Origin of the sequence: Eubacterium sp. AM46-8 (genome assembly GCF_003466705.1) — a bacterium.
Classification (GTDB): domain Bacteria; phylum Bacillota; class Clostridia; order Lachnospirales; family Lachnospiraceae; genus Lachnospira.
Genome location: NZ_QSEU01000004.1, coordinates 115343 through 173013 on the forward strand (window position 1 = coordinate 115343; position 57671 = coordinate 173013).

Below are 57671 nucleotides of genomic sequence, written 5' to 3' on the forward strand. Positions count from 1 at the left end.
CTTAATCTTAGCATTATTCATTCTGTTGACAACTCTTCCCTCATACAATGGATATTTCTTAGGAAGATTGACAACGAAGGTCTGCCCTGCTGCCACATCAGCTCCGCTCTCAAAGGAATGTTCCTTATCAATCTCAAAGACATCACCTCTGTTCACATTCTTAAGTGCCTTAAATGTAATTCTTCCTGCCTTGTTAGACACAACCTTAAGACACTCCGTTCCCATATGGTTAGGGCGGCCAAGAGACATCATCTTTTTTCCTTTAATGCTGTCATAATATCCTGTTGTGAAAGCACCTCTGTTATATATATCAGACAGGGCATCCATATCCTGCTTATCTACCTTAAAACCATCACGACCTTTTTCAAGATACATATCAACATATTTGCGGTAAATGTGTGTTACCATAGCCGCATATGTGACATTCTTCATACGGCCTTCGATTTTCAGGGAATATACGCCACTATCAATAACATCAGGAAGTATCTGTAATGCACACATATCCTTAGGACTTAATGCATAACTGTTGTTTTTGTCATTAATCTTTGCTCCGCTATCATACACATCATAAGACATTCTGCATGGCTGGGCACATCTTCCCCTGTTGCCGCTTCGTCCACCGTTAAAACTTGAAAGCAGGCATTGTCCTGAATAACAGTAACATAAAGCTCCATGCACAAAGCTTTCTATCTCAACATCTAATTTCTCATGAAGCTGCTTTATCTCCTGTAGATTCATCTCTCTTGAGGTAACAATTCTTGATGCCCCAAGTTCCTTTAAAAGCCTGCTGCCATATACGCCGGTCTGTGTCATCTGTGTACTTGCATGTATATCCATATCAGGAAAATGCTTTCTTATCAGCTTAAGCACACCCATATCCTGCACAATCACTGCATCAAGTCCTGCCTCATAGAATGGTATAAGATATTCTATAAGACTATTCTCTATCTCTCTTGACTTAAGAAGGGTATTAACTGTCAGATATACCTTTCTTCCAAATAAATGTGCATACTCTATAGCACTGATAAGCTCTTCATCATTAAAATTATTAGCAAATGCCCTTGCTCCGAACATATTGCCGCCAAGGTATATTGCATCTGCTCCTGCAGCCACAACAGCCTTCATAATATCAAGTGAACCTGCCGGTGCGAGAACTTCTACCTGTATCTTTTTCTTATCAACATTCATAGTTGTAAACCGCCTTTAAATCAAATGGCTGCTGCAAATGCATTTGCAACAGCCGTTATTATTAATACCTGATAAACCTTATGTAAATCACTTCTTAGAATCATTAAGTTCTGTCTCTAACTTAACAATATTCTTCTGGTACTTGTTAATCTCATTCTTTAATTCCTTAATTTCTTTTGCAGAACTCTCTGCCTTAATCTGCGCAGCAATAAGCTCATGCTTTAAATCATATATCTCTTTATCCTTGTTCTCTATATCTGAAGAAAGCCCGTCTGCCATCTTCTTGGCTTTAAAGTAATCATCAGCGATATTAAGATACATCATATCAGTTCTCATGTCAGCCGACATGCGTCTGTATCCCTCATCCTTATTAAACTCTGTAATCTTATTGTTAATGTATGATGCAACTCTCTGGAGATACTCCTCGCTCTCATATCCTCCAAGCTTAATTACTTTACCTCCAAGAATTACCTCTGCTGTGTTTTTTGATGACATAAGTCCCCTCCTCATTATTTGTATTATTTTTCTTTGAATAGCCTGCCAAGATTATCATAAGCAGCTTTTGTTGCAACTCTTCCTCTTGGAGTTCTGTTAATATACCCATTCTGTATCAGATATGGCTCATAAACATCTTCAAGGGTTCCTGAATCCTCTCCTATTGAAGCTGCCAGTGTCTCAATACCGACAGGTCCGCCATCAAATTTATCAACTATTGTAGTAAGTATAATCCTGTCGTTCCGGTCCAATCCGTCTCTATCAACATCTAACAGATTAAGTGCATAATCAGCAACATCCTTATTGATATGTCCGTTATATTTAACCTGTGCAAAATCCCTTACTCTTTTCAAAAGTCTGTTGGCAAGTCTCGGTGTTCCTCTGGATCTTCTTGCAAGCTCATGTGCTCCGTCTGAGTCAATATCAACATTAAGCACATTGGCTGAACGGATAATGATTTTCTCAAGCTCCGGAACTGTATAGAATTCCATATGACTTACAACACCGAATCTGTCTCTTAAAGGTGCTGATAAAAGCCCCGCTCTTGTTGTTGCACCTATCAGAGTGAACTGCGGCAGGTCAAGTCTTATAGACCTTGCTGTTGCACCCTTGCCGATCATAATATCGATCTTATAATCCTCCATTGCCGGATACAGCACTTCTTCTACCTGTCTGTTAAGTCTGTGAATCTCATCTACAAAGAGAATATCACCCTCACTTAAGTTGTTAAGTATAGCTGCCATATCTCCCGGCTTCTCGATTGCAGGACCGGATGTAACCTTGATATTAACCCCCATTTCATTAGCAATAATTCCAGCAAGGGTTGTCTTTCCAAGTCCAGGAGGTCCATAGAAAAGAACATGGTCAAGTGCCTCTCCTCTTTCCTTTGCTGCCTCAATATATACTTTAAGATTGCTCTTAACCTTATTCTGTCCAACATAGTCATCAAGAGATAATGGTCTTAAGGAATTCTCAATACCATAATCTTCTTCAGTTATCTGTGTTGATATAATCCTCTTTTCCATATAGCCCTCATTTCTTAAATACTATTCTGTTCTAGAATTTAGCCAGCTTCTTTAACGCTTCCTTAAGAACCGTCTCAGAATCCTTATTCTCTATATCTTCCACTTCCTTGACAGCAACAAGTGCATCTTTGCTTGAATATCCAAGTGATACAAGTGCCTCCACAGCGTCATTTCTTATCATCATGACATTACTTGCATTACTGTTATTGTCTGCCTTCTTATTCTTAGAAAGTGCTGATTCAAATACTTCATCAAGCTTTAACTTATCCTTAAGCTCAATTATAATCTTCTGTGCTGTCTTAGGTCCGATACCAGGAAGTGCCTTGATTGCTGCCACATCATCAGCAAGCACAGCAAATCTTAAATCATCCGCTGTGATATTAGATAATGCACCAAGCGCAGCCTTAGGTCCAATACCATTGACACAGATAAGCATTTTAAACATGCTTAAATCATCCCTTGTAAGAAATCCATACAGACTGCATTCATCTTCCTTGACATTCATATATGTATATATCTTAACCTCACTGCCAACTGATGGAAGCTCACCAGGTACTGAACCCGGAACATATATATTATATCCTATTCCATTAGCTTCCACAACGATTACATCTGGCAGAATTTCGGCAAGCTCACCTTTAATGTATGAAATCATTCTCTACCCCCAAGACAGTAATTGATAAACTGCTGTGCTGTTCTTCCTGATATTCCACCATGTGAAAGTTCCCACTTGTTAGCCTCTGCCATAAGCTCTTCATCTGTCATCTTAACATTATTCTTCCTTGCAAGGCCAATAACAATATCAAAGAATTCTTTCTGTGATGGCTTAGAGTAGCTTATCTGGCATCCAAATCTGTTCACTAATGAAAGCTTCTCCTCAATAGTATCAGATCTGTGAAGGCCGTTATTGCTCTCTAAATCATTTCTGTCATTCCATGTTTCCTTGATAAGATGTCTTCTGTTAGATGTTGCATAGATAAGAATATTATCAGGCTTAGTCTCAACACCGCCTTCAATTACAGCCTTTAAGAACTTGTATTCAATCTCGAATTCCTCGAAAGATAAATCATCCATATATATTATGAACTTATAATTTCTGTTCTTAATGCTTGCTATAACATTAGATAAATCCTTGAACTGATGTTTGTATATCTCTATCATTCTAAGACCCTGGTCATAATATTCATTGACAATAGCCTTGATAGAAGTTGACTTACCTGTTCCGCTGTCACCGAAAAGAAGCGCATTATTAGCTTTTCTTCCCTGAACAAAAGCCTCTGTATTCTCCACAAGCTTCTTCTTCTGAATTTCATAACCAATAAGATCATCTAACATAACCTTATCCATATTATTGATTGGTGTAAATGTAACGCCATTATCGCCACCTATTACCCTGAATGCCTTATTAAGTCCGAACATTCCTACACCATATGCTTTATAGAAATCAGTAACATAATTAAAGAACTCATTCTCGTCCTTTGCTGTCTCAAGCTTAAGGCTTAAAGCCTGTACCTTCTCACTTACATTCTTATTGTACATAAGCTCTTTCTTAACAATTGCCTTGTAATCAGATATAAGTGAAAAACAGTTGATTCCAAGTGCAGCCTCAATAGGTCTGAAATCATAATTAAACAGATTCATAAACACCTTGAAATCGTTCTTAGCAAATTCATTAACGCTTCCATCATTAGCACCTACCTTTTCACATGTAAGGCTGAATGGATTCTCATTAGTTATAAGATAGAATGTAAGATAATTATGCCATAAATTCTTATCAAAGCCATAATCTGTGGCAACCTCCAATATTCTCTTAATCTGCTCATATATATCACTTATAAGCTTGTCAGGAGTCTCCTCGTCCCTGTCAAATTTTTTGAAAATATCGGACATTTTCATAAGAATAGTGTCCTCATGATTACCATATATAATAAGTTTCGCAACTTCTCTGTACATTATTATTCCCTCTTCTTTCTCTTATTAATTACAAGCTGCATGGCAAAGATGGTCACACCTGCAAGTGACACCAACGCTCCCTCTTTAAGAAGCGGCGTAGAATACTTAAGTGTTACATTATGCGTTCCACTCGTAAGATATACAGCCATATACTGACCATTAGCATTATATAGCTTTTGTCTTTCCCCGTCTACATATACCTTCCAGCCCTTTGAATAAGGGATTGTAAGACACAGATATTTATTACGGTCAAGTATTATCTGACCTGTAACCTTATTATTTCCAAGCTCTACATCTGTTAATACATTTTCTTTAAGTGTATTAATCTCGTCAGTGTAACTGTCCATTGGCTGGCATACAATCTGTATATCTTCATAAGAATACACGCCAATCTTCTGGAAAGTCACTGTAACTGATGTAACATTTTCTTCCGAATAGCCCATATTCACACTGAAATCATGCTGGTTACTATAATAGCTGTAATCAGATGTAAAGTAATTCATTGACTTGGTTACTCCTGTATCAGTCGTAATTCCAAGCTTAACACTGCTTGTAGACTGTGTCCAATATATGAAATTCTTAAATATCTTCTTCTTTTCATTATGTGAAAGCTCTTTCCAGTCTGCCTTAGAGTATAAGTCTAATGGGTCAAACTTCCTCTTTCCAAAATACAGCTGGAACTGTGCCGCTCCTTCATAGTCAAGACCATTAATATTAAAGTAAGTCTCGCCTGCACCACTGCCTGTAAAGTTAAATGTTACCCTGGCACCTGCCTTAGTTACTGCAAATGTATTATCCATACACTGTACTTCTTTGGCATCATAATTCATTGTATAATCTTTAATCTGGCTGTCATAACTTAAATCTTTAACAGATACCCTGTCAGGAAGCGCCTCCCTGGTATCCTTCCCACTCCTGTCAATAACAACAGCCTGAAGCATTGCTTTCTGCTTATCAACTGCACTTAAGCCCTCCCATTCATTCTTATTAACAGCCTTGTCATAAGTAAATCCTAACGGAAGTGCATTGTCGTTATTATACATTACATAATCATCATTTTCTGATTCATAAGCAAATCCATATGGAACAAGTCCGCCGGTCTTACTCACCAGATACTTTGAGGCAGATGACAATGTTATAAGAGATGACCTGTCATCATATCCTGTGTATTTGTGCGGAAGCAGCGTATCAAGCCTGATTGCACAATCATATCTGAACTTCGATACATACGGATTAGTAAGTGTCCAGTACAGATTAGAGGATGATATTCCTGTTATGCAGTTCATATTGTACGAAAGTCCAGAGCCTGAATATCTGATAAAATCTGTATCTTCAGCATATTTACTTATAAGCTCCTTCTCGCTTCCAAACACATCTTCCTGTGCCATTTTAACGCTTATGCACTGTGCCGCATAATTTTCCCCAAATGAAGCATTTTTCCATATACCATTAGCTAATGCCGCCAGCATAACCGCTACTGTCACCATCATGCATCTGTTATATTCATTAACATTCTTTATGCTAAGTCCAATTAGCAATATTACTCCAATTGCAACTGCACTTATAAGCTTGCCATTTCTTGAATACTTTACGCACATACATACCACAAAATATATTGTAAGTGCAACTCCAATAAAGCGTATTTCTTTTCTTTCCAGTTTTATAAGACGCGGCATCATGCACACAAGTATATATGCACATAATAATGCAAATGAATATATCCACCTGTTACACATATATGAAAATCCGTTCATTGCCTGTCCGAAAAACGGTATACATATCATCACCGCACTTATAATAAAATAAGTCTTAAGCATTGTGTACTTACGTCTGCTCTTAAACATTAAAAGCACTGCAAGCAACACAGGTACTGCAAATCCCATGCATGTCCAGAAGTTATCACCCTCAACGATAAAAAGTCCAGGAAGCTTTGCATAGTATGAAAAAGGATATACCAGTCCCATTTTGTTAGGTGTATTAAATCTGCTGTCACTTAAGAAAACGTGAAGCACGGGGAGAAACACTATTGCTGCCATACACAGTCCTGTAACTGATGAAACAGCCAGGCTTAATATCCCCTTACACCACATTTTCACATTCTTTCCATAACAGAATATGAATCTTACAATAACATATATAATTGTTGTGAACACAAGCATGTAGAAGAAATAGAAATTACTCATTGCTGCAACAGTTACTGTTATTGTAAAGAGCCACATTTTCTTCTCTCTGATTATCTTCTCAACGCCTAATACAAGCAGAGGATAATACAGAAGCGGGTTAAGAAAGAACGGATGTCTTACCGCATTGTATATTGCCCAGTAGCAGAATGCATAAGCTACTGCTCCTGGAAGGACATATCTTTTCTTATGTCCTGTATAAAAACACAGCAGTGAAAATGCTATACCTGACAGATATATTCTTAAAAGAATCATTGCTTCATAGAATATATACATGTACTTTGCTGGAAACAGGAAACATAAGAATGTAAATGGGTCGCCTATCACATAATAGTGAAATGTTCCTATAACATCACTTCCCTCACCTATTGCAAAATCCCACTGTGGTATTACAAACTGATGATTGAAAAATATATTTTTAAAGAAATCCCTTAAATACTGTGAATAATATATGAGTGACTTATAATGCTGTTCCCAGCCATCAACCTCCCATATGAATGTCTTTCCATTGAAAAAATAAAAAGAAAACACACCTATAGCAAGGACAACAAAAATAACTGAATAAACCAGAAAATATGTTGATTTTCTGGAATCCAGTCTTTTATAAAAATCTTGTAACTTTGATTTTGTCTCTGCCATAGGTGTATCTTCTCTTTTCTTAAACTAGGAAACTGCCATAAGCATAAGCCTACGGCAGTTTCTTATTATAACTTATTGTGATTAAATTATCAATGAAGATGTATTATCTTCTTAGGGCACTTCTCAGCACACTTTCCACAACCTGTACACTTTGAATAATCAATATGTGCAATGTTGTTTTCTACTGTAATAGCACCAAACTCACACTGCTTTGTACATAACATACATCCGATACATCCAACAGAGCATACTGACATAACATCTTTACCCTTATCATTAGATGAACAGTTAACTGTATAGTTACTCTTGTATGGTATGATTTCAATAAGGTGTCTTGGACATACAGCAACACATTTACCACATGCCTTACATTTGCCCTTATCTACTACAGCAATACCATTAATAACATGAATTGCATCAAAAGGACATGCCTTAACACATGAACCATATCCCATACATCCGTATGTACATGCCTTAGAACCGCCGTTAGGAACGACGTTCATTGCTGTACAATCCATTGCACCTGAGTACACATAATTTTCTTTTGCTTTGTCGCAGTCACCAGCACATTTAACAAATGCTGTCATTCTTACTGATTCTCCAACTTCCTCACCCATGATTGCACCAATCTTTGCTGCAACCGGTGCGCCACCAACTGGACATGCGTTAGCTGGAGCTTCTCCTGCGGCAATTGCCTTAGCAAGTGCATCACATCCTGCATATCCACAACCACCACAGTTGTTTCCAGGAAGCTCTGCTCTTACATCTATCTCTTTCTGATCTACTTCAACATAGAACTTCTTACCCATTACTCCGAGGAAAAGTCCGAGAAGAAGACCAGTGCAGCTTACAACAACTGCAGCAATAATTATACCTGACATCTTGTCGTCCTCCTCTTAAATAATACCTGAAAATCCAAAGAATGCGATAGCCATAAGTCCTGCAGTAAGTAATACAATAGGCATTCCCTTAAAGCTTTCCGGAACATCATTGAATTCGTTTCTTTCACGTATACCAGCCATGATTATGATTGCTATTGTAAAACCAACAGCTGTTCCTAATCCACTGACTACAGAATCTAAAAGCTTCTGACCAATATTAAGTCCTGCTGCTGTGTTATAGTTCTGTACGTTAGTAAGTGCAATACCAAGTACTGCACAGTTAGTTGTAATAAGTGGAAGGTATACACCAAGTGCTTCATAAAGAGATGGTGATGTCTTCTTTAAAAACATTTCAACAAACTGAACAAGTGCCGCAATTACAAGGATGAATACAATTGTATTCAGATATGTAAGCTTGAGCGGTGTAAGTATACAGTCATATATAAGACTGCAGACAGCTGATGAAATAGTGATAACGCCGATAACAGCGCCACCCATTCCTGCTGCTGTGTTTATCTTCTTAGAAACTCCAAGGAAAGGACACAAACCGAGGAACTGGCTTAAAACTACATTATTGACAATTGCTGTACTTACAGCTATCAATAATAACTGTGAAAAATATCCCATATTTACCTCCCTTAGTTATTCTTAGCCTCAGCCTTAGCTTCTTCTATCTCTTCTGTGTAGTCAGGAACTTCTGCAGGCTTCATGCCTTTCTTTCTCTTAATTCTGTTCATAATAGCAATCATGAATGCAAGAACAAAGAACGCTCCTGGTGCAAGGATAAAGATACTTGCTGGTGTGTAACCGATTGTTGAGAGATCAAATAATGCGTTAGTACCATCTGAGAAAATTGTACCGCCACCGATAAGCTCTCTTATTGCTCCAAGGATTGTGATAGCAATTGTGAATCCAAGTCCCATACCTATTCCATCAAAGAATGAAGGAATTGGAGGATTCTTAGAAGCATAGGCTTCCGCACGTCCAAGGATAATACAGTTAACAACTATAAGAGGAATATATATTCCAAGTGAGTCGTACAGACTTGGCAGGAAGCCCTGCATAAGGAACTGTACCATTGTAACAAATGATGCAACGACAACGATGAACGCTGGCATTCTTACACCATCTGGAATAGCCTTACGAAGTAATGAAATCATAAGGTTTGATAATGCAAGTACTACTGTAGAAGAAAGTCCCATACCTATACCATTGATTGCTGATGTAGTAACCGCAAGTGTAGGACACATACCAAGTGTAAGTACCAGGGTAGGATTCTCTTTAATAATACCATTATAAAGTCTTTCTATACATTTATTCAAAGTCCGCACCTCCCTAGTTTCCTGCCACAAGCTTGTAAACTGCAAGCGCATAATTTACACCCTTTGTGACTGATTTAGAAGTAATTGTAGAACCACCGATTGCATCAACATTAGCATTGTTTTCTGATGCTGAACCATCTGTTACTACTGAAAATGATGCAACTGCATCAGACTTAGCTGTAAACTGTGATGTAAATGATGGATCCTGTTTAGCTCTCATACCAAGACCAGCAGTTTCGCTGATTGAAAGGAATGATACTCCAAGTACCTTTCCATCTGTTGAAATACCAACTGTAAACTTGATATCTCCGCCGTAACCGTCACTATCTGTAACTGTTACAACATAACCTGCTGTCTCGCTGCCTTTCTTTCCTATAGCAACTTCATTGACCTTATCCTTAGAGAAGTCAATGTCTGATGAAGCATTAATATCATCATCAGAAGGAAGGGCATCTATTGTCTCAAAGCTGTCTGCTTCTGCAAGAACTGCTTTGTAAGCCTTTTCCTTAGCATTCTCGTTAGCCTTTGCAATAGGATCAAGTGTTATCTGATAAACAACACCAAGAAGAATTCCGGCTACAAGTGTTATAGCAAATAAAACTAATGCATCTTTAACTATTTTCTTCATCTTATGCAGCCTCCTTTGCTTTCTTCTCTGGCTTCTTCTTACCAAATGACTTAGGAACTGTTACTCTCTCAATAAGAGGAACTAAGAGGTTACAGAAGATAATTGCATATGAAACGCCTTCTGCTGAACCACCATACATTCTGAAAATGAATGTAAGAAGACCTAAGCAGCAGCCAAATACAATTTTACCATTAGGTGTAATTGGTGAAGTTACATAATCTGTCGCCATGAAGATGGCACCAAGTAAAAGTCCACCACCACATACTTCCTCAAGCATGTAGATTACATCGAAATGATGTCCTGGTGCAAAAAGGAATATAAGCGCTGCAAATACACCTACATATATTACAGGTATTCTCCAGTTAATAACCTTTCTTGCAAGTAGGTAGATACCACCTAAAAGAAGACATATTGCTGAAGTCTCACCGATAACACCACCTGTTGTACCAATAAACATCTTAGCTAATGAAACAACGCCTGTTGATTCTGCACCAGGCTTAAGGAGTGCAAGAGGTGTTGCTCCTGAATATGCGTCTAAAAATCCGTTAGATGTAACGAAATTAGTCATCGGACCTGTATATGCAATAAGAAGGAAACATCTTGCTGCAAGAGCAGGGTTCATGAAGTTCTGTCCAAGTCCTCCAAAAAGCTGCTTAACTACGATAATTGCAAATACACATCCTACGATTTCAAAACCAACATTTAATGTTGATGGAATATTTAATGCAATAAGAAGACCTGTTACTGCTGCACTTAAATCTGTAACAGTAACTTTCTTATGCATGAAATACTGATATAATGCCTCACATGCTACACAAGTAACAATACCAATTACTATACGAAGCAGTGCATCGAGGCCAAAATTAACTATACCAAATATGCTGGCAGGAGTTAAAGCAATAAGAACATCTCTCATTATTGTCTGAGTAGTATTCCCGCTTCGCACATGAGGATTAGTCGATACGTTAAAAATCTCACTCACTTTGATTGCCCACCTTTCTACTTCTTTCTTCTGTTAGCAAGTACTGTACTTCTCATAGCCTTAATCTGCTGTGTTAATGGTCTCTTGGCTGGACAGACATATGAACAGCTTCCGCACATTACACATTCCATACCATCGAACTTAGTAAAGCCTTCTTCATCATTACGAGATGCAAAACCGGCAAGCTTTGCTGGAAGAAGGTGTTCCGGACATGCCTCACCACATTTACCACATCTTATACATGCAGAAGACTCTATCTTAGATACGATATCATTCTGGAATACAAGAAGTGATGAACTTCCCTTAACAACAGGTACGTCAAGACTGTACATGGCAAATCCCATCATAGGACCACCAGAAATATATTTTTCAGGTTCTCCTACAGGACCACCGGCAGCGTCAAGAAGCTGTCTGTAATTAGTTCCTAACCATACATAGAAGTTGCCAGGCTCTTTAACTCCGTCGCCTGTTACAGTACATATTCTCTTAGTAAGAGGCTTACCTTCTATAACTGAAAGATAGATTGAGAATATTGTATCAACATTATGTACGATACAGCCTGCATCAGCTGGAAGCATGCTTGAATTAATAGCTCTTCCTGTTGTTGCATATATAAGACTACGCTCTCCTCCCTGTGGATACTTAGTCTTTAATGGCTTAACTTCAATATCAGGCTCAGAAGCTGTAGCTTCCTGCATGATTCTTATTGCCTCAGGCTTATTATCTTCAATACCGATAATTCCCTTAGCATGGTCAAATATCTTAAGAGCAATCTTAAGACCCATAACAACCTTGTCTGATTCTTCTAATAATCTTCTGTAATCAGATGTAAGGTAAGGCTCACACTCTGCTCCATTAACGATAATGTAATCTATGGCTTCAGGATTCTTTGGAGAGAGCTTAACATTAGTTGGGAAACCAGCTCCTCCCATACCTACAACACCAGCAGCCTTGATTCTTTCTAAGATAACGTCCTTAGTAAGATCCTCGAACTTCATAGGTGTATATTCAACTTCTTTGAATTCGCCATCATTCTCGATAATGATAGAATTGCACTTACCGCCTGTAGCCAATGTTCTTGGCTCAATAGCTTTAACAGTACCTGATACAGATGAATGAATGTTCGCAGAAACAAATCCACCTGCCTCGGCTATCAGCTGGCCTGCAAGGACATAGTCGCCCTTGGCAACAACTGGCTTAGCAGGTGCGCCGATGTGCTGTGAAAGCGGGAACACCATCTCTCCTACGGCTGGAAAGAGTTCTTTGATTGGTTTATCCTTAGAAAACTCTTTACCGTCATAAGGATGACATCCACCTTTAAATGTACACTTTCCCATGACATATTTCTCCTTATAAAGTTTTTATTAAATAGTATTTTATCTCAATAAATAGCAAAAATCTACTTTTTTTTGTGTATATATTCCTATATAATAAGAGAAAATGAGTACTTTTTTAACAATCGGTTTGTCTAATCAAACCTAAAACGAGGATTTTTTATGATAACTATTAATGATACCCTGCACACAAACGCAGACACCGCAATGCTTAAAGCAATATGTCCGGATACTGACAACATCTGCTTTTTTGATATAGAAACCACAGGATTTTCAAGGAATTATAATATAGTATACCTCATAGGCGCTGTATATTTCCGTAACGGAATATCGCATTATTTACAGTGGCTTGCAGAATCCGATTCCGATGAAGCTTATATTTTATCCGCATTTAATGATTTTCTAAAAGATTTTCATACATTAATACATTTTAATGGGGATGCCTTCGATATTCCTTTTATTACTGAGCGTGCAGCACATCTTAATGTGGCACTTGACCTTTCACATCTTGAAAGCCTTGACTTATATAAAACTGCAAGAAAATGTAAATCTATTCTGTCACTTCCTGACTATAAGCAGAAAACTATTGAACATTTTCTTGGAATAGAACGTGAAGACATGTATTCAGGCGGTGAACTTATTGATATATACAGGAAATTTGCAGCAAAACCTTCTGATACAGCACATAACGAATACAGGAAGCTTCTCCTTCTTCACAACCATGACGATATAGAAGGAATGCTAAGCCTTCTTCCACTGGTTTCCTATTATGCAGTAATTATGAATTCTTACACTGTTGACAATGCTGTCATTGATAAAGATACTGATTCCAATGGTAATGTGAGTCTTAGGCTGATTGCTGAATGTTCACTTCCCGTAGGCGTACCCGTGGACAGACATATATGTATTGACAATATACATATTCTGATTAAGAACTGTACATTAACTCTTGTAATCCCGGTTATATCAGATACTTTGAAATACTTTTTTAAAGACTATAAGAATTATTATTATCTGCCATCAGAAGACGAAGCCATTCACAAAAGCATTGCACAATATGTAGACAGTAATAATCGTGTTAAATGCTCTGCTTCTAACTGTTACACCAAAAAGATGGGCATCTTTCTTCCACTCTATGATAATTGTGATTTAAACATATTTAAAAAAGATTATTCTGACCTGGAAAAATACTGCAACGCAGATGATATACTGTTAAAAAGCACTGACAATACAAGCAAATACATACATTCCGTTATAAACCATATTCTATTGTAATTCTGCTACTCTTTTATAAAACATGAAAGGAATATTTATAATCTAATGGATAATGAATCACTTTTAAAAAATAAAATAATGGACGCAGCAAATCGTTCCTTCAGGCAAAACATATACACATATACTAATTTTCTTGATATTAATGAGCAGTCAGTATTCGCACAGATGAAAAACGCACTTAATTTCATAGCATTTAAAACATACGGTGGCAATGATGCATGTGAAAGACAGATGATACAGTTTGGTTCTTACGAAACTCTTGGCTATGAAGAGGAATTTCCTATAACTCTTATAAAGATATCTCCTCTTATAGAAAAATATGCTGAATCACTGTCACACAGAGATTACCTTGGTGCTCTTATGAATCTTGGAATTAAAAGAGAAATGCTTGGAGACATAAATATAAAAGGCAAGGACGCCTATCTTTACTGTGTTTCACATATTGCTGATTTCATAATTGACAACCTGTCTACAGTAAAGCATACACATATCCAGTGTACAAAGACTGATATTAACGATATAGAATGTTCACCTGAGCTTGAAGATATTGAAGTTTTATCTGCAAGTGAACGGATTGACGCTGCCGTTGCCAGCCTCACAAAGCTAAGCCGAAGTCAGGCAGTAGAATTATTCAGGGCAAGAAAAATATTCATTAACAGCCGTCAGATGGAAAACAACAGCTATCAGTTAAAAGCTAATGATATACTTGTTATCCGCGGAACAGGCAAATTCATCTATCAGGGGTGCGGTAAAGAAACAAAAAAAGGCCGTGTCTATCTTTCATTCAAAAAATATGTTTAAAAAAAGGGCTGTGAGAACAGCCCTTTTAATATCTTTAATTACTCTTCTGTTGCTGGAGCTTCTTCCTGAGCTTCGTTGTCGTTAAGTAATGCCTTGATGCTTAAGCTGATCTTCTTATCAGCTTCGTTAAGGTCAACAACCTTAGCTTCAATTTCCTGACCGATTGAAAGTGCATCTGATGGCTTCTCAATACGTTCTCTTGAAATCTGTGAAACATGAAGTAATGCGTCGATTCCATCTTCTAACTGAACAAATGCACCGAAATCTGTCATTCTTGCAACTGTTCCCTTAACAACATTACCTACAGCATACTTCTCTGCTGCGTTGTTCCATGGATTAAGGTCTGGATACTTAACTGAAAGTGCAATCTTATCTCCGTTAATCTCTTTGATAAAGCACTTAACTGAATCTCCAATCTTGTAAACCTTCTTAGGATTCTCTGTTCTTCCCCAAGACATCTCTGAGATGTGAAGAAGACCATCTACTCCTCCTAAGTCAATGAATGCACCGAAATCTGTAACATTCTTAACTGTTCCTTCGATTGTATCGCCTTCCTTAATCTTAGAAAGAACTGCCTCTGCTGCTGCCTTCTTAGCTGCAACAATAAGCTGCTTGCAGTCACCGATAATCTTTCTGTTCTTAGGATCATATTCAGTGATTACAAATGTAACTTCCTTACCATTATATACAGATAAATCCTTTACGAATGTATCTGAAATAAGGCTTGCAGGAATAAATACTCTTGCTTCGTCAACGATAACTTCAAGACCGCCCTTAATGTTCTTAGCAACGCCTGTGATTGGTTCCTGACTGTTAAATGCATCTTCAAGCTTCTTATTGCCATTATCTGCAACAAGCTTTCTATATGTAAGAGCAACCTGTCCCTCACCATCATTTGATTTAAGAACCTTAGCCTTCATCTCATCTCCAACTGAGACTACAGTAGTAAGATCTACATCAGGAGCTGATGTATACTCTGAACGAGTAATAATTCCATCAGATTTGCCACCTATATTAAGCACGATTTTATCCGGCTTAACTGCAATAACAGTTCCGTCTACAACTTCACCTGTGCGGATTTCCTTCCATTCTTCGTTATCTAACATCTGTGCAAAGCTTTCTTCTGACATTAGTATAAACCTCCTCAATGATATTGTTTGGGGTTGATGCCCCGGCTGTAATACCTATGCAGTCTGATGATTTGAGCTTATCAAGCTCAAGGCCGCTAAGAGTCTGAATGTAAAAGGTTTCCTGACATTCTGTCTTGCAAATTTCATACAGTTTACGAGTGTTTGAACTACTGCTGTCCCCTATAACAATCATAGCATCAGCTCTTCGAGCAATCCGTCTTGCCTCATTCTGACGCTCCTCAGTTGCATTACATATCGTATTACTAATGCAAATATTGTACTCTTTTTTCTTTATAATTTCAACTAAATCTTGAAATTTCTTGTAATTAAATGTCGTCTGGGATACCACACGCACATTTTTAGTTCTGTCAAGTTTCAATCTTTCCGCTTTTTCAACTGTATCAACAACATGTACAGGTGTCTCAGACCACCCCATAATGCCTTCAACTTCAGGATGCTTCTCATTGCCAATAATAACAATCTGGTCACCTTCTGCGCTTGCATCCTTTACAATCTTGTGAATCTTTAATACAAATGGACATGTTGCATCTACAATCTTTGCCCCACTGTTCTTTATTGATTCATATACTGCCTTTGATACTCCATGAGATCTGATTATAACAATTGACTTTTCAGGTTCTGGAATCTCAGATATATCATTAACAGCCTTCACGCCCTTGCTCTCAAGTTCGTTGACAACCTCAGTATTGTGGATTATCGGACCATATGTATATACATTTTCCTTGTCTGCCTCAGCATATACTGTATCCATTGCACGCTGTACGCCAAAACAGAAGCCTGCTGACTTTGCAAGTATTACTTCTTTCAATTATCTGCCCACCTTCTTTTCATCTATTATCTTACTTAAAGCAGCTACAACCTGTTCTATATTCATATCTGATGTATCAACAAGCACAGCGTCATCTGCCTGCTTTAAAGGAGATATTGCTCTGTGCATATCTTCATAGTCTCTTTTTTCAATATCCTCTTTGATAGCATCAAAACTACAATCTTCACCTTTTTCCTTAAGTTCATCATATCTTCTCTTAGCTCTCGCATCAGAACTTGCTGTAAGATATATCTTTGCAAACGCATCTGGAAGCACTGTTGTTCCTATATCTCTTCCATCCATGATAACATCTGTTTTCTTTGCAAGTCCTCTCTGAAGTGCAACCAGCTTAGTCCTTACTGCTGCATACTTAGATGTCTTTGATGCCATCTTTCCTGTTTCTTCTGTTCTTAAAAGTGATGTTACATTCTCACCATTAAGTATTACCTGCTGTACGCCGTCTTTGTACTCAATACTAATATCAATATTATCTACAGCACCATTAATTGCATTCTCATCATCTGGATTAATGTCGTTCTGTGAAAAATATACAGCCATTGCCCTGTACATTGCACCTGTATCAACATACACATATCCTAACTGCTTTGCTAAAAGCTTTGCTATTGTACTTTTTCCTGCTCCTGCAGGTCCATCGATTGCTATTGCACTCATTTTCTCTGCTCCTTTAAATAAATTATTGTATATGGCTTGCAGCAGCGTATGCTGTTGACCATGCTACCTGTAAATTAAATCCTCCGGTAACTGCATCAACATCTATAACCTCTCCTGCAAAATATATATTCTTAACAAGCTTTGATTCCATTGTTGAAGGATTAATCTCCTTTACATTAACCCCTCCCTGTGTAATTATCGCTTCATTAAAACCTCTTGTGGAAGTTATCGTCATCTCAAAATTCTTAAGAAGCTTCACAAGCCTCTGTCTTTCTTCCCTTGTAACCTCATTAACCTTCTTTTCAGGCTTAATTCCCGACTGCATTACAATCACAGGAATAAGCTTCTTAGGAAGCAGCTCATCTAATGAATTCTTAAACGCCTTGTTCTGTTCCTTTGAGAAATCCCTTAATATTCTCTCATCAAGCTGTTCATCAGTAATTGCAGGCTTTAAGTCTATGCTTAATCTTACCGGTCTTTCCTTAACTATTCCTGTAATAACGCTGCTTGCACTTAATATTACAGGGCCGCTTACTCCAAAATGCGTAAAAAGCATTTCTCCAAAATCCGTAAATACTTTCCTGACACCATCGTAAAATGTAACCTCTATATTCTTAAGGCTTAGTCCCATTAGAAGTTCTTCCCACTCTTCCCTGACATTAAGAGGTACAAGTGCCGGAAGTATTGGTGTAATGCTGTGTCCCAGACTTTTCGCAAATCTATAGCCATCCCCTGTAGAGCCTGTGGATGAATATGAATTACCACCTGTTGCAATAACGCACGCCTCACCTTTAATCTCCTTCTGTCCTGATGCATCTTTTACAACAACACCTGCAAATTCGCCATTCTCCTCATTCACAGCTACAGCCTGCGTATTAATGAGTACATTTACACCAAGTTTTTTCATCTGCCTTGAAAGCGCACCTATAACATCAGACGAATGGTCTGATTCCGGGAATACCCTGTTGCCTCTCTCAATCTTGAATTTAAGTCCCAGCTCATCAAAAAATCCCATACAGTCATAGTTAGAAAACCCTCTTAAACTGCTGTACATGAACTTTTTATTGGTAACTATGCTATTAAATATATCTTCTTCATCCCCGGCATTGGTAAAATTACATCTGCCCTTTCCAGTAATAAAAAGCTTCTTTCCAAGCTTTTCATTCTTTTCAATAAGTGTAACCTTATTATTGTTTCTGGCAGCAGTTATCGCAGCCATCATTCCTGCTGCACCACCGCCTATTATTATAACATTGCTCATTATTGCTCTCTCTTACTTCTCTTTATCAATAGCTGCATTATCCATACATTTTCTTAATTCATTGACAACATTTTCATCTAACATATTAATCTCATCATTGCCTGAATACTCGAAATTATCAACAAATGCGTTAATCTTCTCAATATTCTCCACTACCTGTTCACTGTTTTTTAGGCACAATGATACTATCAGGGCATTAATAAGGCTCATTGGTGCAACGAGCGAGTCAACTATTGACGCCATATCACTTCTTGCAAACAGATTGCATGATGAATACATATTCATTGGTGAATGTATCGAATCTGTTATAGCAATAACTCTTGCCTGTCTGTTATTAGCAAATTCCATTGCTTTAAGCGTTCTCATTGAATATCTTGGAAAGCTGATACCTATTGCAACATCACCTTTACCTATGTACATCATCTGTTCAAATAGTTCATTGGAATTACCAGTCTTTATAACCTGTATGTTCTTCTTAATCATGCGCAGATAATATCCTAAGAATTCAGCAAGAGGTTCACACGCCCTTGCACCAATTATGTATACACTGTCTGCCGTCATTATATCTTCAACAGCTATATCAAACGACGCTGTATCCAGTGACTTTAATGTATGTTCTATCTTTCTTGCATCCATTGACATAACATTATTCACTACCATATTGGTTGTCATATGTGAATTAAGCACATCAATCCTGTCAAAAGAATGAATCTTCTCCTGTAATATCCCTTCTAATGATCTCTGAAACTCTGGATATCCCGAAAATCCAAGTGCTGCTGGAAATCTTACAACTGTCGATTCACTTACGCCCACAACTTCTCCAAGCTTTGCTGCCGTAAGAAATGCACATTTTTCATAGTTGGCAAGTATGAAATCTGCAATTCTTTTATGACCTTTGCTAAGCTTTGGAAGACGGACTCTTATAAGACTTAATATATCAGTATGTTGTTCAAAATCACTCATTATCTATAAAAAGCTCTGAAAAATATGGCAGTTCCTTTATCCAGTCACAGAATGTATGCCACTCAGCAAGCTTATGACCCTTTCTAGAATAATATATTCCAACAAGATTCTCATAATTGAGAGTACATGTTCTCATCTGGTTATAACTTTCTGGAAGAAGTTGAATCATGCTGTACCATAATGCTTTATCCTTAGTTTCAACAAATTCTGTTCTTATCCCTTCAAGAAAATCAATATTCTTCTGCATCATCTCAAGAGTTGCGTCAGTCATATGGTCTGTACTGAAATCAGCCATATCAAAAGGCTTGCTGTGAATCTTATGCATTGTGCTTGTTGAGTTAGCAACAGTTCCAACCTTATATGTGTCGTATTCTTTCCACCAGTAAAGTGGTGCTGTTATATCAACTGTAACAAATATCTGTCTAATAAACTTTCTGTGGTCTGAGCCTGCCTTACATAATCTCTTGGCAAGGTCAAGATCATTAGGACCAAAAACAAAATTCCCCTTCTCATCGAAATAGCTATCCATTCTTGCCCAGCTGTTCAATGGATTTCTTGCCCCTCTGATGGCATTATTCATATTCATAACTTCAAATCGTTCTAACTTAATCACAATTGTGCTCCTTTTGTTTAATTATACAGTTTAATTTTACATGTAAAATGCATTTATATCAAGGGGAACATTCTGGATTGCATGCTTGCTGCCTTGCTTTTTTTGCAGGTCAAGTCTCTACGCAGCTTCGCTGCTCCCGAGCCTTGATAATTCACAACTTTCGCACTTCGTGCTTCGTTGTTCATTATCTGCATTCGCCATATAATCCAGAATTTGTGCAAGCACATTCTGATTGCATGGCTCATTACCTGCAAAAAAAGACCGCCACATACGCTTTTGCGCACATGACGGCCGTTATTATTAATTATTAGACTGGATAAGCCTTATTAGCTGTATCTGCCTTAGCAGGATCAACCTTTGTCTGCTGAGCTTCTCTATACTTGAAGAACTCTGTCGCAACCTGTGGGAATAATGCATATGAAAGCACATCCTCATCCTGCTGCTTGTACTGCTGTACAATTGGATCATTCTTGAATTTCTCAAGCTGTGGTTCAATCAAGTCAGCTGGACGGCATGTAATAGGCTTTGTATCACCGATAGCCTTCTTCTGAACTTCTGGATTGAATGGCTTGATTGTCTGACCAAATTCACCAGCAAGAACCTTCTTAGATTCCTTAGTAATCATCTTGTATCTCTCACCCTGTAATACATTAAGAACAGCCTGAGTACCAACAATCTGTGATGAAGGAGTAACAAGAGGTGGTTCACCATAATCTTTACGAACTCTTGGGATTTCCTCTAATACATCTCTGTACTTGTCCTCTGCACCAGCTTCCTTAAGCTGTGATACAAGGTTAGAAAGCATTCCACCTGGAACCTGATAAAGTAATGTCTTAATATTAACTCCAAGAACCTTAGTATTCATAAGTCCGCTCTTTAATGCTTCCTCACGCATTGGCTGGAAGTAATCAGCTATCTCAGCAAGAAGATTCTGGTCAAGTCCTGTATCATACTGTGTACCCTTAAATGTCTCTACCATAACCTCTGTAGCTGGCTGTGATGTTCCCATTGAGAATGGTGACATAGCTGTATCAATAATATCAGCACCTGCTTCTACTGCTTTTAAGTATGTCATTGAAGCTACACCAGATGTATAATGTGTATGCATCTGAATAGGAAGAGATGAACCATCCTTTAATGCCTGTACAAGCTCTGTAGCCTTGTATGGAAGCAAAAGTCCAGCCATATCCTTGATACAGATAGAATCTGCACCCATGTCTTCAATTCTCTTAGCTGTCTCTTTCCAGTAATCAAGTGTATAAGCATCACCTAATGTATAAGAAAGAGCAATCTGAGCATGTCCTTTTTCCTTCTTGGCAGCCTTAACAGCTGTCTCTAAGTTTCTTAAATCATTAAAGCAATCGAAAATACGGATAATATCAATACCGTTAGCAATTGACTTCTGAACAAAGTACTCAACTACATCATCTGCGTAATGATTGTAACCTAATATATTCTGTCCTCTGAAAAGCATCTGAAGCTTAGTATTCTTGAATCCATCTCTAAGCTTACGAAGTCTTTCCCATGGATCTTCCTTAAGGAATCTGAGTGAAGCATCAAATGTAGCTCCTCCCCAGCACTCTACTGAATGATAACCAACCTTATCCATCTTATCTACGATAGGAAGCATCTGCTCTGTTGTCATTCTTGTAGCTATAAGAGACTGATGTGCATCACGCAATACTGTCTCAGTAATCTTTAAAGGTTTTTTAACCTGTTCTGCCATAATATCCTCCTTTTACATAACGCCAAACATGGCCATAAATGTACCGGCTGCAACCGCTGTACCAATAACACCGGCAACGTTAGGTCCCATAGCATGCATCAGAAGGAAGTTAGAAGGATCTGCCTCAGAACCAACCTTCTGCGAAACTCTGGCTGCCATAGGAACCGCAGATACACCTGCTGAACCAATAAGCGGATTAACCTTACCATGTGTAACAAGACACATAACCTTACCAAATAACACACCTGCTGCAGTACCAAATGCAAATGCAATAAGTCCTAATGCAACAATCTTTAATGTATCAAGGTTAAGGAATGCTTCTGCACTTGTTGTAGCACCAACTGATGTTCCAAGGATAATAACAACTATGTACATAAGTGCATTAGAAGCTGTCTCTGCAAGCTGCTTAACAACTCCACTTTCCTTGAAAAGGTTACCTAACATAAGCATACCAACAAGTGGTGCTGTTGTAGGAAGAATAAGTACTACTACTACAGTAACTACTATAGGGAAAAGAATCTTCTCAAGCTTAGAAACAGGTCTTAACTGTTCCATCTTAACTTCTCTTTCCTTCTTAGTTGTTAAAAGCTTCATAATAGGTGGCTGGATAATAGGAACCAGTGACATATATGAATATGCTGCTACTGCAATAGGTCCCATATATTTAGTCTGACCGAGCTTACCTGCAAGGAATATTGAAGTAGGACCGTCTGCACCACCGATAATTGATATAGCTGCTGCTGCCTTATCTGGGAATCCCATAAGGATAGCCATAAGATATGCTGCAAAGATACCAAACTGTGCTGCTGCACCAAGCAGGAAACTTGCCGGGTTAGCAATCAATGGACCAAAATCAGTCATAGCACCAACACCTAAGAAAATAAGTGATGGTAAAATACTCCATTCATCAAGTAAATAGAAATAATGTAACAAACCACCTACACCGTTACTTGAATCCTCTATTGCTAACATAATGTCAGGATAAAGGTTTACAAGAAGCATACCAAAAGAAATAGGTACTAAGAGCAGAGGTTCATATCCTTTTTTAATTGCAAGATAAAGGAAAACAAACGCAACCAGAACCATAAGGTAATTACCCCATGTAAGTCCGAAGAATGCACTCTGGTGAACGAGGTTTCCTAAAGTTGTTATAATATAACTCATCTTATACCTCCGTAAGTCACTTTATATCAGAATCATAATTAATTTAATGAAACTAATACCTTACCTGACTCTACAGAATCACCAGCTGCACACTCAACAGTTGCAATTGTGCCATCCTGAGGAGCACAGATTTCATTCTCCATCTTCATAGCTTCAAGGACAACCAATACATCGCCCTTCTTTACAGCAGCACCTGCTGTTGCATTAACCTTAAGAATCTTTCCTGGCATTGGAGCGTTAACTTTAACTGCTCCCTGAGCACCTGCTGGTGCTGCTGCCTTTGGTGCAGCCTTTGGAGCTGCTTTAGGAGCGGCTGCCTTAGCTGCTGGAGCTGCACTGCCTGTTCCTTCTTCTACAGTAACATCATATACGTTACCATTAACTGTAATTGTATAGTTCTTCATGATTATTTCCTCCTATTATTAACCTTTCTAATTGAGCGGACAACAAGACCATCCGTAGATGTTCCTTCTGATGCTGCAATTGCTGCAGTAATAACTGCAATAAGTTCAAGATCGTCCTCAACATTTTCTTCTTCATTAGAAACAATCTGTGCTATAGCATTATCAACACCAACAGAAGCTGTGTCTTCTTTCTGTTCTTTCTTTCTGTTCTCAAATACGCTTATATACTTGAACAGAGAAATAATGAATGAAATGAATATAAGAACTACAAATACAGTTCCCATACCAATAAGTGTATTCATTCCGGCCTTACCCATCTTCTCACCTGTTGTGTATGATGGATTAATAGCTCCACTTTCAAGTGTGTAATCTGTATTGATTACGAATTCGAATGTACATACTCTCTTTTCGAATTTAAGTTTAACTGAAATAGTACATAATTCACTTGTTTCATCACTGACCTTTACATTAATGTTGTTAACATCAACAGACTCTTTGAGTTCACCAAGTTCATCTTTAGTGCTGTTCCAGCTATTGTATAATCCTATTGTTTTAACATTCATTCCCTGCTGGTTAACAATATACATCTTACTGTTAACATCATTAAGGGTTATTCCTGCTTCTGCATCTGCAATAAGAGCATCTGTTCCTGCTTCACCCTGATTGCTGTCAAGGTAAAGAATCATATCCTTTGCCCAGTCCTTGAGGTAATTCTCAACATAAGCAACCTCGTTATCTTTAACGGATTCTTTAGCTGTATTAGTATCAATCTGTGCATTACCACAGGCTGTCATACTGAATACGCAGGCTAACATGCAGAATAACAATAAGAATCTTTTCAAATTAGTCTTCTTCATATTGTCACCTCTTAATTAAACTGTTCCATGCTTCTTATCAGGACGAACCTCTCTCTTTGAAAATAACATTTCAAATGCAGCGGCTACATACTGTCTTGTATTCTCCGGGTCAATAACAGCATCAACATATCCTCTTGCTGCTGCTGACTCAACACTTGACTGTAACTTAGCATATTCAGCTGCTTTCTCTGAAACAGTTGCTGCCACATCAGAAGCGGCTGCTATCTCATCAGCATACATAATCTTTGCTGCAAGCTGTGAATCCATCATTCCGATAGAAGCTGTTGGCCATGCGTAGACAAGGTCAGCACCTAAAGACTTAGAGTTCATAGAAACATATGCGCTTCCATAAGCCTCACCTGTAATAACATTAACCTTAGGTACATCTGCGTTAGCAAATGCATATGTAAGCTTGGCACTTGCAATTGCAATTCCCTTCTCAGCTGCCACTGTAGCTTCGAATCCCTTAACATTAGTAAGTGTAAGTACCGGAATCTCAAATGCATTACAGAAATTAACGAAATTCTCTGCCTTGTAAGCACCCTTAACTGTAAGAACAGGCTCAAACTTCTCAGCCACTTCGCCCTCTTCATCATAAAGAGCTGTTCTGTTAGCTACAGCACCAATAGTAATTCCATCTACCTGAATAAATCCTGTAACCATTTCTTTAGCATATGAAGCCTTAACTTCAACAAATACATTATCATCAGCAATATCTGAAAGAGCTAATGCAGGGTCAGCAATCTCTGCTGCCATATCCGGGCATGCTCTGTTAAGATCATCTGTTGTTGCAGAAACTGCAGCATCCTCTTCGTTGTTAGCAGGAAGCATAGAAACTAACTGCCTTACACCATTAGCAATAGTCTCCTCATCTCCTGTAAAATCAACAACTCCTGCTTCTGCCTGGAACTTAGCTGACGCTGTGTCAAGCTTTGATTCATTATTACCATCTAATGCATTAGGGCTGTTAACAAAAAGCTTTGCCTTGCTATCTTCCATAAATGTAAAATCAGATAATGAAGAAAGAATTGCAAGTCCTCCACCACAGTTACCATAAACTGCTGTAATCTGTGGAATAACACCTGATGCAATAGACATCTTCTTATAAATTGTACCGAAACCTTCAAGAGCATCTGTTGCTTCCTGAAGTCTTAAACCTGCGCAGTCAATAAGACCTATCACAGGAGCTCCCATCTTCATAGCATAATCATAAAGTGCTGAAATCTTCTTAGCATGCATCTCACCGATAGAACCATTAAGAACAGTTGCATCCTGGCTGTATACATACACAAGATTACCATTAATAACTCCGTATCCTGTAATAACACCATCGGATGGAGCCTTCTTTTCCTGAATGTTAAAATCTGTAGATCTGGCAGTCACACCAGCACCGATTTCAACAAAGCTGCTATCATCAAGTATTGCTTCAATCCTTGATAATGCCTGTGTTGTATTACTCATTACGAGACCTCCCTTGTTTTTTACGTTGCAATTGCGCAACTCTTTGTTAATTTTATTACAATGTGCCAATAATTACAAGTATTTTTAGTCCTTTGTTTCAAATACAATCACAAGTCCTTTTTTTATATTTATAACCGCCTCATTTTCTTTAATTTCATTACTCTGGCATATGCTTAAGCCTTGATGAAGTATATAATCATCAAGCACATATTTAAATCCTGAAAGGCTTATAATTGTTTCTTCAGATAATGGAACAAATGATACATAATCACCATACTGTCCTTTTTGGGACACTTTTACTTCTCCCATCCTGTCATTTACAAGATATATTTTATTGTGACTGTCACATATAAAACATGGCACATCACTGTCAAGTGCAGCCTTCATATTGCATATATTGGTAAATGTATGATCCATTCTTGTACCTGTCGCCCCAAGTATATATATAACTGAAGCTCCGGCTTTCAACGCATTTATAATAGCAATATGCGTATCTGTATAATCCTTTTCTCTGGGATAAGTCTTAATATCTGTACTCTTATACTTATCAAGCAGACCTGCTTCAACTGAATCATAATCTCCCAGTATCATATCAGGCATAAGCCCGAGTTCATTAATATACTTAAGCCCGCTGTCTGCTGCAATTATATATTCTGCATTAATCGTCTTAACAAAACCCTTTGCCCAGTTGATATCAAGACTTCCCCCTGTCACTATAAGTGTTTTCATATCAATCTCCTTAATCTTGCCAATCTGTAATATCTTTCTTTTGTATTTTACCACAATAATTCATATGTTCTTTATTTTTTCACAATTATATTTTATAATGTCTGAACAACAAAGGACTTATGGTTAAGTTCTATAACAAGGAGGAACATTATGTCTGAAAACACAACTGACATAACTAATGACAACATTCAGGATAATAACGAAAACAATTCTCTTCTTACAGGTGGAAGCCTGTATGAAAGCAGCACTGACAAGTACAAGGATAATTTATCATCTGCATCACATTCTTTGTATGTGGAGGAATCGGAATCATTCTTATGATTCTTAATGATATCGGTATCATTAAGATAGTAACTAAAGATGCACCTTCATTCCTTTTTATTAACATTGTTCTTGGTCTGTTATTTGTCGGATTCATTGCAATCGGTGTCTGGTCCTTGAAATACTCTAACAAAATTAAAGCCAAGGCTGAAACTGAGGATAAGAAAGCCGCCAATGTACTTAACTGGCTTGAAGACAACATAACCAAAGAAGATATTGAAAATTCTTACGCCGGAGATATTCAGGAAGAAATGAAATATTTTAACCGTACAGCTTATGTTAAAGAACAGTTAACCGTACAATTTACTGAACTCTCAGATGAAGAAGCCGAGAATTTTTCAGAACAGTTCGTTGAAAAATGTTTAATTAATTCTTATAATCAATAAAACCCGCTGTGTAATTAACAGACACAGCGGGTTTATTATATTCTGATTAGTTGTTAGAAAGGAATTCATCAATTCCCTTAGCTCCAGCCTTTCCTGCTCCCATGGCAAGAATAACTGTAGCTGCACCTGTAACAGCATCTCCACCGGCATATACACCTTCCTTAGATGTTTTACCAGTTTCTTCTTCTGCTACGATACATTTTCTCTTGTTGATGTCGAGTCCCTTAGTTGTTGAAGATATAAGTGGGTTAGGTGAAGTACCAAGTGACATGATAACTGCATCTAATTCCATAACAAACTCTGAACCAGGAATCTCTACAGGCTTTCTTCTTCCTGAAGCATCAGGTTCACCAAGTTCCATCTTAATACACTTCATACCTGTAACATTACCCTTGTCATCTGTAAGAATCTCTGTCGGATTAGTAAGAAGGTCAAATATAATTCCTTCTTCCTTAGCGTGATGTACTTCCTCAGCTCTTGCTGGAAGCTCCTCCTCACTTCTTCTGTATACGATATGAGTCTCTGCTCCAAGTCTTAATGCTGTTCTTGCAGCATCCATAGCAACATTACCACCACCAACGATAGCAACCTTCTTAAATCTCGCTATTGGAGTATCATACTCATCCTTGAAAGCTTTCATAAGATTGCTTCTTGTAAGGTACTCATTAGCTGAAAATACTTCGTTAGCATTCTCGCCTGGGATACCCATGAATCTTGGAAGACCTGCACCAGAACCGATGAATACTGCATCAAAGCCTTCATCTTCAAGTAACTGGTCAATTGTCATTGACTTACCAATAACAACGTTAGTCTCAATCTTAACGCCTAACTTCTTAACATTCTCAACTTCGTGGGCAACTACTGTTGACTTAGGAAGACGGAATTCAGGAATACCATATACTAATACACCACCAGCCTCATGTAAAGCCTCGAATATAGTTACGTCATATCCCATTTTTGCAAGGTCTCCGGCACATGTAAGTCCTGAAGGACCTGAACCGATAACAGCAACTTTCTTGCCTTTCTTCTCTGTTGGCTTCTCTGGCTCAACATTATTTTCTCTTGCCCAATCAGCAACAAATCTTTCAAGCTTACCAATTGATACTGATTCACCCTTGATTCCTCTAATACACTGACCTTCACACTGTGTCTCCTGTGGACATACACGGCCACATACAGCAGGAAGTGCACTTGACTTACCAATAATCTTATATGCTTCCTCAATATTTCCTTCTTTTACCTGATGAATAAATGCTGGGATATCGATAGATACAGGACAGCCCTGAACACATCTTGCATTCTTACAGTTAAGGCATCTTGTTGCCTCTTCCATAGCTTCTTCCTTGTTATATCCAAGACATACTTCATCAAAATTCTTATTTCTTACGTCAGGAGCCTGCTCTCTGACTGGCACTTTCTTCATTACGTCCATTTTGAAACCCATCCTTTCTAATTACACTGTCCACAACCGCCGTGATGTGTATCGCCTTCCTGAAGCTTGAGCATTGCTCTTCCCTCTTCAGTTCTGTACATAGCACTTCTCTTCATAGCCTGGTCAAAGTCTACAAGATGACCGTCAAACTCAGGTCCGTCGACACATGCAAACTTAATCTCATCGCCAACCTTAAGACGACATGCACCACACATACCAGTTCCATCAACCATAATCGGATTCATGCTGACAATTGTAGGAATTCCAAGTTCCTTAGTAAGAAGACAGACGAATTTCATCATAATCATAGGTCCGATTGCTACACATAAATCATAATGTTTTCCTTCTGCAACAAGATCCTTAAGCACATCTGTACCCATACCTTTTCTTACATAGCTTCCATCATCAGTTGTTATGTAAAGATTACCAGCAACGGCCTTCATCTCTTCCTCTAAGATTATAAGTTCCTTATTCTTAGCACCAACGATAACATCAACATCTACGCCATGCTCGTGCATCCATTTAACCTGTGGATATACAGGTGCTGTTCCAAGACCTCCTGCAATGAATACAATATTCATCTTCTTGAGTTCTTCAATATCCTTGCTGATAAGCTCTGATGGACATCCAAGAGGTCCAACAAAATCTTCAAATGCATCTCCTGCTTTAAGATGTGACATCTTCTCAGTAGACGCTCCAACTATCTGAACAACTATTGTTATAGTTCCTGCTTCTCTGTCATAATCACAAATAGTAAGTGGAATTCTTTCGCCCAAATCATCCATCTTTACAATAACGAACTGGCCAGGTTCACAATGTTTAGCAACTCTAGGAGCTTCAACATCCATAAGGAAGATCTTCTCTGCTAACTTCTCAGCCTTAAGAATTTTATACATTACAATTCTCCTTTCAAAAAGTAATATTATGAAGTGCATTACGCACAATCAACCTTTAGTATTCTTTGGCAGAATAACTGCCTTCTTTACCTGTAACAGTATACACCTTACCGCTTGATGTATCAACGCCATATAATCCGGCAGTTGTTGTAGAACCACCTTTTATTACATCATATCTGATAATATACATTTCATTGTCACCAACCTTTGTCTTTGAAATGTAGACAAAATTAACACCTGAACCATCTGCTGCTATACTGTCTGACTTAAGTACCTTCTTTGATATAAGGACACTTTTCAGCTGACTTTCAGCCTGACTATATGTATATGTATTCTTTACTTCAACATTATAATTTCTCTTAACTACAGAACTGCTCTGCTCATGATCGTTAATTATTACAAATGCGATTACTGTATTACCGGCTGGCATATCGAATTCACCTGTATACTCTGTTGATGAAGCTGTAGGAGTTGTACCATCTGTTGTATAATATGCCTTGCATTTGTCAGGAATGTTATTAATCTTAACTTTCTCTCCTGCAGAATATTTCCCTGATGCAGGACTTACATCTGGTGCTGCAGGTGCACCATATTCTATAACATACTCAAGGTCAGCCACGCTGCTGTATACACCCATTGAATTAACAGCAACTGCTTTTATCTTGGTAGTTCCTGTTTCAAGTTTAATACCTGTTCCATCATATAATGTACTCTTGCTGTCCGGCTCTTTGCCATCTGTTGTATAATACACAACACAGCCAGAAGCACATGTAAACTTAAGCTCTACATCATCATCATATGAACCTGATTCTTTAGATGGAACCGGCTCACTTACTATATAATTCTTAACAGCATCTTTACATTTGCCATCCTGATATTTTCTTATAAGATTAGTTAAATTATCAGCATCTTCTCTTTTATAATAAATGTCTGCAAGTGCCTTGACTGCATCTTCGTAATTCTCATCATATGACAGAATATCCTTCAACACATTAACAGCCTCATCCTCATTACCAGAACTCTCATAGCATCTGTACAATGTGTACTTAAGATTAAGATTCTTCTTTCCTTCATTCTCTTTAGAAGCTTTGCTAAGATATGAAGAAGCATCTCCGTAATTGCCTTCTTCGTACAGTTTCATTCCTGTATTATAATAATAGTCATAATTCTGCTTACTCTTTTTATTAAGTGATACTGCAACAATTATTATAATTATAATGACAACTGCCACACCGGCACCAACTCCGGCAAAAATAAGCTTGGTTTTCTTATCTACAGGCTTCTTAGGCTTTTTATCAGCAACAGCCTCTGTCTTATTACCATTATCATTATCTAAAGATTCCTCAGTCTCATCCTCTTCATCATCAGCAAAAATATTATCATCTTCCGTAACATCTTCCTGCTCACCATCTGTTGCTGAATAATCTTTCTTCTGTTCTCTTAATATCTCATCAGTTATCTGTGGAATAACTCTTGTTTTACCATCATTAATATCTGCTGTCTTCATATTAGAAGGTAAATCATTCTTTCCTACTAGAGCCTTAGCTACTGTAGTCTCTTCTTCTACCATCTTCTGCAATGACTTTTCAATTTCGTCCTCTATGCTTGTATCCTTTTTAAAATTATCTGGCATATATAGACCTCCATATATATAAATAACATTTTGATATTAACATATTAAAGAATATTAATCAATAAAATAGAATTTTATGATTTTTATTTTTGTTTAACTAATTATACACATTTTGCTCACATTTATCATGTATATTATTTAACAGATAGCAAAGAGAATTCTTTCTATCTCCCCCTCATATTTTTAAAAAGGAGATGTTGACCGCATCTCCTTTTTTATTGCTTTTTTAGATTATGTGTAATTTCTTTTAAAACATAGAAAAGATTAGGCAAAAATGATGGAATTAATCAGATTAATATGGTAAAATGTTGTAGCAATAAAATATTTTGGAGGTATCTAAACAATGAAATTAAATTTAAGACCAGCTGAAGAGTGTACTTTTGACGCTGTATCATTAGGTGAAGTTATGCTTCGTCTTGATCCAGGTGAAGGCAGAATCCGTACAGCAAGAAGCTTTAGAGCATGGGAAGGTGGCGGAGAATACAACGTTATCCGTGGACTTCACAAGTGTTTCGGTATGAACACTGCTGTTATCACAGCTTTTGCTGATAACGAAGTAGGTCTTCTTATGAAGGATTTCATCGAGCAGGGTGGTGTTTCAACTGACCTTATCTGCTGGAAGAAGACAGATGGTATCGGACGTCTTTGCAGAAACGGTCTCAACTTCACAGAAAGAGGATTTGGTATCCGTGGTGCTAAGGGTTGCTCTGATAGAGCTAACACAGCTATTTCACAGGCTACTCCAGAAGATTTCGATTTCGATTACATCTTCAAGAACAAGAGCGATGGTGGTTTAGGTGTTCGTTGGTTACATACAGGTGGTATCTACGCTGCTCTTTCTGAGCAGGCTTGCGAGACTGTTATTGCAGCTTGTAAGGCAGCTAAGAAGTACGGTACAATCGTATCTTACGATCTTAACTACAGACCATCTATGTGGGAAGCTATCGGCGGTTTAGCTAAGGCTCAGGAAGTTAATAAGGAAGTTGCTAAGTATGTTGACGTTATGATTGGTAACGAAGAAGACTTCACAGCTTGCCTTGGTTTCGAAATCGAAGGTAACGATGAGAACCTTAAGACTCTTAACCTTGATGGTTACAAGAAGATGATCAACGAAGCTGCTGCTACATATCCTAACTTCAAGGCTGTTGCTACAACACTTCGTCAGGTTAAGACAGCTACAGTTAATGACTGGTCAGCAATCTGCTGGGCTGATGGAGAAATCTACAAGGCTGCTCAGTATGATGGACTTGAGATCATGGATAGAGTTGGTGGCGGTGATTCATTCGCTTCAGGTCTTGTATATGGTCTTATGACATTCGAAGATGCTGAGAAGGCTGTTAACTACGGTGCAGCTCACGGTGCATTAGCTATGACAACACCTGGTGATACAACAATGGCTTCTCTTAAGGAAGTTGAAGGTATCGTTGGTGGTGCTGGCGCAAGAGTTCAGAGATAATCTATTTAATTCATAATTTGGATTCTAACGAAATAAAGAGTTGTCCGGTTTACCGGGCAACTCTTTTTATATTGCTTATAATAATTAATTGTATGTTACATATATTCACTATCTGTACGAAATAGTAAATACAAGTGTATCTGTGTATGTACCGGCATATGCTTTATCCCAGTCTGATTTATCAATAAGTAATGTAAGCATTGTATTATCAGAATTCTCTGTATAAGATGCTGATTTGAACTCTTTATCTCCATTCATAATCTTATAAGGAATTGTCTTTGATGTATCCTTAGTATTCTTAAGTTTGCCACTTGCATCGACAGCCACATTTACACTCTTATCCGGCTCAAGTCTTACATTCTCGATTGTAATTTTTCCAAGGCTGGATGACTGCTCTCCACTTTTTATTGTTGTATTGGCAGGAATAGTAACCATGTATGTCGGGTCAACAGACACACTTATTGTTGTCTGTTTTGTATCAGAATCCTGTGCCATAACAGATGTAAAGCTTCCTAATACGAACATTGTACTAAGTAAAACTGCTGTGAATTTTCTCATAATATCCTCCATTCTTCATTAATTAATGATATATTTATTTTGCAACAAGAACAGTCTCAACATTAGCACCATTCATTGCCTTACCATCTGTAAGTGATGCAGTGCTGATTTTAATAACTGCATTATGCTCTCCTGCTGCAAGCCCATATTTAAGCTTCACATTTGTTATAGCCTTACCCGGCTCAACCATATCTGACTTATATATTGTTTCATTGGTATCTGATAAAACTATCTCAAATGTAAAGTAACATGGATTTCCCTCTGGATTATAAAGATTCATAGTCACATTTTCTTTATCTGCAGCAATAGTAATTGAAGGATATCCAGGAATTCTTATAGCCTGTCCCTGCTGCCCTCCTGAATTGTTATTATCCTGTATATCTCCCGCATCAGAATCAAGAGTAGGAGTAAATTTATCATCATTATTCCTGTTCTTATTAATAAACAATACTGAAACCAATATTGCAGCAATCGCACACAGCACTATTATTACCGCTATCATCATTTTATTCTTTGATATCTTCATCTGAATCCCTCCTAGGAGTTCATACAGACCGGTAACATGACCAGTCTGTATGAACTATTAATTAATCAAATCTTACACTAACTCTGATATTGCTTAAATCATACTTGTCAGAACCAGTGCCATGCGCATCAAATCTGTAGCATACAGCATCAACATCATTAAGACTTATAGTGTATGTATGAGTCTTAGTTTTATTGTTATTCTTCTTAAGATCCACATCTTCTTCATGCCATCCGGTCCATGCCTTATTAGAATTCTTTCTGTATGTGGTATCTAAATCCGCATATCCATCATCTACCATCCTGATGTTATAGCTGATTGTAATAGTCATTGTACTGCAATTCTTCTTTATCTCATTTAAAGATATACCATTCATATAGATAGAATTGTTTCGTACATTACCACTCGTTGAAGTACCTGAAGCTCCATCTATGAAGAAATGTAACTTTACAGGTTCCTCCTTTGAGTTATCTGTTACGCGGTAAGAATATGGATGACTGTAAGTGAATGTCTTATTAAGACTCCAGCCTGCATACAGTGTAACTGTTCCTTCACCTGTAAGATTATCAGCAGAAGCACCCGGTGCGTATGTGACTGTTCCTCCATCTTCAACACACCATCCAAGGAATGTGTATCCATATCTTGTTGCTGTAGGAAGCTGATATTTCTTATCATATGTGAATGTACGGGCTGCAATTGCATCGCCATTCTTGGTATCAAAATGTACTGTATAATTATTAGCTGTCCATACAGGATACATAGTAAGTCTTTCATTATCGCCTTCTGCAAGTCCGCTTATAACTTCACTGTCATTGTATACCTTATCTGCACCAGCCTTTAATGACCAGCCTGCAAATGTATATCCTATTCTCTTGAACTTATTAGCACTGATAGATACTCTGTCAGTATATTTTAGGTTCATGTCATCCATAGAGCCTGTTGTTCCATCTCCATATGGAATGAACTGGATAGTATAGCTGTTTTCTTTCCAATTAGCTGTAAATTCTTTATCTCCTGTAGAACCTGTTGTTATTACCGGATCCATCTGTGTTCCATCAATACCTGTTCCACTCCAGCCAAGGAATGTATAACCTGAACGCTTAGGTCTTTCAAGCGTAATAACAGGACTGTCAACCTCATAAGTATCCGGATTACCCGCTGTACCACCATCAAGATTATAAGTGATATTATATACATCTTTGCTCCACTTTGCAGTTAATACCATATTGCCGGCAGGCATATACTCAGGAATATCATTGTCCCATCCTATAAATGTATATCCCTTCTTAACCGGAATCTCATTTACAGTAACCTCAGTATTGTAATCCTGTGTTACAGGTGCAATATCACTACCACCATCAGTATTAAAGCTGATTGTGTACTGGTTAATACTCCATGTAGCAACGTAAGTAATATCCCTGTCAGGCATCTCACTTACAATATCACCATTCCAGCCTGTAAATGTATATCCTGTTCTTTCCGGATTAATAACATCAATCTTAGTTCCATACATGTAATCGTATACAACATCATCCTGTCCGTTATCAAGTACAAGAGTCAGTCTGTGTACATTACGCTTGTAGAAATATCTTACAACAGTTGTACCTTCTCCATTAACAATGGCTGTCTGTACTTCTGGCAGAGTAAACCCTTCCATATACTTAACTTCTGGTGTAACTTCACTGTCAGTATCTGCTGTATATACATTTCTGTCATATAATTCATATCCATTGCCATCAAGCTTTTCAATGAGATGTTCTACAGTGTAATTAACTTTGCCAACCTCCCATTTTGCATATAATATAATATTATCTGCCGGCATTATTCCGTCAAACGCTTCTGTACACTCTTTGTCAGTATACCATCCTGCAAATGCATATCCTGCTCTTTCCGGAACTGGTGTAATAACACCTGCACCCCATCTTGCAGTAATTTTCTCTCTGTTCACAGTTCCACCCATAGGATTAAATTCTATGTTAAATGTGTTTCTGTCATAATGTACTTTAAACGTAAGACTTCCGTCTGCCGCAACCACACCTGATGGAAGTTCCCCTGAAAGATGATATCGGCTGTTGTCATACCACTCTTTGTCAGCAGTTACAGTCTGTCCGGTTGTTCCTTTGCTTATCTTGGCTTTATCAAGTTTATAATTACCATTCTCATCTTCGAGGTAATATTTCGTTGTGTATACAACATCATCAGATTCTTTCCATACTGCTGTATAAGTTGTATCCTTTGCAGGAACTGTCTGTGTAACAGAAGGCTCCCATCCGACAAATTCATAACCTGGTCTGTATACATTAGGTGTTGGCATTAGCGTTCCGTATGTATACTGTCCTTCAGTAACAGTCTCTCCTTCTGAGATGAATTTGATGTTATATTTATTTCTTGCATAATAATAATTAACAGTTGTACTTCCATCAGCATTAACAATCTGTGATAATACTGCCGGAGTCGCAAATCCATTTCTTACATTAGGCTTTGGTGAAACCTTTTCGTCTGTCTTGGCAGTTTCCTGTCTTGTTGACAATACACTATATACGCCATCTGTTCCTTCAACATAATCAACAACATTATAAGTTGTATCTGCTGCTTCCCACTTGGCATATACAATTCTGTCTTCATTAGGCATTACATCAGGAACATTATATTTCTTAGTGAATGCTTCATCTGTGTACCAGCCTGCAAATGTATAGCCCTGTTTAACAGGATCTGCCGGCTTTGTAATCTGTCTGCCATATTTAGCTACAATTGCATCTACCACAGAACCTCCGTTAGTCTGGAATGCAATATAATAACCATCTCGTAAATTATCCCAATGAAGAGATATCTTTCTTGTAATTGGCTTGGTGTTAAATGATCCCTTCTGGTTCTTCCATGTGATTATCATCTCACCATCCTGCTGAGGTTCACTACCCGGATCAACTGCAATTATGTTAGTAGCCGGGTCATATGAGAATGCCGGATTGGTCATTGCTATTACATAGTATCTGTCACTGTCATCATATACTTTTCTGAAATACTCGTCATTCTTATCAAGGCCTTCCTTCATATCCAGATACTGCATTTCAAAATATGTATCTGGAAGTCTTACAGTCTTAACATCTCTTTTCATCCTGACATCTTTTACAGAATCCTGATTGTATGCAAAATCACATACATTTTCAACTACACCAACGCTGTACAGCGGCCACTGCTTTTCAAATAGTGTAGGATTATAGCTAAAAGTTCCTGCCAGTGCCTGTGCCAGGAATTTGACTTCCATATACATGCCAATCTCCATGTATATTGCACCCATTGAACTTGATGTTCTGCCCTGTGATGCAGCATATTTGAGCTGATAGTACAGATATCCCCATACCTGTGCATAACCTCCAACCTCTGCCATGAAGCCTACGCTGGCAAGCTTGGTTGATATCAAACCGATAGAAACACTTAGCCTTATACCAGCACGGATTCCTATTGTTCCAATAGCATACACCGAAAATTCATACTGTTCTTCGCATAAGTCTATAGTGTCACTTGTTACCTTTCTGTCAAATACCATAATGCTGTAGACATATCTTTTAGCATTCTTATACCAGTGCGTCATACCCATGGATATGTTGACATTAGCTGAAACAACAAATTCAACCTTAAACTCAATATCAATAATTCCGATTACACGGACATGAGACTCAGTTAAAGACTTAGTATAGAGGTCAACCCAGTCAGCCTCATCATCAAGCATGTCTGAATATCTCTCTGCAAGGCTCTTTGCTACTGATATCTCTTTATTCTCACCGCCATCTCCAAGTTCCTCAAGTCGCGTAGACATATCAGAATTATCAGATATATATGTAGTTCCCAGCTCCATCATGCTCTTTAATTCTTCAGCAATCCCATTGATTACTTCGTCAAGCTTTGATGAGCTTTCTTCATTATCATCCTCAGCAGTTTTTACATTAACATTAAAGTTAATTCCTGTGTAATCATACAGGTCAAGTGAAACAGCAACACGGTAATCATCAATATATGGGAATATTCCCCATACCTTCCAAATTGCTTTACCACTTACATTAATATTAATCTTAACTTCCTGTTCAAATGTAGCAGAAACAACTACCTTCATGTTAGAGAAAGAAATCTCAACTCCAATATCAAGCGCAAGTCTTAATCCGCTTACATTATCAAAATGCTTTAAACCAGTTGAAAGTTCTGCTCTTACATGATCAAGCTTTATTGTTGGTTTCTTACTTCCATATATAGCTATCTCACTATTTCCACTATCAGCTTTATAAAATCCTTCAACAGGTACAATACTGATATCTGCATTCATAGTCTGTGACAGATAGTCCTGAAGTTCCTGATAAGAATCTGTTCTTTCAACAGCCTGTGCAACTTCATCAACAACGGTCTGTGCAAATCCACTGTCAACAGCCTGCTGCTCAACACTCTGTTCAATACTATTTACATCCTGATTCTCTAATATACTTTCGCCCTTGACATTATCAGTCTGATATACATCCATTGCAGCCTGTACTTCATCCCATGTTACCTTCGTATAGGCAATTACATAGTCTGCATTATCTGATGAAACACTGGTTATAAGAGCATACTGAATCTGATTATCACCAGCTTCATAAATTGCAAGATAATCTCCTGCATCCACAGTTGTATCTTCATCTAAACCAAGACTTGCATATGGGCTGTCAGCTCCATAAGTCATCTTGCTCTGTAATACTGTAATGCTGTCATTATCATAATCATTATCTTTATCATCGGCAATATTCACAGGAAGTACATCTGGAACAAAAAGAATCTCTTCTGCTGCCATTCCTCTATATGAATATTCATTGTTATTAACTGATGTAATCTCGAAGAACGAAACATCATCTTCTGAAATTACATTGCCATCTAATTGTGGAACTACATCTCCATCATAGACTGCAATCTTATCACCTACAAAAAGTTCACTGTCTGAATATGTAAAGCTGCCTGTTGTCTTAGTTGCCTCCTGACTTACTGTACCATCAGAACCAACGGTCATCACTGTTACAGAAATCTTATCAGTTCTCTCTCCATTAACAAAAAGATTACTTAAACTTTCTGAACTGATATATTTAATATCATTACCAAGATTAACATTCTTTACATCTGGCTTGTATACTGTGAAATCGTACTCTCTTATTGTCGAATCATAACCTGTGAAGAAAAGTCTGTCGTCTGAAAGCTCAAGACGGTATCCAGAGCCTTCCTGCCATGAGCCATTGCATTTTATTATAAATGTATACGCCCCATCATCTAATACATTTCCCACAGCAACATCAATTGAAGTTTCTTCAGAAGAATCACTTACATTCTTAATTGTTAAATAATTCTTCACTTCTTCCTTAGTCAGCTTACCTGTCTTATCTGTTAATGTAATTGTAAATTCATTAGCATCAACATCATAACTTCTTGCATATGTATCAATGCTTACAGTCTTAAGTTCCTGTTCATCTGCCCATGATGCATACAGAACTATATCACTTAAAAGTCTGTCACTACGCTTAACATAATTCGTACACGCTGAATCATAACACCAGCCTAAGAATGTTGAACCTGCTTTTCCCGGAACTGGAAGATCTGAAAGCTTTGTACCGGCCTCAAAAACAGATTTTTCTAGTTCAATCTCTCTGTCCTGCTCGTCCTTCTCTCCAGAATAAAGTGTTCCTCCGTTAGTTTCGTATTTAATATTGTATTTTGTTGTTTCAAATGTAACATCAAATGTAAGGTTATCCGTATAAGTTCCTGCATATTTAGGAACTTCTAACAGCCTTGTCATATATTTTCTTGTATTATCACTGCCAGTAGCTGTAAGCTCTGCTATTACTGAATTGTTAACAAGAGACATCTTAATATCGTCATTGTATAACTCATATCCTAATCTGATATCTCCATTCTTAAGATTCCATTCATTATTAGAATAAACAGAAACACTTACTTTATCTTTCTCATATAAACCACCTGCATGTCCTGATATTACAAGATTATCCTTATCTGCATCAACGCTTGCTGGTATGTCAATATAATAATATCTCTCAATCCATCTGGCATAAAGGACAACTACGCCTTGGTACTGGTCATCCGTAATTGACTTCACAGGCTCACCTGTAAGCTCCTCATTATCATACCAGCCGCCAAACTCATAGCCCTGATTGACAATATCATCTTTACCCGGTAGTTCTGCAACCGGATATTCAGAAGGTGCTTCATACCCACTGACGTAATATCCTCCATTAAGCTGATAATCAATCTCCTTTAGCTGATTGCTCTCATCATAAGCAGACTGACTTTCAAATCCCTGTGCATAGTACATTCCCGGTACTGACACAACAAGCATTGCAGAACATAAAAGTATACTCAGAAATCTTTTCATCTTAACGCCTCCTTTATGTTATAACCACATATTCTAATATTCAGTTTTCCGTCTTCTATATGTTGTATTTATAATACCTGAATTATGTGGTTTTGTGAGGTTTCCTGCGTGAATTACAAATATTTTGACATGAACGATTAGATTTATATATGGTAATTTGGCCGAATGCCATATATAATTAATTAACAGTTATTTAATATATTATTTATTAATATGAGGGAGATTGCCATGAAGATTGCTGTATGTGATGACAACGAAAATGAATTAACAAGAATCAAAGAATTATTAGATGCCTATGCTTCCTGCAACAATCAGAATTTCATTATAAAATGTTTTTCTAGTAGTGTTGAACTTGCTTCAACTGCCGAATTTGAGAAATATGACATATATATTCTTGATATTATTATGCCTGTGATGGATGGTATAAGTCTTGCGAGGGAAATCCGCACATTTGACAAGTCGTCACCTGTAATATTTCTTACATCTACACCGGAATTTGCAGTAGAAAGTTACACCGTTAAGGCATTTAACTATCTGTTAAAACCCGTTGATAAGATACCTTTGTACAATACAATTGATGATATTATAGAGACATTTCATAATGAACAGCATGACACATTTATCATCAAGAACAATTTCGGTATACATAAGATATATCTGGCAGACATCGTCTATGCGGAAGCTCTTAACAGAAAAGTTATACTGTATCTTAAGAACAATGAACAAGTGGTATCTACAGATGTATTCTCGTCTGTATGTGATACCCTGACGGCACATAAGGAATTCACTCTGCCACACCGTTCTTTTATCGTTAACATGAATTACATCAGAACTATTGATACTGAAAAGATTCTTCTTAATAATAACAAGACTATACCGGTTGCTCAGAGACGTGTGTCAGACATCAAAAAACAGTACCTTGAATTCCAGATGGAAGAATAGTATATATACATCAGAAAAGGAGAATAGCCATGAGTGCTGCCGCAATATTAAGCCTTATAAACTATGGTTTTGTTCTGATATTCGGAATCATAGTATCATTTTATTTTGCAGGAATATGCTGGGAAGATAATAAACGCCTATATATCCTTACAATTATAGCATTTGCCATATTTCAGACTGTATCTTACATCACGTTTGGCAAAGAGATTCTTTATAAATGCTACCCTATATTCATACATATTCCTCTGATTCTGATAATCAGATATATATGTCATCAGAATATATACATATCCTCTATTGCTGTTATGTCTGCATATCTCATGTGTACTCCAAGAAAATGGTTTGGCACACTTGCTATGTATGTATTCCCTCAGATTCATATGATTTCAGATATCACAACTATAGCAGTCACTATTCCACTTCTGCTTATTGTTGTTAAATACATTTCGCCATATATAATCAGGCTGAAAGATGAATCCAGAACAATTATATCTCTGTTTTTCCTTCTTCCTTTAACCTATTATATTCTTGAATATGCTTTCACTGTGTATACAGACCTTCTCTATACCGGTAAAGCTGTAATAATTGAATTCATGGACAGCTTCATTGTAATATTGTATTTCACTTTATCAATAGTTACGCTCCATCTGTCCAACAAAAAAAACACTGCTGAACGTAAGAATATTATTCTCTCTGCAGCCGCAACACAGGCAGAAAAAGAGATTTCACAGCTTACTGATTATCAGAAACAGGCAGCTATCTACAGACATGATTTAAGACATCATATGACTTTCATACAGAACTGCCTTATCAATAACCATACAGAACAGGCTCTGGACTATATCAATGAAATCAACACCAGTCTTGATAATACACGGATTACACGCTACTGCAATAACGAAGCTATTAACCTTATATTATCATCATATATAAGCAAAGCTAACAAAACAGGCATTACCACACATATATCAGTAACTGCATCTGACTTCAGTAGGTATAAGATTACCGACCTGTGCAGCCTTCTTGCCAATGCTATAGAAAACGCAATCAACGCCTGCACCAGCCAGATTAGCACTACTAATAATCCTCTCGCTGATTCTGAAAAAAATAACAGACGTCTGATTACCATCAGAATGTTTGAAAAAAACAATAAAATATGCATTAACATATCCAATACCTATCTGACGAACCACAATTTGTCAACATGATTCCTGTAACATCACAATTAGGTCATGGTATCGGAATACGAAGCATTATATCTGTAGTTGAGAAGTACAATGGCATATACGCATTTTTTACTAAAGACGGGATATTCTACTTTCAGGCATGTATATGATAAATTATGAGATATCTTAAATACAAATAACGGGGACTGCCGTATTCGCAGTCCCCGTATTTTAATATCAATTATAACAATTATAATGTTACACCCTGCTTAAAGATTGCTAAATCATGGAATCCTGCTATCTCAGCCTTAACCTTCTTACCAGAAGCAACATCTAATACAAGCTGGAAAAGTTCCTTGGCTGCATCTTCAAGTGGAAGGTCATCTGTAACAATTCTTCCTGCATTGAAGTCAATCCAGTTGCCCTTATTTCCTGCAAGTCTTGAGTTAGTTGCAATCTTAACTGTAGGAACAGGAGAAGCAAATGGTGTTCCACGTCCAGTTGTGAAAAGAACCATCTGTGCGCCTGAAGCTGCACAGGCTGTTGCAGCAACAAGGTCATTACCAGGTGCGCTGAGAAGATTAAGTCCCTTAGTATTAACTGGCTCTGCATATGCAAGAACGCCCTTTACTAATGAACTTCCTGACTTCTGTGTACATCCCAAAGACTTGTCCTCAAGAGTTGTAATACCGCCATCCTTGTTTCCTGGAGATGGATTCTCGTAAATCTCCTGACCATTCTTAATGAAGTATTCCTTAAAGTCATTGATAAGATGAACTGTCTTCTCAAAGAGTTCCTTATTAGCACATCTGTTCATAAGAATTGTCTCTGCACCAAACATCTCTGGAACTTCTGTAAGGATAGTTGTACCACCCTTAGAAACAAGCATGTCTGAGAAAAGACCAACTGTTGGGTTAGCTGTGATACCTGATAATCCATCAGAACCACCACACTTCATACCAATGATAAGTTCCTTTGCATTAACCTTTTCACGCTTAAATGTAGCAGCATAAGCCATAAGCTCGTTCATAAGCTTCTCTGCTTCTTCCTGCTCGTTCTCAACATCCTGAACCTGAAGGAACTTAACTCTGTCTGGATTAACCTCTCCGATATAATCCTTAAGAACTTCAATACGGCTGTTCTCACATCCAAGACCAAGTACAAGAACTGCACCTGCATTAGGATGATTAATTAAATCAGCAAGAATCTTTCTTGTATTCTCCTGATCTTCTGTTGTCTGTGAACATCCATATGGATGAGTAAATGCAACTACTTCATCTACTCCTTCTGGCTTGTTAGCTCTTGCTGTTGCTTCAATTGCTCTTGCAATTGAGTTAACGCATCCAACTGTAGGAACAATCCATACTTCGTTACGGACACCAACCTTTCCGTTCTCTCTCATATATCCATCGAAATAAGCTGGTTCAGTAGGCTCAACATCCTTATGGCCCTCTGGTTCATATGTATATTCAAGTAATTCACCGAGACCAGTCTTTAAGTTATGAGTATGAACCCATGCTCCAACTGGAATATCTGCCTGTGCAAATCCGATTCTGAAACCATATTTGATAACCGGATCACCATTCTTGATAGCCTTAATTACGAACTTGTGTCCCTGTGGAATATCTTCTACAGTTGTCACATCAATTCCTGCAACATTAAGAGTTGTGCCTTTAGCAATTGGCTTTAACGCTACAGCAACATTATCATCTTTATTAATCTTAATAAAATCCTGCATATATCCTCCAATTCAATTTGATTATTATATTAAATAAGAGCGGATGAATATAAAAACATCCGCTCTATAATCATTCAAAGAGCTATTAATTAGTCAGCTAAATCATTAACTACTGCTCTCATACCTCTTTCTCTGATATCTGTGATGTACTCAGTAATAACTTCTTCAAGGTTAAGAACCTTAGAAAGATCCTCGCCACCGAAGAACTTAGTATTGCTTAAGTAAGCATGTGTGAATTCCTTAGCAGACTTTCCTGAATTATCTCTGAAGAAATCAAGAACAGCCTTGTCATCTGTGATGTTGTACTCTTCACCGTTTCTGTTACCCTTTAATACAATACCACCGTTGAACTCAGCTTCTGTCTGTGATGTATAGAAGCTCATGAGTGCTGCGATAGAGAATGTAAGGTACTTAGGAAGCTTGTTAAACTTGTTAACATATCCTAAGAATGAAGGTAAACATCTTGCTTCCCACTTAGATACTGAGTTAAGTGAAATGCTTAATAATCTATGATCTACGAATGGGTTAAGGAATCTGTCAATAACAGCCTTAGCGAACTCTTCGCAATCTTCCTTAGAAAGTGAAAGTGTAGGAATAACTTCATTGTAAAGTGTCTCTTCCATGTACTTTCTGATTACAGGATCCTTCATAGAATTCTCTACATTGTCATTACCTGCAAGGAATGAAGCTAATACAAATGAAGTATGAGATCCGTTAAGGATTCTTACCTTTCTTTCCTTATATGGATGATGATCCTTAGTAAATACTACATTAAGTCCAGCTTCCTTGAATGGAAGTTCCTTCTCAAGCTGCTCAAGTGGAAGGTTAGAATCACTCTCTACAACCCAGAGACCGAATACTTCTGCTCTGTCGATAAGCTGATCCTCATATCCCCATTCCTCGCAAAGCTTAGCTGCGTCTTCTCTTGGATATCCTGGAACAATTCTATCTACGAGTGTTGGGCAGAATGAACAGTAATTGTTAACCCAGTCCTTGAATCCATCTTCAAGACCCCAAAGCTCAATAAACTTCATGATGCACTTCTTTAATTCAATACCATTATCAGCGATAAGCTCACATGGAAGTAAGATAAGTCCCTTATCTGCTGCCCCGTTGAACTTCTGATATCTCTTGTAAAGGAGCTGTGTAAGCTTTCCTGGGTATGTCTTAGGAGGACGTGCATTAGGATCGTTATCTGTCTCGTCAAATACGATACCAGCCTCTGTTGTATTAGAAACGATGAATCTAAGAGTCTCGCTTGTACCATACTCAATGTACTTGTCATAATCCTCAATAGCTGCAACTGCATCTACTACTGATGTAATCTGACGTGTGATTTCCTTAGGCTCTCCATCAACAAAACCTCTTAACTGAAGTGTATACTGGCATTCCTGATCATGGAATCTCTCAAGTGTACCGAACTCGATAGGCTTAACGATAACAACACCACCGTTGAAATCTGTCTTCTCATTAGTTACATCGAAGATATAATCAACGAATGCTCTAAGGAAGTTACCCTCACCGAACTGCATAACCTTAACAGGTCTGTCAACTGCATGTGTAATACTCTTGTTTAATCTCTGCATCTTAAATCTCCTTTTTTCATTGGGAATAATCCGTTTTACGATAACGGTCCCTAATTATTAACCAGTAAATGGTATGTAAATAAGTGCATGTAAGCGCTTTCATAAATAAAATATACTTAAAAATGCTCTAAGTCAATACATTTTTCTGCTTTTTAAAAAATTCTTACATTACACTTGTTTTTATAATAATACCATTGTATAATTCATTTATCAATATGTAAGCGCTTACATTTATTTATTTTTTATCAATTTCTGTTAAGCGATACATTTACATTCGTCAAGAGATGAGGTCGCACATGAATATTAATATATATGATGTTTCTAAAAAAGCTGGTGTGTCCATAGCAACTGTCTCAAGAGTACTTAACGGCAACGCCAGAGTTTCTGAAAAGACAAGAGACAAAGTTATTAATGCAATGAAAGAATTAGACTACACTCCTAATGTATTTGCAAGAGGATTAGGTCTTAATACTATGAAGACAATTGGCATTATGTGCATAGATTCATCTGATATATACCTTGCCAACGCTGTTTACTATCTTGAACAGGAGCTTCGCAAATACAACTACGACTCTATTCTTTGCTGCACAGGTAAAGATTACAATAATAAGAAGAATTATCTCGAGCTTCTTTTAAGTAAAAGAGTTGACGGAATTATTCTTGCCGGTTCACAGTTTGTAGAAAATACCAGTAAGCATAACAATGACTACATTATTAATGCAGCTAAAGATGTTCCTATAGTGCTGGTCAACGGCTATCTGGACGCTGACAACATTTATTCTGTTATGTGCAATGATGAAGAAGCTGTATACAATGCAACAAAACTCTTGATAAATAATTCACATCGTAATATAGTTTATTTATATACGAGTACTTCATACAGTGGCATGAATAAGTACCGCGGCTATCTTAAAGCAATTAATGAAGCCGGTATTACTCTCCCGGATGAATTCCATCATCTGTGTGGCAAGAACATATCTCATGCCAGGGATTATCTTACATATCTATATGATAAAGGTATGAAGTTTGATGCCGTTATGACATCTGATGACTCTATCGCTGCCGGTGCTGTCAAGTTTGCACATACCCACGGAATCAGAATTCCTGAAGATTTAGAGGTTATTGGATATAATAACTCTGTTCTTTCATTGTGTACAGAACCTGAGCTTACCTCTGTTGACAGCAAAGTTGAGGAACTATCCTCATGCGCGGTAAGCGTGCTAATGAAGGTTTTATCCGGTGAAGATGCTGACAATCACAGTATCATCGCCGCTGATATAATAAAACGCAACACAACAATATTTTAATTCACAGGAGGATTATGAATCATGAAACAGTTCATGGACAAAGACTTTTTACTTTCAACTCCAACAGCTCAGCATTTATTCCACGATTATGCAGCTAAGATGCCAATACTTGACTATCACTGCCATATCAACCCTAAGGAAATCGCTGAAGACAGAAAGTTCGAGAACATCACACAGGTATGGCTTGGTGGCGATCATTACAAGTGGCGTCAGATGAGAACTAACGGTGTTGATGAGAAGTACATCACAGGTGATGCTTCTGACCGCGAGAAGTTCCAGAAATGGGCTGAGACTCTTGAGATGGCTATCGGTAACCCACTTTATCACTGGAGCCACCTTGAACTTCAGAGATACTTCGGATACAACGGTATTCTCAACGGCGATACAGCTGAGGAAGTATGGAATCTCTGTAATGCAAAGCTACAGGAAGATTCTATGTCAGTTCGTAACCTTATCAAGCAGTCAAATGTTACATTAGTTTGTACAACAGATGATCCTGTTGACTCACTTGAGTGGCATCAGGTTCTTAAGGATGATAAGACATTTGACGTACAGGTACTTCCTGCATGGAGACCTGACAAGGCTATGAACATCGAAAAGCCAGAATATCTTGATTACCTTGAGACATTATCTAATGTAAGCGGAATTAAAGTTAATTCATTCGCTTCATTAATAGATGCTCTTAGAAACCGTATGGATTTCTTTGCTTCTATGGGATGCTCAGTATCTGATCACGCTCTTGAGTATGTAATGTACAAGCCATACACAGAAGAAGAAATCGAAGCAATCTTTGCTAAGAGATTCTCAGGTTCTGCTATCACAACAGAAGAGATGAACAAGTTCAAGACAGCATTCATGGTATCTGTAGGTAAAGAATACAATAAGCGTAACTGGGTAATGCAGTTACATTACGGTACAATCCGTGATAACAACAGACTTCGTTATGACCAGTTAGGACCAGATACAGGTTATGACTGCATCAATACATATGACTGCTCTGCTGAGATGGCTCAGTTCCTTAACGCACTTAACGCTACGGATGAGCTTCCTAAGACAATCATTTACTCACTTAACCCTTCAGTTAACGCTGCTATCGGAACAGTTATCGGATGCTTCCAGGATTCTAAGGCTGTCGGCAAGATTCAGCAGGGTTCAGCTTGGTGGTTCAATGATCATAAGGTTGGTATGACTAATCAGATGACAAGCCTTGCTAACTTAAGTCTTCTTGGTAACTTCATCGGAATGCTTACAGATTCAAGAAGCTTCCTCTCATACACAAGACATGAGTACTTCAGAAGAATCATGTGCGAGCTTATCGGTGGATGGGTAGAGAATGGTGAATACCCAGCAGATGAGAAGGCATTAAAGAAGATTGTTGAAGGTATCTCATACAATAATGCTGTAAGATACTTTGGATTTGATCTTTAATTAATTTCTAAAAGAAAAAAGGCTCTCATGCAATCCGCATGAGAGCCTTTTTCTTTTAGAAATCAATTACTCTTCTTCCTCTTCTGGTTCATTCCAGTTATGATATACATTCTGAACATCATCATCTTCATCTAAAAGTCCTAAGATTCTGTTCATCTTCTTAATATCATCCTCAGATGTAAGGTCTACAGTTGTCTGTGGAATCATAGTAACCTCTGCTGAAGCAAATGTTACTCCGGCATCAGCTAATGCCTGATTAACAGCATCAAACTCCTCTGGTGAAGTAAGGATTTCATAACAATCCTCTTCTTCATTAAAGTCATCTGCACCAGCATCAAGAGCTAACATCATAAGCTCATCAGCATCTCCGGTATATTCTTCCTTATCTACAATCATCTGTCCCTTGTTATCAAACATGAATGATACACAGCCCGGAGTACCAACATTACCGCCACCCTTAGTGAATGCACTACGGATATTAGAAGCTGCTCTGTTTCTGTTATCAGTAAGAGCCTCTACGATAATAGCTGTTCCGTTAGGCCATATCCTTCATATGTAACTGATTCGTAGTTAGACATATCATTACTTGCAGCCTTCTTAATAGCTCTGTCAATTGTATCATTAGGCATATTAGCTGCTTTACACTTAGCAACAACCTGTCTTAACTTACTATTATTATTAACATCCGGACCGCCTTCTTTAACAGCAATCATAAGCTCCTTACCAAGTCTTGTAAAAATCTTACCCTTAGCTGCATCATTGGCTGCCTTCTTATGCGCAATATTCGCAAATTTTGAATGTCCTGACATAAAAATACCTCATTTCAAATTATTGTTGTAACTATTCAGAGCCAGCCTCCAAAATGCTTCGCATTTTGGAGGTGTGGCGTATCCGCCAGATAGAATTTCAAAATCAGATATAGAAATGCAAGCATTTCTAATCTGATTTATGAAATTCTGCCTGGCTCTGAACAGTTACAAATTAGCTTTAATCTTCTCAATCATCTCAGCATATTCAGCATCTGTAAGATACTTCTTATCTGGGTTCATAAGGAATACGCCACCCCATTCGAACTCGTCCTTATACTTAGGGCAGAGATGGAAATGAAGATGATGACCTGTATCACCATATGCACCATAGTTAACCTTATCTGGGTGGAAAGCAGCCATGATAGCTCTTGCTACTCTTGCAACATCCTCAAAGTAAGCAGCTCTCTCTTCTGCAGTTAACTCGTTCATATCACCAACATGCTTCTTATGTGCTACGATACATCTTCCAGGATGACTCTGCTCCTTGAACAGATATACCTTTGATGTCTCAAGCTCACATATCTTAATACCAAACTTAGCTACGAGGTCACCCTCTACACAATATGCACAATTCTGATCTACCATAATCGTATCCTCTTTTCTATAACCAAATATAACTCATGCTTCTATATTGCCGGGTTTGAACAGATACAATCTGTTCAAACCGTATGTAATTGGCATGTTCTCATGCCAATTACATTATTACATTGCATCCTTAATTGAGAAGCTGATTCTTCCCATCTTATCCTTACCCATGCACTTACACTTTACATGATCGCCAAGTGTAAGAACATCTTCAACATGGTTGATTCTCTCATTAGAAATCTTAGAAATGTGAACCATTCCTTCCTTGCCAGGAGCAAACTCTACGAATGCACCGAATTCCTTAATGCTTACAACCTTACCTTCATATATCTTGCCTTCTTCGAAGTCTTCTACAATAGTCTTGATATATTTCATAGCCTTATCCATTCCTGCCTGCTCAACACCACATACAGAAACGAATCCATCATCAGTAATATCAATCTTAACACCGCACTCATCAATGATTGCGTTGATTGTCTTACCACGCTGTCCAACTACTTCGCCAATCTTAGCAGGGTCAATAGATGTCTGGATAATCTTAGGCGCATACTCACCAACAGTCTTTCTAGGCTCAGCAATAGCAGGCTTCATACATGTATCCATGATGAAAAGTCTTGCTTCTCTTGTTCTTCTTATAGCCTCTTCAACGATTGGTCTTGTAAGACCGTGAATCTTAATATCCATCTGGATAGCTGTAATACCTTCTGTTGTACCTGTTACCTTGAAATCCATATCTCCAAAGAAATCTTCAAGTCCCTGGATATCAGTAAGTACAATATAATCATCATCTGTCTCGCCTGTAACAAGACCACATGAAATACCGGCTACCATTCTCTTAATAGGAACACCTGCTGCCATAAGTGACATACAAGATGCACATGTTGAAGCCATTGATGTAGAACCATTAGATTCAAATGTCTCAGAAACGGCACGGATTGCATATGGGAACTCTTCCTCTGATGGAAGAACAGGAACAAGTGCCTTCTCAGCTAATGCTCCATGTCCGATTTCACGACGTCCTGGTCCTCTTGATGGCTTAGTCTCACCTACAGAGTATGAAGGGAAATTATAGTGATGTATGTATCTCTTAGTAGTTACATTCTCATCAAGACCATCAACCTTCTGTGCCTCTGATAAAGGTGCAAGAGTAACAACATCACAGATCTGTGTCTGTCCTCTTGTAAACATTGCAGAACCATGAACTCTAGGAATAATATCAACCTCAGCTGCAAGTGGTCTGATCTGGTTAATAGCTCTTCCATCCGGTCTCTTGTGATCCTTTAAGATCATCTTACGAACAGTCTTCTTCTGGTACTGGTAAACAGCTTCACCAAGAACTGCAAGCCATTCCTCATTATCTGCAAATGCTTCCTTCATCTTCTCAGTTACAGCATCAATATTCTTCTCTCTTGTCTGCTTATCATCTGTGAATACAGCAACTTCCATCTCTTCTGGAGATACAACCTGCTTCATAGCCTCAAACATCTCTGCAGGAACAGCACAGCTTACATAAGAATGCTTTTCCTTGCCAACCTCAGCAACAATCTTATCAATAAATGCAATGATTGTCTGGTTGATATCATGAGCCTTATATATAGCCTCAATCATCTTGTCTTCTGGAATCTCATTAGCTCCTGCTTCAATCATGATAACCTTCTGCTTAGTTGAAGCAACTGTAAGCTGAAGATCTCCATCCTGCCACTGTGCCTGAGATGGGTTAACGATGAATTCTCCATCAATCATACCAATCTGTGTTGTAGCACATGGACCGTCAAATGGAATATCAGAAATAGATGTTGCAATAGCAGAGCCAATCATAGCAAGTAATTCTGGTCTGCAATTCTCATCAACTGACATAACCATGTTATTAAGAGTAACATCATTACGATAGTCCTTAGGGAATAATGGTCTCATAGGTCTGTCGATAACTCTTGATGTAAGGATAGCATTCTCAGATGCCTTACCTTCTCTCTTGTTAAATCCACCAGGAATCTTTCCTGCTGCATACATCTTCTCTTCATATTCAACGCTTAATGGGAAGAAATCAATTCCTTCTCTTGGTTCTTTAGATGCTGTTGCTGTTGAAAGAACAACAGTATCACCATAATGCATTAATGCAGCACCGTTAGCCTGTGCACACACTCTGCCGATATCAACTCTTAAAGTTCTTCCGGCGAGTTCCATTTCATACTGTTTAAACATATGAACTCCTTCCATGAATAATATATTTAACAGAAGGTCCGAAACAACTGAAAAACACACCATGAATCCACCTTCATGATATACATTTCAGTGGTCTCGGGGTATCCCTTCTGCCATTAACAACGCAATAGGGCGGAGTTATACACTCCGCCCTGATTAATTACTTTCTTAAGCCTAAACGCTCAATAAGATTTCTGTAAGATTCAATATCTGTATCCTTAAGATAAGCAAGTAAAGCTCTTCTCTTACCAACCATCTTAAGAAGACCTCTTCTTGAGTGGTGATCCTTCTGGTTAACCTTAAGATGTTCTGTTAACTCAGCAATTCTTTCTGTTAAGATAGCTACCTGAACTTCTGGAGAACCTGTGTCTCCTGGCTTTCTTCCATAAGTAGCAATGATTTCTGCTTTCTTTTCCTTAGATATCATGTCTGATTCCTCCTAATTATTAATCTCCTGTTACTAAGCTTCAGGTCGGAGTGTCCTATAGCTGGGTAACGGCTCATACTTGATTATTGTAACACAGCAGTTTGTCCTTTGCAAGCACTAATTATCCAATAAGAAACATATTTCTTGCAAAATCTGAATCTGCTGCTATCTGCTTTTTCAATCCTTCTACATCTTCAAACTTCATCTCTGGTCTGATAAAATGCATAAATTCAACATCAACCTTCTTGCCATACACATCCTTCTCAAAATCAAAAAGAAATGTTTCAACACTAATCTCTGGTGCATCACTTACGGTAGGTTTGGTTCCTAAGTTAGTAACGCCATAGTATTTTTCTCCATCAACAGTTGTCTGCGTTGCATATACTCCGTTAGGAGGCAGAAGCTTGTACTCTGTCGGATAAATATTAATTGTAGGAAAATCTATCTTTCGTCCCAGCTGGTTTCCCAGGGAAACAATACCTGTCACATTGAAAGGCCTGTTAAGAAGGACATTAACAGTTTCCATATGACCAAGCTTAAGCTCTTCCCTTATATATGTACTGCTGATTTCCTTATCCTGATACTTTTCTTTTTCAACAATAATAGTTGTGAAGCCCTGTTTCTCACCTGCCTCCACAAGCATTGCCGCATCTCCAGCCCTGTCCTTGCCAAATCTGTAATCAGTTCCCACAACAACATATTTTGCATGCAGCTTGTCAATAAGAATCCTGCGTATAAAATCTTCAGGCTCCATATGCATGAAATCATCTGTAAAAGGATATTCAATCTCGACGTCAATGCCAAATTTCTCACACAGTATACGTCTTTCATTGCTTGTAGATATGAAATGCTGGTATCTCTGTGGACATATAGAAAGTGGAATACTGTCAAATGTAAACAAAACTGCTAAAAGATTCTCTTTATCTGCTTTCTGTCTTACAATTTCAATCAACTTCTGATGTCCGGTATGTATCCCATCAAACTTTCCAAGAGTAACAGCACTGCATTTATTCAATTGAAAATCATCTGTACCATGAATATATTCCAAAGATGATCACGCCCCTTTACTTGTTGTCTTCGTAAAATATCTTAACCGGATAAAGTACTTCTTCTCTTAATTCATATATACCAATAAAGTCCTTAGCTGAATCATACACTCTGTACCGCTCATTATCAACAGCTCGGATATCATCAGGTATATTATCACCTGAAATCTTATTGCCATTATGCAGATATCTGTCTATTTCTTCTGCAAATATTATCTCAGGATAATCTTTAAATATATTGTCAATGTCAACCATTCTCTGCTCAATCTCGCCCTTTAATACAAGAGCTGATATCTGATTGAGTGTAAGGGTATCATCTAGTCTGAAATCCCCGACACGGGTTCTTGTCAGCTTCATCATACACGCTCCGCATCCAAGTTTTCTGCCAATGTCGTCACACAAAGACCTGATATAAGTTCCTTTAGAACAGTCAACTGTTATTGTAACTGTTTTCTGCTTATCCGCCAAGTTAATATCATTAACTCTTAGTGAATTAATATGAACAGTTCTTGGCTTTCTCTCTATTTCAATACCCTTTCTTGCAAGCTCATAAAGCTTCTGTCCATTATGCTTTAATGCTGAATACATAGGTGGAATCTGTTCATATTCACCAATAAATTCATTGCACGCCTTAAGTATATCAACTTCACTGACATCAACCTCTGACTGTGCGATAATCTTGCCTGATATATCCAGAGTATCCGTTGTAGTACCAAGAAGCATTACCGCTTCATAAGTCTTACCCCAGTCAGTTATAAGATCACACAGCTTGGTAGCTTTCCCAATGCATACAGGAAGAACTCCCACAGCATCAGGATCAAGCGTACCTGTGTGACCTATTTTTTTAGTTTTAAGAATTCCTCGCAGTTTTGCAACCACGTCATGAGAAGTAAATCCCTGTTCTTTATAAACATTTAAAACGCCATTCATGCATTATCCTCATTATACTGCTGCTCAATCATTTCTCCAATCTTATTAACGATAGAATGAACATTGCCCTTAGCAGAGAATCCTGCTGCCCTCACATGTCCTCCACCGCCAAAACTAGCAGCGATTCTTGCAACATCTATCTTCTTCTTAGAACGAAGACTTACCTTATATTCGTTCTTATCAGTTTCATAAAGGAATATTGCCACCTCAACACCATCAGTAAGTCTGAGCTGCTCTATTACCCCTCCCAGTTCCTTTCCAGTAACACCATAGAAATTCATTTCCTCAATAGATACACTAGAGAATATGCATTTGCCATCATAAAACAGCACACTTTCCAGTAATGCTCTTCCAAGAATCTGGTTCTGAATATAACTTTTCTTATAAAAGCTGTTATCGATAATGTCAGAATAATCAATACCCATTTCCATCATCTTTCCGGCTATATCCATTGTTCTTCTTGATGTACAGCTGTATTTGAATACACCTGTATCATGGATTATTCCTGTATATATGCACTCTGCAACATTCTTATCAACTTTATTCTCGTCAAATGTTGTATAGAGGACCTCACATGCTGAACTTGACTGTGGTTCAACAAGATTAACATCAGCAAATGAATTATTGCTTATATGATGATCTATGCAGATAGTCCTGTCAGCATTTTCAAAGCAGCTCATAAATGGCTCAATTCTGTCCATTGAACTGCAGTCAAGCACTACGAATAAATCAAAATGTTTATCCTCAGCTTCATACTTAATTTCATTAATACCAGATAAATAATTAAATTCATCTGATGGCTTTTCAAGATAAACAGTAACCTGACACTCAGGAAGATTCTTCCTGATATAATTATATAAACCTAATGTTGAACCAACACAGTCACCATCAGGACGTATATGTCCTGTGATTCCTATAACTTTCGCATGTCCGATTTCTTCAATAATATTCATAATTAACCTCTTTAATTATTCTGTCTCAGAAGACTCCTCAACGTGCATCTTGTTATCATGTTCTGTAACTTCATCAATAAGCTTAGACATATTAATACCATACTCAATTGACTGATCGAGAATGAATCTGATTTCAGGAGTATTTCTTAAATTGACAGTTCTTGCAAGCTGTCTTCTTATATATCCCTCTGCACTCTTAAGACCTGTAATCGTATCCTTCTGTGACTTTTCATCACCAAGAACACTTATATACGCCTTACATGTCTTAAGATCAGGAGCGACCTCAACCGCTACAACCGAAGTCATAGGGTTGATTCTAGGGTCTTTAATCTCACTTCTGATTATATTACTTAATTCTTTCAATACCTCGCCGTTAATACGGGTATTCTTCACACTATTTTTACGCATATATTCTCCAAATAAAAACTAAATCCTATCTTGGCACTTCAACCATAATATGTGCTTCAATCATATCCTCTGGCTGGATATCATTGAACTTTTCAAATACCATACCACACTCAGTACCTGCCTTGATTTCCTTAACCTCATCCTTGAAGTGCTTAAGAGATGCGATAGGTCCTTCATAAACCTTCTCACTTCCTCTTGTTATACGGACAACAGAATCTCTTGTAATTCTTCCCTCTTCAACGATACAGCCGGCAATATTACCAACTCCTGAAGCCTTGAATATCTGCATGATTCTTGCATGACCGATAATCTTTTCTTCATAGATAGGCTCAAGCATACCCTTAAGGCTGCCTCAACATCTTCAATAGCATTGTAGATAACGCTGTAAAGCCTTAAATCTACCTTTTCTCTCTCTGCAACAATTCTTGCCTGATTATCAGGCTTAACGTTAAATGCAATGATGATAGCATTAGAAGCTGATGCAAGTACTACATCGGATTCATTAACATTACCAACACCACCATGAATTACCTTAACAACAACCTCATCATTAGAAAGTCTTACAAGACTTGACTTAACAGCCTCAACAGAACCCTGTACATCAGCCTTGATGATAATATTAAGTTCCTTCATATTACCAGCCTGAATCTGTTCAAAGAGTGCATCAAGAGATACCTTATGCTTAGTATCATCGAGAAGCTTCTTTCTTCCCTCGCTGATAAATGTCTCTGCTGTACTTCTTGCTTCCTTCTCTGAATCAGCAGCCATAATGATTTCACCTGCATTAGGAACATCATTAAGACCAAGAATCTCAACTGGAGTAGATGGTCCGGCAACCTTTACTCTGTTACCCTTATCATCAATCATGGCTCTTATCTTACCATAGCAAGAACCTGCTGATACAGCATCTCCCACATGAAGAGTACCCTTCTGTACAAGGATAGATGCTACAGGACCACGTCCCTTATCAAGCTCAGCCTCAATAACAATACCTCTTGCCTTTCTGTCAGGGTTAGCCTTAAGTTCATTAACCTCTGCTGTAAGAAGAATCATATCAAGAAGCTCATCAATACCCTGCTTAGTATGTGCTGATACTGGAACAAATGTAGTAGAACCACCCCAGTCTTCTGCAATAAGACCATACTCAGTAAGTTCCTGCTTAACCTTCTCGATATTAGCATTAGGCTTATCAATCTTATTGACAGCAACAATAATCTCAACACCTGCTGCCTTAGCATGGTTAATAGCCTCAATAGTCTGTGGCATTACACCATCATCTGCAGCAACAACAAGAATAGCGATATCAGTAGCCTGTGCACCACGCATTCTCATAGCTGTAAACGCTTCATGACCAGGAGTATCAAGGAATGTAATAAGACTTCCATGTACATTTACCTGATAAGCACCTATCTTCTGTGTAATTCCGCCTGACTCCTTAGCTGTTACATGAGTCTCTCTGATTGCATCAAGTAATGATGTCTTACCATGGTCAACGTGTCCCATAACACAGACAACTGGTGGTCTTGGAACAAGCTTATCCTCTGGATCTTCATCTTCCTTAAGAAGCTCTGCAATAACATCAATCTTCTCTTCATGCTCACAGATACAATTGTACTCAAGAGCAATCTCCTCTGCTGCATCATAATCTATCTCTTCGTTGATAGTAACAACCTTGCCCTGTAAGAATAACTTCTTAACAAGAGCTGCAGGAGCAACCTTCATCTTATCAGCAAGTTCCTTGATAGTAAGAGTATCCGGAAGAATGAGCTGCTTAATTGTTTCTTCTTCCTTTTCCTTCTTCTCTGGCTTTGTCATAGGCTTCTTGTCAAATCTGCTGTTAGCGAACTTAAGATTTTCTTTAGCCTCATTATCTCTCTTTCTGTCATTCTTCTTGCTGTCTATTCTTGAATCATGTCTTCTTGAATCTGGCTTAGCTGAGAAATCAAACTCTTCCTTAGGTGCAGAATCTCTTCTATCATTATTGCGTCTCTGACCACCATTAAAGCCATTGCGGTTCTGGTCAT

50 protein-coding genes and 1 pseudogene (2 of these 51 running past the window's edge) are annotated in these 57671 nt (G+C 37.9%); 9 read left to right on the forward strand and 42 right to left on the reverse strand.

Annotated features, from left to right (window positions below):
• The 12 genes from DW963_RS04130 to rsxC form a co-directional block, all read right to left on the reverse strand.
• On the reverse strand, positions 1-1188 hold the 5' portion of the coding sequence (locus DW963_RS04130; RefSeq protein WP_117913962.1) for a U32 family peptidase. The gene continues 1209 nt to the left of window position 1, outside the view; only the first 1188 of its 2397 coding nucleotides appear in the window; the start codon lies at positions 1186-1188; the stop codon falls past the left edge of the window.
• 87 nt (positions 1189-1275) lie between these two features.
• Positions 1276-1683 (reverse strand): cell division protein ZapA, encoded by a 408-nt coding sequence (locus DW963_RS04135; RefSeq protein ID WP_199665626.1) that lies wholly within the window; start codon positions 1681-1683, stop codon positions 1276-1278.
• A 23-nt stretch (positions 1684-1706) separates the two neighbouring features.
• Positions 1707-2708, reverse strand: coding sequence for a Holliday junction branch migration DNA helicase RuvB (gene ruvB / locus DW963_RS04140; protein WP_117913964.1), 1002 nt, complete (start codon positions 2706-2708; stop codon positions 1707-1709).
• A 31-nt stretch (positions 2709-2739) separates the two neighbouring features.
• On the reverse strand, positions 2740-3363 hold the full coding sequence (gene ruvA, locus DW963_RS04145; protein WP_117913965.1) for a Holliday junction branch migration protein RuvA: 624 nt from the start codon (positions 3361-3363) through the stop codon (positions 2740-2742).
• Entirely contained in the window at positions 3360-4661 is a 1302-nt protein-coding gene (locus DW963_RS04150) for an ATP-binding protein (protein ID WP_012739178.1), read from the reverse strand. Before DW963_RS04150 ends, ruvA begins: the two co-directional genes overlap by 4 nt.
• 2 nt (positions 4662-4663) lie before the next feature.
• On the reverse strand, positions 4664-7480 hold the full coding sequence (locus DW963_RS04155) for a YfhO family protein (protein WP_117913966.1): 2817 nt from the start codon (positions 7478-7480) through the stop codon (positions 4664-4666).
• A gap of 89 nt (positions 7481-7569) precedes the next feature.
• The gene (locus DW963_RS04160; RefSeq protein WP_117913967.1) at positions 7570-8361 is read right to left on the reverse strand and encodes an RnfABCDGE type electron transport complex subunit B; all 792 of its coding nucleotides are present in this window, start codon (positions 8359-8361) and stop codon (positions 7570-7572) included.
• A gap of 15 nt (positions 8362-8376) precedes the next feature.
• Positions 8377-8988: an electron transport complex protein RnfA gene (locus tag DW963_RS04165; RefSeq protein ID WP_012739175.1), complete on the reverse strand. Its 612-nt coding sequence runs from the start codon at positions 8986-8988 to the stop codon at positions 8377-8379.
• Positions 8989-8999: 11 nt separating this feature from the next.
• Positions 9000-9683: an electron transport complex subunit RsxE gene (gene rsxE, locus DW963_RS04170; RefSeq protein WP_022098520.1), complete on the reverse strand. Its 684-nt coding sequence runs from the start codon at positions 9681-9683 to the stop codon at positions 9000-9002.
• A 13-nt stretch (positions 9684-9696) separates the two neighbouring features.
• The gene (locus DW963_RS04175) at positions 9697-10311 is read right to left on the reverse strand and encodes an RnfABCDGE type electron transport complex subunit G (protein WP_117913968.1); all 615 of its coding nucleotides are present in this window, start codon (positions 10309-10311) and stop codon (positions 9697-9699) included.
• Between the two features lies 1 nt (position 10312).
• On the reverse strand, positions 10313-11293 hold the full coding sequence (locus DW963_RS04180; protein WP_117913969.1) for an RnfABCDGE type electron transport complex subunit D: 981 nt from the start codon (positions 11291-11293) through the stop codon (positions 10313-10315).
• Positions 11294-11310: 17 nt separating this feature from the next.
• Positions 11311-12630, reverse strand: a complete 1320-nt coding sequence (gene rsxC / locus DW963_RS04185) for an electron transport complex subunit RsxC (RefSeq protein WP_055285509.1) — start codon at positions 12628-12630, stop codon at positions 11311-11313.
• Positions 12631-12789: 159 nt separating this feature from the next.
• Between rsxC and DW963_RS04190 the strand changes: the two genes are divergently transcribed.
• Together DW963_RS04190 and DW963_RS04195 are read left to right on the forward strand one after the other, a co-directional pair.
• Positions 12790-13902, forward strand: a complete 1113-nt coding sequence (locus tag DW963_RS04190; RefSeq protein WP_117913970.1) for a ribonuclease H-like domain-containing protein — start codon at positions 12790-12792, stop codon at positions 13900-13902.
• A gap of 45 nt (positions 13903-13947) precedes the next feature.
• A complete protein-coding gene (locus DW963_RS04195; RefSeq protein WP_117913971.1) occupies positions 13948-14703 on the forward strand; it encodes a YlmH/Sll1252 family protein in 756 nt (251 codons plus the stop codon).
• 38 nt (positions 14704-14741) lie between these two features.
• Here the strand turns inward: DW963_RS04195 and rpsA are convergent, their stop codons facing one another.
• The 12 genes from rpsA to DW963_RS04255 all read right to left on the reverse strand — a co-directional run bounded on the left by rpsA (position 14742) and on the right by DW963_RS04255 (position 26512).
• Positions 14742-15833, reverse strand: coding sequence for a 30S ribosomal protein S1 (rpsA, locus tag DW963_RS04200; protein ID WP_117913972.1), 1092 nt, complete (start codon positions 15831-15833; stop codon positions 14742-14744).
• Positions 15799-16662: a 4-hydroxy-3-methylbut-2-enyl diphosphate reductase gene (gene ispH, locus DW963_RS04205; protein ID WP_117913973.1), complete on the reverse strand. Its 864-nt coding sequence runs from the start codon at positions 16660-16662 to the stop codon at positions 15799-15801. The genes rpsA and ispH overlap by 35 nt, the downstream gene beginning before the upstream one ends.
• Entirely contained in the window at positions 16663-17334 is a 672-nt protein-coding gene (cmk, locus tag DW963_RS04210) for a (d)CMP kinase (protein ID WP_117913974.1), read from the reverse strand.
• A 22-nt stretch (positions 17335-17356) separates the two neighbouring features.
• Positions 17357-18595, reverse strand: a complete 1239-nt coding sequence (locus tag DW963_RS04215) for a BaiN/RdsA family NAD(P)/FAD-dependent oxidoreductase (RefSeq protein ID WP_117913975.1) — start codon at positions 18593-18595, stop codon at positions 17357-17359.
• A 12-nt stretch (positions 18596-18607) separates the two neighbouring features.
• Positions 18608-19558 (reverse strand): MurR/RpiR family transcriptional regulator, encoded by a 951-nt coding sequence (locus DW963_RS04220; protein WP_117913976.1) that lies wholly within the window; start codon positions 19556-19558, stop codon positions 18608-18610.
• Complete coding sequence (locus DW963_RS04225) at positions 19551-20171, reverse strand: hypothetical protein (protein ID WP_117913977.1); 621 nt, start codon at positions 20169-20171, stop codon at positions 19551-19553. Before DW963_RS04225 ends, DW963_RS04220 begins: the two co-directional genes overlap by 8 nt.
• 307 nt (positions 20172-20478) lie before the next feature.
• Positions 20479-21897 carry an oxaloacetate decarboxylase subunit alpha gene (locus DW963_RS04230; protein WP_117913978.1) on the reverse strand — a complete coding sequence of 473 codons (1419 nt, stop codon included), beginning with the start codon at positions 21895-21897 and terminating at the stop codon, positions 20479-20481.
• A 12-nt stretch (positions 21898-21909) separates the two neighbouring features.
• The gene (locus DW963_RS04235) at positions 21910-23061 is read right to left on the reverse strand and encodes a sodium ion-translocating decarboxylase subunit beta (protein ID WP_117913979.1); all 1152 of its coding nucleotides are present in this window, start codon (positions 23059-23061) and stop codon (positions 21910-21912) included.
• A gap of 38 nt (positions 23062-23099) precedes the next feature.
• Positions 23100-23465, reverse strand: a complete 366-nt coding sequence (locus DW963_RS04240) for a biotin/lipoyl-containing protein (protein WP_012739159.1) — start codon at positions 23463-23465, stop codon at positions 23100-23102.
• Positions 23466-23467: 2 nt separating this feature from the next.
• Complete coding sequence (locus DW963_RS04245) at positions 23468-24322, reverse strand: OadG family protein (RefSeq protein ID WP_117913980.1); 855 nt, start codon at positions 24320-24322, stop codon at positions 23468-23470.
• Positions 24323-24337: 15 nt separating this feature from the next.
• A complete protein-coding gene (locus DW963_RS04250; protein WP_055285505.1) occupies positions 24338-25783 on the reverse strand; it encodes an acyl-CoA carboxylase subunit beta in 1446 nt (481 codons plus the stop codon).
• Positions 25784-25867: 84 nt separating this feature from the next.
• Positions 25868-26512, reverse strand: a complete 645-nt coding sequence (locus DW963_RS04255) for a thiamine diphosphokinase (protein WP_117913981.1) — start codon at positions 26510-26512, stop codon at positions 25868-25870.
• Positions 26513-26662: 150 nt separating this feature from the next.
• Between DW963_RS04255 and DW963_RS13250 the strand changes: the two genes are divergently transcribed.
• Together DW963_RS13250 and DW963_RS04260 are read left to right on the forward strand one after the other, a co-directional pair.
• The gene (locus tag DW963_RS13250) at positions 26663-26833 is read left to right on the forward strand and encodes a hypothetical protein (RefSeq protein WP_158567447.1); all 171 of its coding nucleotides are present in this window, start codon (positions 26663-26665) and stop codon (positions 26831-26833) included.
• Positions 26830-27219: a hypothetical protein gene (locus DW963_RS04260; RefSeq protein ID WP_117913982.1), complete on the forward strand. Its 390-nt coding sequence runs from the start codon at positions 26830-26832 to the stop codon at positions 27217-27219. Before DW963_RS13250 ends, DW963_RS04260 begins: the two co-directional genes overlap by 4 nt.
• A 46-nt stretch (positions 27220-27265) precedes the next feature.
• On the opposite strand, the gene gltA is transcribed toward DW963_RS04260, so the two are convergent.
• Genes gltA through DW963_RS04275 form a run of 3 tightly spaced genes read right to left on the reverse strand, consistent with a single transcriptional unit; the run spans position 27266 to position 31180 of the window.
• Positions 27266-28651 (reverse strand): NADPH-dependent glutamate synthase, encoded by a 1386-nt coding sequence (gene gltA, locus DW963_RS04265; protein WP_172675985.1) that lies wholly within the window; start codon positions 28649-28651, stop codon positions 27266-27268.
• 17 nt (positions 28652-28668) lie between these two features.
• Positions 28669-29547: a sulfide/dihydroorotate dehydrogenase-like FAD/NAD-binding protein gene (locus DW963_RS04270; RefSeq protein ID WP_117913983.1), complete on the reverse strand. Its 879-nt coding sequence runs from the start codon at positions 29545-29547 to the stop codon at positions 28669-28671.
• A gap of 55 nt (positions 29548-29602) precedes the next feature.
• A complete protein-coding gene (locus DW963_RS04275) occupies positions 29603-31180 on the reverse strand; it encodes a chitobiase/beta-hexosaminidase C-terminal domain-containing protein (protein ID WP_117913984.1) in 1578 nt (525 codons plus the stop codon).
• Between the two features lie 343 nt (positions 31181-31523).
• On the opposite strand from DW963_RS04275, the gene DW963_RS04280 reads away from it, so the two are divergent.
• Entirely contained in the window at positions 31524-32636 is a 1113-nt protein-coding gene (locus tag DW963_RS04280) for a sugar kinase (RefSeq protein ID WP_055285498.1), read from the forward strand.
• Positions 32637-32744: 108 nt separating this feature from the next.
• Here the strand turns inward: DW963_RS04280 and DW963_RS04285 are convergent, their stop codons facing one another.
• From DW963_RS04285 to DW963_RS04295, 3 genes are all read right to left on the reverse strand, one after another.
• On the reverse strand, positions 32745-33194 hold the full coding sequence (locus DW963_RS04285) for a hypothetical protein (protein ID WP_117913985.1): 450 nt from the start codon (positions 33192-33194) through the stop codon (positions 32745-32747).
• Positions 33195-33228: 34 nt separating this feature from the next.
• Positions 33229-33720 carry a hypothetical protein gene (locus DW963_RS04290; protein ID WP_117913986.1) on the reverse strand — a complete coding sequence of 164 codons (492 nt, stop codon included), beginning with the start codon at positions 33718-33720 and terminating at the stop codon, positions 33229-33231.
• A gap of 61 nt (positions 33721-33781) precedes the next feature.
• A complete protein-coding gene (locus tag DW963_RS04295) occupies positions 33782-40120 on the reverse strand; it encodes an InlB B-repeat-containing protein (protein ID WP_117913987.1) in 6339 nt (2112 codons plus the stop codon).
• Positions 40121-40348: 228 nt separating this feature from the next.
• Here DW963_RS04295 and DW963_RS04300 point away from each other — a divergent pair, with 228 nt between their 5' ends.
• The gene (locus DW963_RS04300) at positions 40349-41062 is read left to right on the forward strand and encodes a LytR/AlgR family response regulator transcription factor (protein ID WP_158567462.1); all 714 of its coding nucleotides are present in this window, start codon (positions 40349-40351) and stop codon (positions 41060-41062) included.
• Between the two features lie 29 nt (positions 41063-41091).
• Positions 41092-42270, forward strand: a complete 1179-nt coding sequence (locus tag DW963_RS04305) for an ATP-binding protein (protein WP_117913989.1) — start codon at positions 41092-41094, stop codon at positions 42268-42270.
• A 208-nt stretch (positions 42271-42478) separates the two neighbouring features.
• Here the strand turns inward: DW963_RS04305 and DW963_RS04315 are convergent, their stop codons facing one another.
• Both DW963_RS04315 and DW963_RS04320 read right to left on the reverse strand, forming a co-directional pair.
• Complete coding sequence (locus tag DW963_RS04315; RefSeq protein ID WP_012739146.1) at positions 42479-43966, reverse strand: UxaA family hydrolase; 1488 nt, start codon at positions 43964-43966, stop codon at positions 42479-42481.
• Between the two features lie 89 nt (positions 43967-44055).
• Positions 44056-45552 carry a tagaturonate reductase gene (locus tag DW963_RS04320; RefSeq protein ID WP_022098495.1) on the reverse strand — a complete coding sequence of 499 codons (1497 nt, stop codon included), beginning with the start codon at positions 45550-45552 and terminating at the stop codon, positions 44056-44058.
• Positions 45553-45848: 296 nt separating this feature from the next.
• Between DW963_RS04320 and DW963_RS04325 the strand changes: the two genes are divergently transcribed.
• Both DW963_RS04325 and uxaC read left to right on the forward strand, forming a co-directional pair.
• Positions 45849-46859, forward strand: a complete 1011-nt coding sequence (locus tag DW963_RS04325) for a LacI family DNA-binding transcriptional regulator (RefSeq protein ID WP_353652766.1) — start codon at positions 45849-45851, stop codon at positions 46857-46859.
• Between the two features lie 21 nt (positions 46860-46880).
• On the forward strand, positions 46881-48287 hold the full coding sequence (gene uxaC, locus DW963_RS04330) for a glucuronate isomerase (RefSeq protein ID WP_117913991.1): 1407 nt from the start codon (positions 46881-46883) through the stop codon (positions 48285-48287).
• Between the two features lie 66 nt (positions 48288-48353).
• On the opposite strand, the pseudogene DW963_RS04335 reads toward uxaC, so the two are convergent.
• The 10 genes and pseudogenes from DW963_RS04335 to infB form a co-directional block, all read right to left on the reverse strand.
• Positions 48354-49096: pseudogene (locus DW963_RS04335) on the reverse strand (YebC/PmpR family DNA-binding transcriptional regulator).
• A gap of 165 nt (positions 49097-49261) precedes the next feature.
• On the reverse strand, positions 49262-49681 hold the full coding sequence (locus tag DW963_RS04340) for an HIT family protein (protein WP_117913992.1): 420 nt from the start codon (positions 49679-49681) through the stop codon (positions 49262-49264).
• Positions 49682-49798: 117 nt separating this feature from the next.
• Positions 49799-51883, reverse strand: coding sequence for a polyribonucleotide nucleotidyltransferase (locus DW963_RS04345; RefSeq protein ID WP_082425971.1), 2085 nt, complete (start codon positions 51881-51883; stop codon positions 49799-49801).
• Positions 51884-52043: 160 nt separating this feature from the next.
• Entirely contained in the window at positions 52044-52310 is a 267-nt protein-coding gene (gene rpsO, locus DW963_RS04350; RefSeq protein ID WP_012739137.1) for a 30S ribosomal protein S15, read from the reverse strand.
• Positions 52311-52431: 121 nt separating this feature from the next.
• The gene (locus DW963_RS04355; RefSeq protein WP_117913993.1) at positions 52432-53358 is read right to left on the reverse strand and encodes a bifunctional riboflavin kinase/FAD synthetase; all 927 of its coding nucleotides are present in this window, start codon (positions 53356-53358) and stop codon (positions 52432-52434) included.
• Positions 53359-53374: 16 nt separating this feature from the next.
• A complete protein-coding gene (gene truB / locus DW963_RS04360; RefSeq protein ID WP_117913994.1) occupies positions 53375-54286 on the reverse strand; it encodes a tRNA pseudouridine(55) synthase TruB in 912 nt (303 codons plus the stop codon).
• Positions 54283-55239: a DHH family phosphoesterase gene (locus DW963_RS04365; RefSeq protein ID WP_117913995.1), complete on the reverse strand. Its 957-nt coding sequence runs from the start codon at positions 55237-55239 to the stop codon at positions 54283-54285. The genes truB and DW963_RS04365 overlap by 4 nt, the downstream gene beginning before the upstream one ends.
• Before the next feature lie 15 nt (positions 55240-55254).
• Complete coding sequence (gene rbfA, locus DW963_RS04370; protein ID WP_117913996.1) at positions 55255-55647, reverse strand: 30S ribosome-binding factor RbfA; 393 nt, start codon at positions 55645-55647, stop codon at positions 55255-55257.
• 25 nt (positions 55648-55672) lie between these two features.
• Positions 55673-55936 (reverse strand): hypothetical protein, encoded by a 264-nt coding sequence (locus tag DW963_RS13930; protein WP_330419558.1) that lies wholly within the window; start codon positions 55934-55936, stop codon positions 55673-55675.
• Positions 55846-57671 carry the 3' portion of a translation initiation factor IF-2 gene (gene infB, locus DW963_RS04375; RefSeq protein WP_353652767.1) on the reverse strand. 763 nt of this gene lie beyond the right edge of the window, so 1826 of the gene's 2589 nt are visible here — the last part of the coding sequence; the start codon falls outside the window, past its right edge; its stop codon occupies positions 55846-55848. The genes DW963_RS13930 and infB overlap by 91 nt, the downstream gene beginning before the upstream one ends.

Coding starts and splice junctions, on each gene's coding strand:
- DW963_RS04135 (WP_199665626.1), bottom strand. CDS start 1,683: ATGTCATCAAAAAACACAGCAGAGGTAATTCTTGGAGGTAAAGTAATT.
- ruvB (WP_117913964.1), bottom strand. CDS start 2,708: ATGGAAAAGAGGATTATATCAACACAGATAACTGAAGAAGATTATGGT.
- ruvA (WP_117913965.1), bottom strand. CDS start 3,363: ATGATTTCATACATTAAAGGTGAGCTTGCCGAAATTCTGCCAGATGTA.
- DW963_RS04150 (WP_012739178.1), bottom strand. CDS start 4,661: ATGTACAGAGAAGTTGCGAAACTTATTATATATGGTAATCATGAGGAC.
- DW963_RS04155 (WP_117913966.1), bottom strand. CDS start 7,480: ATGGCAGAGACAAAATCAAAGTTACAAGATTTTTATAAAAGACTGGAT.
- DW963_RS04160 (WP_117913967.1), bottom strand. CDS start 8,361: ATGTCAGGTATAATTATTGCTGCAGTTGTTGTAAGCTGCACTGGTCTT.
- DW963_RS04165 (WP_012739175.1), bottom strand. CDS start 8,988: ATGGGATATTTTTCACAGTTATTATTGATAGCTGTAAGTACAGCAATT.
- DW963_RS04175 (WP_117913968.1), bottom strand. CDS start 10,311: ATGAAGAAAATAGTTAAAGATGCATTAGTTTTATTTGCTATAACACTT.
- rsxC (WP_055285509.1), bottom strand. CDS start 12,630: ATGGGAAAGTGTACATTTAAAGGTGGATGTCATCCTTATGACGGTAAA.
- DW963_RS04190 (WP_117913970.1), top strand. CDS start 12,790: ATGATAACTATTAATGATACCCTGCACACAAACGCAGACACCGCAATG.
- DW963_RS04195 (WP_117913971.1), top strand. CDS start 13,948: ATGGATAATGAATCACTTTTAAAAAATAAAATAATGGACGCAGCAAAT.
- rpsA (WP_117913972.1), bottom strand. CDS start 15,833: ATGTCAGAAGAAAGCTTTGCACAGATGTTAGATAACGAAGAATGGAAG.
- cmk (WP_117913974.1), bottom strand. CDS start 17,334: ATGAGTGCAATAGCAATCGATGGACCTGCAGGAGCAGGAAAAAGTACA.
- DW963_RS04215 (WP_117913975.1), bottom strand. CDS start 18,595: ATGAGCAATGTTATAATAATAGGCGGTGGTGCAGCAGGAATGATGGCT.
- DW963_RS04220 (WP_117913976.1), bottom strand. CDS start 19,558: ATGAGTGATTTTGAACAACATACTGATATATTAAGTCTTATAAGAGTC.
- DW963_RS04230 (WP_117913978.1), bottom strand. CDS start 21,897: ATGGCAGAACAGGTTAAAAAACCTTTAAAGATTACTGAGACAGTATTG.
- DW963_RS04235 (WP_117913979.1), bottom strand. CDS start 23,061: ATGAGTTATATTATAACAACTTTAGGAAACCTCGTTCACCAGAGTGCA.
- DW963_RS04240 (WP_012739159.1), bottom strand. CDS start 23,465: ATGAAGAACTATACAATTACAGTTAATGGTAACGTATATGATGTTACT.
- DW963_RS04245 (WP_117913980.1), bottom strand. CDS start 24,322: ATGAAGAAGACTAATTTGAAAAGATTCTTATTGTTATTCTGCATGTTA.
- DW963_RS04250 (WP_055285505.1), bottom strand. CDS start 25,783: ATGAGTAATACAACACAGGCATTATCAAGGATTGAAGCAATACTTGAT.
- DW963_RS04255 (WP_117913981.1), bottom strand. CDS start 26,512: ATGAAAACACTTATAGTGACAGGGGGAAGTCTTGATATCAACTGGGCA.
- DW963_RS13250 (WP_158567447.1), top strand. CDS start 26,663: ATGTCTGAAAACACAACTGACATAACTAATGACAACATTCAGGATAAT.
- DW963_RS04260 (WP_117913982.1), top strand. CDS start 26,830: ATGATTCTTAATGATATCGGTATCATTAAGATAGTAACTAAAGATGCA.
- gltA (WP_172675985.1), bottom strand. CDS start 28,651: ATGGACGTAATGAAGAAAGTGCCAGTCAGAGAGCAGGCTCCTGACGTA.
- DW963_RS04270 (WP_117913983.1), bottom strand. CDS start 29,547: ATGTATAAAATTCTTAAGGCTGAGAAGTTAGCAGAGAAGATCTTCCTT.
- DW963_RS04275 (WP_117913984.1), bottom strand. CDS start 31,180: ATGCCAGATAATTTTAAAAAGGATACAAGCATAGAGGACGAAATTGAA.
- DW963_RS04280 (WP_055285498.1), top strand. CDS start 31,524: ATGAAATTAAATTTAAGACCAGCTGAAGAGTGTACTTTTGACGCTGTA.
- DW963_RS04285 (WP_117913985.1), bottom strand. CDS start 33,194: ATGAGAAAATTCACAGCAGTTTTACTTAGTACAATGTTCGTATTAGGA.
- DW963_RS04290 (WP_117913986.1), bottom strand. CDS start 33,720: ATGAAGATATCAAAGAATAAAATGATGATAGCGGTAATAATAGTGCTG.
- DW963_RS04295 (WP_117913987.1), bottom strand. CDS start 40,120: ATGAAAAGATTTCTGAGTATACTTTTATGTTCTGCAATGCTTGTTGTG.
- DW963_RS04300 (WP_158567462.1), top strand. CDS start 40,349: ATGAAGATTGCTGTATGTGATGACAACGAAAATGAATTAACAAGAATC.
- DW963_RS04305 (WP_117913989.1), top strand. CDS start 41,092: ATGAGTGCTGCCGCAATATTAAGCCTTATAAACTATGGTTTTGTTCTG.
- DW963_RS04315 (WP_012739146.1), bottom strand. CDS start 43,966: ATGCAGGATTTTATTAAGATTAATAAAGATGATAATGTTGCTGTAGCG.
- DW963_RS04320 (WP_022098495.1), bottom strand. CDS start 45,552: ATGCAGAGATTAAACAAGAGTATTACACATGCAGTTGACAGACCTGTT.
- DW963_RS04325 (WP_353652766.1), top strand. CDS start 45,849: ATGAATATTAATATATATGATGTTTCTAAAAAAGCTGGTGTGTCCATA.
- uxaC (WP_117913991.1), top strand. CDS start 46,881: ATGAAACAGTTCATGGACAAAGACTTTTTACTTTCAACTCCAACAGCT.
- DW963_RS04340 (WP_117913992.1), bottom strand. CDS start 49,681: ATGGTAGATCAGAATTGTGCATATTGTGTAGAGGGTGACCTCGTAGCT.
- DW963_RS04345 (WP_082425971.1), bottom strand. CDS start 51,883: ATGTTTAAACAGTATGAAATGGAACTCGCCGGAAGAACTTTAAGAGTT.
- rpsO (WP_012739137.1), bottom strand. CDS start 52,310: ATGATATCTAAGGAAAAGAAAGCAGAAATCATTGCTACTTATGGAAGA.
- truB (WP_117913994.1), bottom strand. CDS start 54,286: ATGAATGGCGTTTTAAATGTTTATAAAGAACAGGGATTTACTTCTCAT.
- DW963_RS04365 (WP_117913995.1), bottom strand. CDS start 55,239: ATGAATATTATTGAAGAAATCGGACATGCGAAAGTTATAGGAATCACA.
- rbfA (WP_117913996.1), bottom strand. CDS start 55,647: ATGCGTAAAAATAGTGTGAAGAATACCCGTATTAACGGCGAGGTATTG.
- DW963_RS13930 (WP_330419558.1), bottom strand. CDS start 55,936: ATGCAGATATTCAAGGCTTCAGGAGTTGGTAATATTGCCGGCTGTATC.